Below are 57,671 nucleotides of genomic sequence, written 5' to 3' on the forward strand. Positions count from 1 at the left end.
TGCTGTGCGTACAAACCGAAATAAGCCAGACGAGCCGCTTCTTCATGGTCGTAAATGCCGAATACGCCGCATTCGTGCTTGATCATAGGCCTTACTTCTTCAGTTTTTTGCGCAGATGCGCAATGCGGTTATCAATGACCGACGGATTGGGGTAATCGTCGCGGGCCAGCTCAAAGTATTTAAGGGCTTCTTTGGTTTTGCCAAGCTGTTCAAGGGCATCAGCCAGCAAATACCCAGTCAGGCCGCGCACGGTCTTGTCCGGGTCGCTGTCGAGTATTTGCTGACAAAGGTCTGAAACTTCCTGCCAGCGCTCCCTTGCCATGTTCTGGTCGGCAAGGTCATACATGCACATTATTTTGTCGTGGTCAGCCATGGGCAGTGCCAGACACTGCTGCAAGGTATCTTCTCCCGCATCAAAGCGGCGCAGATTGAACTGCATGGCCGCCAGCCTGCGGTAGCCTTCCACTGTCTGCTCTGCGGTCAACCCGCCAAGACCGATATATGCATTCCAGGCATCGGCGGCACGGCCATAACGGCGCATGCCTTCGTTTACCTCACCCATGCGGCGCAATATAACGGCGCTGCGGGCATCATTATCCGCAAACTCGGCCAGCATGGTTTCAAGACATTCCAGGGTGGCCCGGGGCTCCTGCCCGGCGGCATTGAGCACCACCAGCAGCTGCTGCCATGCCTCCCAACGCAGATCAGCACTCCGCGCCTCACGCAGATAACGCTCTAACAGCCTTTCGGCAAGTGACCAATCACGCAGGGAGACTGCCGTGCGGGCTGCGGAAAGGTCGTCACCCACCATGCTCTGGTCCTTACAAGCACACAGAAAGCCCGCAAAAACCACACACAGGCACAGGGCCAAGGCCTTGCCGCAAACCGCACGCACATTTATCATCAGCAGGATTTATTCCTCGCCTTCGTTGTCAGCTTCGCCCTTGTCGTCAAGCACCTGCGGCTCACCGGCGGGAACAGAAGGAATACCGCTGAAATCGTCATCGTCCATTTCGGCGGTGGCATCTATGCCTGTCTGGCCGCCTTCGTCCACGCGGTCAAAACCAACCACATGCGCGCCTTCGTCCAGGCGCACAAGCATCACGCCCATGGTGGCGCGGCCCTTGCTGCGCACATCGTCAACGCCTATGCGCACAATCTTGTTGGACGAGGTCAGCAGGATAAGACCGTCGCTATCGCGCACGGGCATGGCCCCAACCACAGGCCCGGTCTTGCCCGTAACCTTGAAGTTGATGATGCCCTTGCCGCCGCGCGATTGCAGGCGGTAAAGATCCACACTTGTACGCTTGCCGTAGCCGTTGGCAGAAATGGACATGATTTCGGTCGTCTGATCGATATCCTTGATGATGACAGCGGCCACCACAAAATCCTGCCTGCGCAGGGCAATGCCCTTGACGCCTGTGGCAACGCGGCCCATGGGGCGTACATCGTTACAGGCAAAGCGTATTGAAAAGCCGTCTGCCGTAGCAAGCACAATATGGCTGTTGTCGCGTATGGGACGCACAACCACAAGTTCGTCATCCTCACGCAGGCCCACGGCCATGAGGCCTGTCTTGCGGCACTTGGCGTACAGCGAGGCCGAAGAACGCTTGATCATACCGCGCTTGGTAATGAAGAGGAAAAACTTGTCCTCGGCAAATTCGCGCAGGGCCAGCACCGTGGTAACCCACTCGTTTTCTTCAAGCGGCAGCAGGTTGTTGATATGAACACCCTTGGCCGTGCGGCTGCCTTCGGGAACCTGATGCACCTTGAGCTGGTGCATGCGGCCCTTGTTGGTGAACAGGCAGAGGTACTGGTGATTGGTGGTGGTCAAAAATTCCTGCACAAAGTCGTCATCCGAGGTGTGCAGAGCGGCAATACCCTTGCCGCCGCGCTTCTGCTGCTGGTAGTTTTCCAGCCCTGTGCGCTTCATGTAGCCACGGCGCGAAAGTGTGATGACCACTTCTTCGTCGGGAATGAGGTCTTCAATGTCGATGTCTGTCAGGGCTTCGCGCAGCACTTCGGTACGGCGCGGGGTAGCAAAGGTATCGCGGATTTCGGCAATCTCGCGCTTGAGTTCGCTGCGCAGCACTTCGGCATTTTCCAGAATGGAGCGGTAGAATTCTATCTTTTGCAGCAGATCCTTGTATTCGTTCATCAGCTCTTCGCGCTGAAGACCGGTAAGGCGCTGCAAGCGCATTTCAAGAATGGCCTTGGCCTGTACCTCTGAAAGGGCAAAACGCTCCATCAGGGCGTTGCGGGCTTCTTCTGGATTGGCAGAAGCGCGGATAAGGGCCACCACCTCGTCGATGTTGTCGATGGCGATGCGCAGGCCTTCCAGAATATGGGCCCTGGCCTCGGCTTTTTCCAGATCATAGCGCGTGCGGCGTATGACCACCTCGCGCCGGTGATCCACAAAACACGAAAGAGCCGTCTTGAGGTTCAGCAGCTGGGGGCGGTTGTCCACCACGGCCAGCATGTTGATACCAAAACTCGATTCAAGCGGCGTAAACTTGTACAGGGCATTGACCACAATATCGGGGATGGTGCCGCGCTTGAGGTCGATAACCACGCGGATACCCTTGCGGTCGGATTCGTCGCGCAGGTCGGTGATGCCGTCAATCTTGCGGTCGTTGACCAAAGCCGCGATTTTTTCCACCAGCGAGCTTTTGTTGAGCCCAAAGGGAATTTCGCGGATAATAATGCTCTGCGCACCCTTTTTGCGGTCTTCAATCTCTATGCGGCCCCGCACCTTAACCGTGCCGCGCCCGGTATGGTAGGCATCGTACAGGCCTTTGCCCGCATACACATAGCCCCTGGTGGGAAAGTCCGGCCCTTTCACATAATCCATGAGGTCGTCAACGCTGCACTGCGGGTTGTCGAGCAGCAGTTGCAGGGCATCGCACAGTTCGCCCAGGTTGTGGGGCGGAATGTTGGTGGCCATACCAACGGCAATACCAGAGCTGCCGTTGAGCAGCAGGTTGGGAACCTTGCTCGGCATGACCGTGGGTTCCTGAAGGGTATTATCGTAGTTGGGCCGAAAATCTACGGTGTTCTTGTCCAGGTCGTTCAAAAATTCCTGGGCAAGCTTGGACATGCGCACTTCGGTATAACGCATGGCAGCAGCGGCATCGCCGTCAATGGAACCAAAGTTGCCCTGCCCGTCCACCAGCGGATCGCGCATGGAAAATTCCTGCGCCATACGCACCAGCGCATCGTACACGGCAGAATCGCCGTGCGGGTGATATTTACCGATAACGTCACCGACGATGCGCGCGGATTTTTTGTGCGGACGGTTGTAGTTGTTGGCAAGCTCGTACTGCGCAAAAAGAATACGCCTGTGTACCGGCTTAAGGCCGTCACGCGCGTCGGGAATGGCGCGTCCTATGATGACCGAAAGGGAATACTCCAGATACGATTTGCGGAGTTCTGTTTCTATGCTTATCTGCGGCTGCTGCATATCTGCCACTGCGGGCCTCGCTGCTGTTATTTTGGGGTGGGAGGCCAAGCCCCCCGGCTGTCAGACGGCCTGTAAGCCTCTGAAACCCCATTTTACATTCATGCTGTACAACAAAGCGTGTAACGCGCTGTGCAGCACATAAAATCAATATGTCACTCATAGGCGCGCGGCTGCCGGTAAAGCAGCCTTGCGCGCGCCCGTATTCCTTAAATATCCAGATCCTGCACAGCCAGGGCGTTGCGCTCGATAAATTCGCGGCGCGGTTCCACACGGTCGCCCATAAGCTCCACAAAGGCATCCGACGCCTCGTTGGCGTCCTCTACCGAAACCTGCAAGAGCACACGGTTTTCAGGATTCATGGTGGTCACCCAGAGCTGGTCGGGGTTCATTTCACCAAGACCCTTGTAACGCTGGATGTTGATGCCACGGCGGGCTTCGTCAAGCACCATGCGCATGAGTGTAAACTGGTCTTCTGCGGCAACCTCGCCGTCCTTCTTGCGCAGGGTAAAGGCAAACGAACCGCACTGGCTGCGCAGCTCGTCAAAGAGCTGCCAGGCCTGCTTGTACAGACGTGAAGAAAAGAACTCCATACCCCTGCGGGTGTGATGGCCGCCGGTATTTTCAAACACCGCAAACAGGCGTTCTTCTTCGTCTTCGCTCTTTTCGCGCTCAAGGGTCAGCATGTAGCCGTGTTCATTGAGCCAGCCGGTGAGCTCGCTGTCCTGATTTTCAAGGCTCTGGGCGTCGATCTGCTTGCCATAGGTAACAAGCGCCAAAAAGAGGTCGCGGGGCGTACCTGCCATTTCGGCATCGTTCACACGGGTTTCAAGCTTTTCGATATGTTCCATGAGCCCGATGAGTTCTTTGCCCGTGTATTGCTTGCCGCTTGATGCCAGCACGGCCACGTCTTCACTCACGCGGGTGAGCAGAAACTCGTTGAGCGCCGGGTCGTCCTTGATGAATTTTTCCATACGCGAGTTGTGTACGCGGTACAGAGGCGGCTGTGCAATGTAGACAAAGCCACGCTCCACCATCTCCTGATACTGCCTGAAGAAAAAGGTCAGCAGCAGGGTGCGGATGTGCGCTCCGTCCACGTCGGCGTCTGTCATGATGATGATTTTATGGTAGCGCAGCTTGTCGAGGTCGGTATCTTCCTCGCCAATACCCGCGCCCATGGCGGTAATGAGGGCCTTTACTTCCTTGTTGGCCAGCATTTTGTCAAAGCGGGTGCGCTCTGTATTCAGAATTTTGCCGCGCAGGGGCAAAATGGCCTGATTCTTGGGATTGCGCCCCTGTTTGGCAGAACCGCCTGCCGAATCACCTTCCACGATGAACAGTTCGGATTCAACAGGATCCTTGCTCTGGCAGTCGGCAAGCTTGCCGGGCAGTGAGTTATCGGAAAGCGCACCCTTGCGGCGCACCAGTTCCTTGGCGCGGCGGGCGGCATCGCGCGCACGGGCCGCGTCCACGGCCTTGTCGATGATGAGGCGGATATCCTTGGGATTTTCCTCAAAGTAGACGTTAAGGCGGTCGTAGACCACGCCAGCCACCAGACCGGCAATTTCGCTGTTGCCAAGCTTTGTCTTGGTCTGCCCTTCAAACTGCGGCTGCGGCAGCTTTACGCTGATAACGGCAGTGAGCCCCTCGCGCACGTCGTCGCCCGACAGCGAGGTGTTCTTCATCTTTTTGACCAGGTCGGCCTGGCCCTTGATATAGCCGTTGATGGCGCGGGTAAGCGCAGTGCGGAAGCCCACCAGGTGGGTACCGCCTTCCTTGGTACGAATGTTGTTGGCAAAGGTGAAAATGTTTTCCTTGTACCCGGCATTGTATTGCAGGGCAAAATCAACGGTCACATTGTCCACCACGCCTTCGCCAAAAATAATGGGGTGAATACCCTGCTCGCCAGAGTTGAGATCGCCCACAAACTGGCGAATACCACCCTCTGCATGAAAAACATGGGTCTCGCCGATGCGTTCGTCGATGCACTCGATGGTCAGGCCCCGGTTAAGATAGGCCAGCTCCTCAAAGCGCTTCTTCAATGTTTCATATGAAAACTCGAGAACCTCAAAAATCTCTTCGTCAGGCTTGAAACGCACGGTTGTGCCGTGCCCTTCCACAAAGCCCTCGCTGATAACCGCCAGTTCGTCCTGCGGTACGCCACGGGCGTAGTGCTGGCGGTAGCGCTTGCCGTCGCGGCGCACGGTGACCGTAAGCTCCTCGGAAAGGGCATTGACGCACGAAACGCCCACGCCGTGCAGGCCGCCCGAAACCTTGTAGCTAGAATTATCAAACTTGCCGCCAGCGTGCAGCTTGGTCATGACCACCTGCACGGCGGGCACGCCTTCCTTGGGGTGAATATCCACAGGAATGCCGCGCCCGTCGTCGCGCACGGTAACGCTGTTGTCTGCGTGCAGAATAACGGTGACCCGCGAGCAAAAGCCAGCCATGGCTTCGTCAATGGAGTTGTCCACTACCTCGTAGACCAGGTGGTGCAGGCCGCGCGTGTCTGTAGAGCCGATGTACATGGCCGGGCGCTTGCGCACAGCCGAAAGGCCTTCCAGAATGGTAATGGAAGAGGCGTTATACCCGCCGTTGCCGGTTTCAGGAGCCATTAAACGTCTTCCTCGCTATAGTAGGTCGTTTCAGAAACCTTCATGGGCATGATAATGACCGTGTAGTCGGTGTCGTCGCCGCCGCGTATGCCGCAGGGGCCTTCAGAACCGGTAAGCATCATGTCGATCTTTGCAGAAACAAAGTGGCCCAGCACGTCAAGCAGATTACGTGTGGGGAAGGCAATGCGCTTTATATCGCCGTTGTAGGTAACTTCAAGGCTTTCGTTGGCCGAGCCCACATCCTGCCCCTGGGCAGAAAGCAGGGCCTCGCCAGCGGTAAGATCCATGTAGGTGCAGCGGTCGCTCTCGGTATTGAAAATGAGAATACGGCCAAGAGCCTCAATGGTTTCCTTGCGGGCCAGAGTCATGGGGTGCATGTCTTCGCTGGCCAGCTTGCTCATAAAGATATTGTAATCGGGGTATTCGTGAGCAGCACGGGGCAGGCTGAGCGTTTCAGCACCGTCAAGGCTGCGCAGATACAGGCGCTTGTCTGTGATGTTGAGCTCTATTTCATCCACTCCAAGCCATTTTTTTATGTCTTGCAGATACTTTTTCTGTATCAGCATGCCCGATTCTGGCAAACGCTCGGCCAGTTCATCGTGGGTAAAGGAGACCAGGGCAAACTGGTGGCCGTTGAGCCCGCATACATCAATGCGTCCGTTGCCGCGCGGTTTCATGCACAGGCAGGCAATGGCGTCCATGGCATCGTCGTCGCTGATGCAAAAGGCCACCTTGTCCAGAACATCCTGCAAAAAGTCGCCAGACCAGGTAACGGCATTTTCGGCAGGAAAGGCCGAAAAATTCTGAAACCACTCTGCCCCGCTCACAGGCAGTTTGTAGGTGCGCCTGCCCTGTTCGATAAGCAGATTGCCAGAAGCCTCATCAAGAGTGAGGTGCAGCACGCCCGTGGGCAGCTGACGCACAAGATCAACAAAGGCTCTGCCCTGAACACCTATGAGACCGGGTTTGGCAACCTCTGCGGGATAACGCCCGGTAAACTCAATGTTGGCATCGGTGGACATGACGGAAAGGCTGCCATCCTCGGCCTTCAGCCAGATGGAACGCAGATACTGCGCCCCTGCCTTGGCGGGTATGATGGCAGCAGCCTTCAGCAGGCCTTCAATGATTTGCTCTTTGTTTACAGTAAGTTTCATATCTTTTTTCCTTACTATTATTGGCTTCTGTAGCTATGTTCGTAAAGCAGTTAACTTGCTTTTTTTATTGAAAATTCGCTGGAACATTCCAGCGTGCTCCCAGGAAACGGCAGGAACATTCCACTGTGATTTTGCCTTGTTGACCCTGATCTATTGTGTCTTCAGCTCCAGTTCTGTCACCATCTGTTGGAGCGCTTTGTCACTAACTAGAATTTTCTTAATCTTTTTAATGGCATGTATGACTGTGCTATGGTCCTTTCCACCAAAGGCCCGCCCAAGTTCGGGGTACGAAAGCCCCAGCTTGCGCCGACATATATACATGGAAACCTGACGGGCCAAAACAAGGTCTGGGCGGCGCTTGCCGCCAAGTACGTCTTCTGCGCGCAGATTCATGGTTCGGGCTACCTCGCCAAGAATTTCGAGGCAGCCTGGTGTTTTGTCGGCCACACCTGTGCGCACAATGTTCTCAAGGTCTGCCTGCGAAAGCTCGCACCCGGTTACCGAGCAAAAGGCCGCCACCTTGAGCAGCAGGCCCTGCAACAACCGAAACTGCGAACAGCGCTGTGCTATGAACAGCAGCTGGTCGCGTGAAAGACTCATGTTGCGCTCTTTGCACATGGCCTGCAAATAGCGCATGCGCACGTCGAGGTCGGGTTCCATGAGTTCCACTACCAGACCGCTTTCAAGCCTTGAGCGCAGGCGTTCGTCCAGTGCCTTGAGTGCCTGGGGCTGACCTGTGCAGGCAAATACCATCTGCCCTGCCCTCCGTTGCTGGCTTGCAGCGTGCGGGCAGGCATCCATGCAGGAAACAAGCTTTTGCTGCCAGGCGGTTTGCCCGGCCAGTTCCTGTATGTCGTCCAGCAGCAGCACGTCGCACTGTTGCCAGAAAAGTTCGGGGTGGCGCACCCAGGCCGGATTATCGGCGCAAAAACGTGCAGCCGAGGCAAGGATAACGCGGTTGCCGGTCTGGCTTTGCCTGAGTGTGGCGGCCATGGACCGCAGAATGTGGCTTTTGCCCGTGCCACTGCGCCCGCAGAGCAAAAAGGGGTTGTAGGCCACACCAGCCCTTTGCTCGGCTATTTCCTTGGCGGCAGCCAGCGGAAAGGCATTTTTTGCGTTGGCGATAAAGGCAGTAAAAGCATCGTTTTCGTTTTTGGGCGCTGCCGAAACTGTGGAGCGCTCCGTTGTGCCAGAAGCTTCCCGGCCTGTGTACTGCTGCTCCGCGTGTTGAGAAATTCCAGCCTGAGCACGCCCCAATGCTGGGCCCAGGGCGGGCTGCTCATATTCGATGTGCGGAAGCTGTTCATCGGCAAAACGGCAGGAAAGCGCCTTTTCAAAAAGATCGCGCTTGTGCTGGCTGAACCACGCGGCAAAATAAAAGTGGGGAAAACCAACATGCAGCGTATGGCCATCGTGCCGCAGGGTAAGGGATTCCAGCCATTCTCCCCTGTCTTCGGCTTTTTGCAGAGCCAGTATGTCCCGCAACTCGTTTTTCAGCATAGCGTGCGTGGCCTGTCCATAGGCCTGTGGATAACAGTTCCTTCTGCGTGCAACGCCACAGAGACCGGGTTTTTCGGCAGGGCCAACAAGCCTTGCGCGCCGGATTTGGCGCGGTTCACGCCGTGAAGGAGCAAAGAACAGGCATACCATAAAGCTTGATACGAAACAAGTGCCGCAGGGCCTGGGGCGTAGGCGTAAAATATGCTGCAACAGGCGCTTGGTGGCGCTGAAGGCCTGCGGCTGTTTAAAAATTGTCAACACGGGACGGCCCGTGCGCAGAGCGGTGTAAAATGCTGCATTACCTGTGAAAAGTTGTGAAAAACCCAAGGGGCAGTTTCTGCTGGCTGGACAATGAACATCACGAAAGGTATATGTTTTACATGTCTGTGAACAAAAAAATCTGCTTGGTCGGTGTGGCCCTGGTGTTGCTTCTTGCGGGCGTGTTTGCCTGGCACAAGGGGCTGCCGCCTTTTGATGATCGGCACAATGCCGCTGAGGAACAGGCAGCATCTGCTGATCCTGCACAGCCCGAAGCTGGCCATGACAAAGCTGGAAAGTCTGAATCGGGCAAAGACGAATCTGGCAAGATCGAATCGGGCAAGGCCGGGCAACATCCGCAGCAGGAACCTGAAAAGGTTTCAGGCCAGCCCGTAGAGCGTGCAGAGGGTGATAAATCGGATGAAGAATCCGATGCCAACCCTAAAAAACAGGATAACGCTTCGTCAGATGAAGAAGGCGCAGCACCTGGGGAGGCGGTGGTACGCGGAACGGTGGAAAAGGGCGACACTGTTGTCAAAATGCTCGCCGGGGCGGACAGCCAGGCGGCGCAGGAATACATAAACGCTGCCAAGAGGGTTTTTTCCATGCGGGCCTTCCGCGATGGGCAACCCTACGTGGTTATTACCGATACCGCCACCGGCAAGGTAAAGCGTTTTGAGTACGAGATAGACAACCGCCGCCGTCTGGTGGTTGAGGGCATGGAACAGCCTGTGGCCCGCGTGGAGGCCATTGAATACACAACCCTGCTCAGCACGGTGAGTACGGTCATTGATGACAATCTTTTTCAGGCTGTGGCCGACGCGGGTGAAAGACCGCAGCTGGCATTGAGGCTGGCAGAACTTTTTGGGTCGGAGATAAACTTTATCCGCGATCTTCAGGAAGGCGATTCCTTTTCAGTGCTGGTTGAAAAGCGCTACCGTGAAGGCGAATACAAGGGATATGGGCGCATTATTGCCGCGCATTTCACCAACAAGGGCAAGACCTTCGAGGCCTATCTGTTCCGCGAGGGCAGCAAGAGCGCCAGTTATTTCAACAGCAAGGGCGAGAACATACGCAAGTCGCTTTTGCAGGCTCCGCTGGCCTTTACGCGGGTGACATCACGCTTTACGCACAACAGGCTGCACCCTGTTCTGGGATACAGCAGACCTCACGAGGGTGTGGATTACGCCGCGCCCACGGGTACGCCCGTCAAGGCTGTGGGTGAGGGCGTGGTGACAGCAAAGAGCTGGTCGGGCGGCTACGGCAATCAGGTTATAGTGCGCCACGGCGGCGGGCTTGAATCAATGTATTCGCACCTTTCCGGGTATGCCAGAGGGCTCAAGAACGGCCAGAAAGTGCGTCAGGGCGAGGTTATTGGTTTTGTGGGCATGACTGGTCTTGCCACCGGCCCTCATCTGGATTTCAGACTGCGGCAGGGCGGCAGGTTCATCAATCCCGGCAAGGCCATCAACCCCCGTGGGGAGCCGGTCAGCAAATCTGCCATGGGCGCATTTGAAAAGGTAATGGCTCAGGAACTTGCCCTGCTCAAGGGTGAGCAGAGCGCGGCAGAATACACGGTTGACAGCATCGTGCCCGACCAGGTGGAGCAGCCCCAGCAGGAAAAGACAGCCGAGCCGGAAAAGAAGACCGAAAAGCGCAAGAAAAAGCACAAAAACTGATGGCCCCTGTCCAAAACGGTCAGAGTCAGAAGGAACTGTGCGTCACTGTGGTGGCATTTTGCATGCAGGAGGATTGGTATGACCCATTATGATCCTGTATCCGGCATGACATTTGTGGTTGTTGACGGTTCGTTGGACAATCCCTGTGCCATTGTATTTTATCCGTCCATAATGGGCGACAGCACAGCAGCAGCGGACGCTCTCTTTCAGGAAGAAAGCGCAAAATCTTTCATGCAGACCCAGTGGCGGCTTTCTGCGGGCAACATGCATGGCCTTGGCAATATTGCCAGCGGCTGGGCGTAACAGCTTTTAATCCTGATTTTGCCTGCAAGTGACTGAATACGCCCCGTTTGGGGCCTGAGCGGTTGCATTGTGAAGCGCGAAACGGTACACAAATTCTTATGTCATCGCGCCGTCTTCTTTTTCTTACCCCCGCTCAGGCAGTTACTGCCGTCTTTCCCGCGTTGCGCAACGCGGGTTTTGAGCTTGGCATTGCAGAAAATCTTAAAGGCGCTTCGGTTTTTATCAAAAAATCCGGGCCGGATGTCATTTTTTCGCGCCCTTCCCTGCCTGGCTACCGGGTTGAAGACCTGCTGGGCGTGGGAGCAGAAGATCCCAATTTTCCGCCAGTTATCGTTATTACCGACAAGGGCAGCGCCGAAGAGGCCGAAAGGCTTTTGAGCCTTGGCGCGCGCGATTACTGGATTGAGCCCCTTGATGTTGAGCGTATTGCCGCTGTTGCCGGTCAAAAACGTAAAACAGCGCCCGTGCCTGCCGTTTCAACGCTTGGCGGACACAAGGCCCACCACGAGGGCTCTGGCCCCCGAATTGTGGGCGAGCACCCGGCCATAGCCCGGGTACTGCAACTGGCGCGGCAGGTTGCCGGTTCGCGCGCAACGGTGCTGATCACCGGCGAATCTGGCACAGGCAAGGAAATGTTTGCCCGTTATCTGCATGCCATGAGCAAGCGCGCTGATCAGGCCTTTGTGGCTGTAAACTGCGCCGCTCTGCCAGAACATCTGTTGGAAAGCGAACTTTTTGGCCACGAAAAAGGCGCCTTTACCGGGGCCATTGCGCGCAAGCCCGGCAAATTCGAGCTGGCCGACGGCGGAACCCTGCTGCTGGACGAAATTTCTGAAATGGACATGGCCCTGCAAGCCAAGCTGCTGCGCGTGCTTCAGGAAGGCGAGATCGACCGCGTGGGGGGCACGGAAACCATCAAGGTTGACGTGCGCGTGCTTGCCACCACCAACCGCGATCTTGAGGGCTGGGTTAAAGAGGGCAAGTTCCGTCAGGATCTGTACTTCCGGCTCAACGTCATTCCGCTGCGCCTGCCCTCGCTGCGTGAGCGCGGCGACGATGTGCTGCAACTGGCGCGCTTTTTCATGAATATGTATACGCGTGAATATCAGCTGCCGGTGTCACCCCTCTCTGAAAGTGCCATTACGTGGCTACAGCAGTATGATTTTCCCGGAAATGTGCGCGAGCTGCAAAATCTGATGGAACGAGCCGTGCTGCTGGCCAACGGCAGACCGGTGGAACCCTGCCATTTCTTGCTGGAAAACGACGACTGGCCGCTGTTTGAAGAAGAAGCCCCCGCACCCGCAGGCATGGGGGCAAACCCCGCCAGCTGCGGCGCAGATGATTCCCTTGCCATGCCAGCCGCAACTGCCCAGGCTGCCGGGGGCGAAGCACAAGGAGCTGCCAGTTATGCGGCCCTTGCCGCAGCCGCAGCCCCCACGGCAGAAGGCACCATGCAGGGAGCGGTAATTCCTCTGCACGAAATGGAACGGATCATGATTCTCAAGGGGCTGGAGGTAACCTCTGGCAACCGCACCCAGGCCGCCGACCTGTTGGGCATTTCTGTACGCACGCTGCGCAACAAGCTCAACGAATACCGCGCTGCCGGGCATCCCATCGACTGATTTATTGGATAGTTTTTTGTCCATAGCGTAGATGAGCACGATAACTTTTATTGCGGCCAGCTTTGTCTGATTTTTTTCAGAAGAGCTGGCTGTGTTTTTTAGGGCATGGCTGCACCAGCGCACGGTGCATATTTGCAGGCATGGCATAAGCAGTTTGCCTGACCAGGGCCATATTCCTCAGGGAAATGTGGTTTTTTGTTGCCTGGTGTTCCTGTTGTTGAGTTTCATGCGGTTTGCGCATATGATCCTCACTATCTTTTTGGAAATACCGCATCTCGGAGTAAGCATGCTTGAGTATATCCGTTCAAATTCACAGTCTCTTGGCGTCAAACTGGCCTTTGGCCTGATTATTCTCGTCTTCATTTTTTGGGGCGTGGGCAGCATGAAGGACCGCAGCACGGGCAGCCTTGTGGCCACCGTCAACGGCGAGCCCATCACCATACGCGATTTTGAGCTGGCCTACCGTAACGCGGAAGAATCCGTGATGCGCAACAATCCTGGTGCCAAGCGTGAGCAGGTTCGTCAGGGCCTGGGGCGTCAGGTGCTGCGCGATCTCATCAGCCAGACCCTTGTGCGGCAGGAAGCAGCCCGCGCTGGCATTACGGTTACCCCCTTTGAGCTGCGCATTGCTGTGGGCCAGGTTCCCGCCTTCCAGAACGCCAACGGGCAGTTTGATGCGGAATCCTACAAGCGAGTTCTGCAAATGCAGCGCATTGCGCCCGCCCAGTACGAGCACGACATGAGCGAGGACATGCTGCGCCAAAAGCTTTTTGCTCTTGTTACTGGCGCTGCCTGGCACGATCCCGCCGAGGCGCAGAACCGCTACAACTTCCTGCGCGAACAGCGCGTGCCCGACTACATTTTTATTCCCGCTGCCGAATTTATGGCCGCAGCCAAGCCCACCGACGCGGAAGTGGCCACCTACTACGACAGCCACAAGGCCGAATTTGCCGTACCGCCCAAGGTGGACGTGTCCTATATCCGGCTTGCCCCTGAAGGGCTGGTCAAGCCCGAATCCATCAGCGAGGCCGATGCCCGCAAGTGGTACGAGGCCAATGCCTCGCGCTTCAATCAGCAGGAAGAAATCAAGGCAGCCCACATTCTTGTGCCCCTGGCCGAAGACGCCTCCGAAGCAGACGTGAAAAAGGCCCAGGAAACTGCTGCTGCCATTCAGGCCGAGCTCAAGAGCGGCAAAAGCTTTGCCGATGTGGCCAATGCCCACAACGGCCCCAATGCTGCCGGCCCCGGCGGCGAGCTGGGCTGGCTCAAGCGCGGCACCACGGTCAAACCCTTTGAAGATGCGGCCTTTGCCCTTGATGCGGGCAAGGTTTCTGCCCCTGTGCGCAGCCAGTTTGGCCTGCATATCATCAAGGTGGAAGAAAAGAAGGGCGGCGGCACGCAGTCCTTTGCCGATGTGGCAGCCCAGGTGCGCGCGGCCATGGCCAAGGATCAGGGCGCGGACAAGCTGCGCGACGTGCTCGACAACCTCATTGAAGACAATATTCTCGGCAAGCCCCTCGAAAAGAGCGCTCAGGCCTTGGGCCTTGAAGCGCAGCAGAGCGGCCTTGCCACTGCTCAGGAATTGCAGCAGAAGCTGGGCGTAACGGCTGAAGGCGCAGCTACCCTTGAAAAAACTCCGGCCAATTCGCCTGTGGACAGGGCACTTGAAGCTGGCGACGCCTATGTGGTTGCCCGCGTGCTCAAGGCAGAGGCCGCTTCTACCCAGCCCCTTGAGGCTGTGAAAGACAAGATTGTCGCAAAGTTGCAGGGCGAAAAAGCGCTGGCCGACGCCATGCGCGCGGCCGCCGAGCGCCGCAAGGGCCTGACCGACGGCTCCATCAATCCCACGCTCAAGACGGGTATGGGCATCAAGACCGCCAAGCCCATGGACCGCAGCGGCAGCCTGGCGGATTTTGGTCCTGATCCAGAGCTTGCCGCCGCCGTGTTCAGCGCCAAGGTCGGCCAGTGGCTGCCCGCAGCCTTTGCCGTCAGCAGCCCCAAGGATGGCCAGGGAGCCGTGCTTGTGCATGTGGGCGCTGTGCAGCCCCCCGACCCCTCGGAATGGGACATGATCAAGGATATCATGGTCAATGCCGTGGAGCGCGAGCGCGTTCAGGGTCTGTACGAAACCTTTATGCAGCGCCTGCTTTCGACCGCCAAGGTTGAGGTGCTCAATATGGATATAGTTGACAGAAAGAACATGTAGCGCTTGCCGCGCAGCCTTTGCGCCAGAGCCGGGGCTTGCCGCAAGTCGCCCAGTATTATAATGGACCGGAACCGCACCAGCGGTTCCGGCCTTGCATATTTCCCCCGCATTCCTCCCCGTGCTTACGGGCGGGATGTTTACAAAACGACATACCTACCTATTCTTCATAGAGCGACCAGTGTGGTCTGTGACCGGGCCCTGCCCGGCATGAAAGGAGGCACTTTATGTGCGGCATTATCGGTTATGCGGGTCACAGGCCTGCTGTCCCCGTTGTGGTTGAGGGCCTGCGCCGTCTTGAATACCGTGGGTATGATTCTGCTGGCGTGGCCTTTGCCCGCCAGGGCGATCTGCATGTGGTGCGCGCCACGGGCAAGCTGGCCTCGCTGGAAGAAAAACTGGCGCACGAAGAAGGCATCACCACGCCCACCAGTGCCATGGGCCACACCCGTTGGGCCACCCACGGCGTGCCTGCCGAGCGCAACGCCCATCCCCACCGTTCCAACGATGGCTCTCTGGCCATTGTTCACAACGGCATCATCGAGAACTATCAGGAAATCAAGGCAGACCTAGCGGCCAAGGGCTATACCTTCAGCTCTGAAACCGACACGGAAGTGCTGGTGAACCTTATTGCCGAGCGCCGCAAAACCGAGCCCGACCTGCTGCACGCCTTTGCCGCTGCCCTGCGCGAAGCCCACGGCGCGTATGCCGTCTGCCTCATGGACAAGGACGAACCCGGCGTCATCTATGCCGCGCGCATGTCTGCCCCGCTCATTTTTGGCCAGGGCACGGGCGAAAACTTTGTGGCTTCGGATATTCCCGCGTTTCTGCCCTATACCCGCCAGGTTATCTTTCTTGAAGACGGCGAGCTGGTGCGCGCCACGGCTTCGGACTTTGCCATCATGCGTCTCAAGGATCTGAGCCCGGTGCAGCCTGAGCCGCAGACCATCCAGTGGGACATGCAGGCCGCGCAAAAGGGCGGCTACCGCCACTTTATGCTCAAGGAAATTTTTGAGCAGCCCCGCGTTATCACCGACGGCCTCACGGGCCGTGTGGAAGGCGACCACGCCGATGTGCGCCTTGCAGAGCTGGACAGCCTGCCCGTGCCGCGCCGTCTGCACATTGTGGCCTGCGGCACGTCGTACCATTCCGGCATGTGGGGCAGGCATCTGCTTGAGCACTGGGCGCATGTGCCCGTGCAGGTAGAGATTGCCTCTGAATTCCGTTACAGGGATTCGCTTTTGCTCGACAAGGACGACATGGTGCTTGTCATCAGCCAGAGCGGCGAAACCGCCGACACCCTGGCTGCCCTGCGCATTGCCCGCGAGCGCGGTATCACCGTGCTTGGCCTGTGCAACGTTGTGGGTTCTTCCATAGCCCGCGATGCCTCGGCCGTGCTCTACACCCAGGCCGGGCCGGAAATAAGCGTGGCCTCCACCAAGGCCATGTGCAGCCAGATGCTCATGCTGGCCCTCATGGCCCTGTACTGGAGCAAGCGCAACGGAACCATGCCCGCAGAGGAACGCCGCAAGATCATTGGCATGCTCGAAAATCTGCCCGCCATGCTGGATGCGGCCCTGCCCGCCATGCACGAAACAGCCCGCGAGCTTTCGCGCAAATATGCGCAGGCCCGCAATTTCTTCTACCTTGGGCGCGGGCACTGCTACCCGCTGGCCCTCGAAGGCGCGTTGAAGCTCAAGGAGCTTTCGTATATCCATGCCGAAGGGTACGCTGCTGGCGAGATGAAGCACGGGCCCATTGCCCTTATCGATCCCTCCTTCCCCACCTTTGCTCTGGCTCTGGACGATGCCCTGCTGCCCAAGGTCAAGTCCAACATGGTTGAAGTACAGGCCCGTCAGGGCAAGGTTATTGCCCTGACCAACGAGGGCTTTGACCTTGGAGCCGAGGATACCTGGGTTATTCCCAAACTGCCCGCGCCGCTGGCCGGTTTTATGGCCCTGCCCGCCTTGCAGCTCTTCAGCTATGAAACTGCCGACTATCTCGGCAAGGATGTGGATCAGCCCCGCAATCTGGCCAAGAGCGTAACGGTGGAATAACATTCTGCGATCCCTGCGCGGCATTGCCGCAAGGGCAAGTAATTATGGCTCCGCGCCTGCTGTGCACCATCGCCCGCACGCAGGCGCGGAGTTTCTTTTTGCTTCAGGCTGCGTCCGCACGGCTATTGTCTGCGGTTTGCGGGCAGGCCAGCGCACAGCTTGCCTAGCGGGGGCAAATTGGGCATAATCCAGCCCTGTAACCTTTCAGGCCTTTGCGGAGGCGCACATGCAGCCCGAGATTCTGCTTTTTGACATAGGCAATACATCCATCAAAATTGGGTTGGGCAACGAGCGGCATGTGCTGACCTCGTACACCCTGCGCACCGATACCGCCCAAACGGCGGACAATTTTGGCCTTACCCTGCTCACCCTGATGCAGCATGCGGGCGTCAGCGCCTCTCAGCTCAAGGCCTGCGTTGCCTCGTCTGTGGCGCCGGGCTTTGACCCGCTTTTGCGCGAGGCTGTGGCCCGATACGTGGGCTGCCCCTTGCAGCGCGTGGGCAAGGAACTGCCCGTACCGCTTGAAAACCGGTACGAACGCCCCGCAGAAGTGGGCGCAGACCGGCTTGTTGGCGCGTATGCGGCCCGCCGTATGTATCCTGAAATTCCCTCCCTGCTGGTGGTCGATTTTGGCACAGCCGTAACCATCGACTGCGTTGGGGGCGATGCCTACATGGGCGGCCTCATCTTTCCCGGCCCGCGCACGGCCCTTACGGCCCTTTCGCGCGAAGCCGCCAAGCTGCCCCGCGTCAACCTTGACGTGCGCGCCGACGAGCCCACACCGGGGCGCAATACCACCACCAGCATCCAGCACGGTCTGGTTTTTGGTTTCGCCTGTATGGTCGAGGGCCTTACCCAGCGGCTCAAAAGGCAGATGTCCGGCCCGGTAAAGGTGCTGGGCACGGGCGGTTTTGCCGCTTCCATTGCCAGGGTGAGCACGGTTTTTGATCAGGTGTTGCCCATGCTGCTGCTTGATGGCCTGCGCAGGCTGCACTATGAAGACCGAGGCGCAGTCGAATAACACCCGGCTGTCTCTGGCGTTCAGGCGCACAGCTTTTCAGGATTACCGTTTCAGACCCATGTGCATGCACGGGCGTGCTTTTTTTCTGATCGCCATTATCCGCCGTCGGCCTTTTGCGCCGTGGTACGTATTTCGTAAACAAGCCCGCCAGGGCAAAAGGAGTAGACAATGAGCAGCATTGCTTCTGTTTATGGCCGTGAGATTCTCGATTCGCGCGGCAACCCCACTGTTGAAGTGGAAGTGACGCTGGAATCCGGTATCAGCGCCCGTGCGGCCGTGCCTTCGGGAGCCTCCACGGGTAGCCGCGAAGCCCTGGAAATGCGCGATGGCGATAAAAGCCGTTTTGGCGGCAAGGGCGTGACCAAGGCTGTTGACAACGTCAACGGCGAAATCGCCGAAGCCATTGTTGGTATGGACGTGCTGCGCCAGGTGCAGATCGACAATACGCTCATCGACCTCGACGGCACGGACAACAAGGCCCGCCTTGGCGCCAATGCCATGTTGGGCGTTTCCATGGCCTGCGCACGCGTGGCCTCTGAATTTCTGGGTCTGCCGCTCTACAAGTATCTTGGCGGCATCAACGCCAAGGTGATGCCCGTGCCCATGATGAATATCATCAACGGCGGCGCGCACGCTCCCAACAACCTGGATATTCAGGAATTCATGATCATGCCCGTTGGGGCCATGACCTTCCGCGATTCGCTGCGCATCGGCGCAGAAATTTTTCATACCCTTCAGGCCCTTCTGAAGAAGGACGGCCACGTGACCAGCGTGGGCGACGAGGGCGGCTTTGCCCCCAACCTCAAGAACCACGACGAAGCCTTTGGCTACATCATCAAGGCCATTGAAGAAGCGGGCTACAACCCCGGTTCGGAAGTGGCCCTGGCCATCGACGTTGCCGCCAGCGAATTTTTCAAGGACGGCAAGTACGTGCTGGGCGGCGAAGGCAAGAGCTTTAACAATGCAGAAATGAGCGACTGGCTGGGCGAATTCACCCAGAAGTACCCCCTCATTTCCATTGAAGACGGCATGGCCGAAAGCGACTGGGACGGCTGGGGCATGCTCTCTGCCGCCCTGGGCGACCACGTGCAGCTGGTGGGCGACGACGTGTTTGTGACCAACCCCGCCATTCTGGCCGAGGGCATTGATCAGGGCGTGGGCAACTCCATTCTCATCAAGCTCAACCAGATCGGTACGGTCACCGAGACCCTCGACACCATCGAAATGGCTAAAGAAGCCTCGTACAGCACTGTTGTTTCGCACCGTTCGGGCGAAACGGAAGACAGCTTTATCGCCGATCTCGCCGTGGGCGTGAACGCGGGCCAGATCAAGACCGGTTCGCTCTGCCGTTCCGAGCGCATGGCCAAGTACAACCAGCTGCTGCGCATCGAAGAAGAACTGGGCGACGACGCGGATTTCTTTGGCCCCATCATGGCCGAATACTATCTGCAACTCGAAGACGAAGACTAAATCCGCACACCCGCAGGCACGGCCATAACTGGCTGTGTTTGCGGGTTTTTTACCGCTGATCGCGTATGGACCTCCAACCCGCGTATAACCGCCAGTGGATGTGCGCGGGTTTACCAGCGACCGCCGCACCGGCCGGGAGCGGCGGTCGCCCTGTTTTGGGCGGCCATCATACTTTCGGAGTTCACCATGATTTTGATTGACGGCAAACAAACCGCCGCCGATATCCGCGCGGAACTCGGCGCGGAAGTGGCCGCCGCCACCGCCCAGGGGCATCGCGCACCGGGCCTTGCGGTTATTCTTGTGGGCGAAGACCCCGCTTCGCAGGTTTATGTGCGCAACAAGGAGCGCGCCTGCGCCGAGGCCGGTATTGTTTCCTTTCCCCACCATCTGCCTGCCACAACCACCCAGCAGGAACTGCACGACCTTATCGGCCAGTGCAACGCCAACCCCAATGTGGACGGCATCTTGTTGCAGCTGCCCTTGCCCAAGGGGCTGGACGCGCAGGAATGCCTGCTGGCCATTGATCCTGAAAAGGACGTGGACGGTTTCCACCCTGTGAACGTGGGGCGGCTTTCGCTGGGATTGCCGGGCTATGTTTCGTGTACGCCCGCTGGTGTCATGGAGCTGCTGCGCCGTTATGACCTGCCCACCAGCGGCAAAAAGGCCGTGGTTGTGGGGCGTTCCAACATTGTGGGCAAGCCCCTGGCCATGCTGCTGGCCCGTTCTGGCCGCTTTGCCGACGCCACGGTAACTGTATGCCATTCGCGCACGCCCGACCTTGCCGAGCAGTGCCGTCAGGCCGATTTTCTGTTTCTTGCCATGGGCAGACCGCGCTGTATCACGGGTGACATGGTGCGTGAGGGCGCGGTGGTCATTGACGTGGGTATCAACCGCACGCCCGAGGGCCTGTGCGGCGACGCCGATTTTGTCAGCGTAAGCCCCAAGGCCCACGCCATCACGCCGGTTCCCGGCGGTGTGGGGCCCATGACCATTGCCATGTTGCTGAGCAACACCGTGCAGTCATGGAACCAGCACAGGGCCAAGGCCTAGCAACCACAAGGGAGAACCCATGGAATTCAAAGAGGCTGTTACACTCTGCCTGACCAAAAAGTACTGCCGACTCAAGGGCAGGGCTTCGCGGTCGGAATTCTGGTGGTTCTGCCTGTTTACATTTATACTGAATCTTCTTGTGGCCCTGCTGGGTTCGCTTTTGCCCGCGCTGGGTTCCATTGTAAGCGCCGTGCAGGCCCTGTGGTTGTTGCTGCCCACTGTGGGCGTAACCACGCGCAGGCTGCACGACCGCAACATGTCGGGCTGGTGGCAGCTGCTGCCGCTGGCAGCGGCCCTGCCAGCCATTGCGGGGGCGGTGCTTGAATCCGATGGGCTGCTGATGCTGGCAGGCTGCACGGTGGCGCTGGCAAGCCTTGCGCTGTTGATCATTTACGCGCTCAGGGGCACTGCCGGGCCCAACCGTTTCGGGCCTGATCCTCTTGACGGGGCCGGGGTCTGAGGCGCAACATAAAAAATTCCACCGGCTTCCGGCGGAAACAGGCGAAAACCCGCGCCAGTGGCCCATTGCAGGCCATCTTGCCAGACGTTTGGCTATAGCGTATGGCCCGGTCATCATCTGCCATTATTGAGAGGGCAACTATGTATCGCAACGCGAAAAATGTCGGTTACTATATGATTGGTTCGGGTAGTATTACCCAGCTTGGTGATTTGCTTGGCGCGCGTCGCGCCGCGGTGAATGGCCCCGCCGTGTTTTTTGTGGACAAATTTTTTGAGGGCAAGGATCTGCTTGCCAAGCTGCCTGTGGAAAGCAAGGACATGGTGCTCTATGTGGACACCGTGGACGAACCCACCACCGACAGCGTGGACAGCTACACCGATCAGGTAAAGGCCTTTCTTGGCGGTGCTGCGCCCTGCGCCCTGCTGGCCTTTGGCGGCGGCTGCGTGCTTGATACCTGCAAGTGCGTGGGCAACCTGCTGAACAATCCCGGCAAGGCCGAAAACTATCAGGGCTGGGAACTGGTCAAGAACCCCGCGCCCTACAAGATCGCCGTTCCCACCCTTTCGGGCACGGGTTCCGAAACCTCGCGCACGGGCATCATCTGCAACGAGGCAAAGAACATCAAGCTGGGCATGAACAGCGACTACACCATGTTCGAGCAGGTGCTGCTTGATCCCGACCTCACCGCCAGCGTGCCCCGCAACCAGTATTTTTACACGGGTATCGACACCTACATGCACTGCTTTGAGAGCATCACCGGCTCTTACCGCAACGTGGTGGTCGATTCGCTGGCCGAAAAGGCCATTGACCTCAGCAAGCAGGTCTACCTTTCCAGCGACATGATGAGCGATGAAAACCGCGAAAAGCTCATGATCGCCTCCTTCCTGGGCGGCATGGCTGCCGGTTTTGTGGGTGTGGTACACCCCCTTTCGGCTGGCCTCAGCATGGTGCTGCACATGCACCACGGCATTGCCAACTGCTACGCCCTTACTGTGCTGGAAGACATCTACCCCGATGAATACAAAGACTTTATGGTCATGATGGAACGCCAGGGCATTGATCTGCCCAAGGGCATCTGCCAGGGCCTGACCGATGCGCAGTACGATGCCCTTTACGGTGCCAGCATTGTGCATGAGAAGCCGCTTTCCAACCGCCTTGGCCCGGATTTCAAAAAAATCCTCACCAAGGAAAACGTTATCGAGCGCTTCATGCGCATGTAACAGGCCGTTGCGCCCATTGCGCACGTGCCTTGCGTGATAACCGAATATTGTGCGCCGCCGGGTTTTCCGGCGGCGCATTTGCCACAAGGAGTCCGCATGGACATTAAGGTAAATTTCAGCGGCCGCGCCATCCGCTACACAGAAGAAGAAATTGCGGTGGTGGTTGAGGCCATGCGCAGCGCCGACCCCCTTACCCAGGGCGTTCACATGCGCGATTTTGAAAGCAAGTTTGCCGCCTACCAGGGCGTGGCCCAGGGCAGCTGCTTTGTGACCATGAACGGCGTTTCGGCGCTGGAGCTTTCTGCCCAGCTGTGCCGCTTCAAGCCGGGCGACGAAGTGGTCATGCCCTCGCATACCTTTACGGCCTCCGCGTACCCCTACGTCAAAAAGGGCGCCACCATGGCCTGGGCAGACGTGGATCTGCTGACCAGGGTCGTTACCGCCGAAAGCATCGAAAAGGCCATTACGCCCCGCACCAGGGCCGTTGTGGTGGTACACCTCTATGGCTATGTGGCCGACATGACCGCCATCGCCGCCCTGTGCAAAGAGCGCGGCCTGATTCTTATCGAAGACGCGGCCCAGGCCATCGGTTCTATTCACGATGGCAAAAGGGCTGGCAGCTTTGGCGACATGGCCATTTTTTCGTTCCATTCGCACAAGAACCTTACCACCCTTGGCGAAGGCGGCATGCTCTACGTGCGCGACCCCAAGCTGGCGGCTCTGGTTCCCACCCTGCGCCACAACGGGCACTGCGGTTTTGACTACGAGCGCCCCGACTACTGGAAGCCCGCCATGGGCAACGTTGATCTGCCCATGCTGGACGGCGAGCCCCTGCAACCCAACAACTACTGCCTGGGTGAAGTGGAATGCGCCCTTGGGGCCAAGCTGCTTGAGCGCATCGACAGCATCAATGACGAAAAGCGCGCCCGTGCCCTGCGCTTCATTGACGCTCTGGCCGACTTTCCCGAACTGGAATTTCACCGCGAGGATTCGCCCCGCCACAACTACCACCTGCTGGCCGCGCGCATGACCACGGGCGTGGAGGCGCGTGACCGCTTCATACGGGCCATGTTTAACGAAAAAGGCGTGAAGTGTGTGGTGCAGTACATTCCGCTGGACAGGTACGACTACTACCGCCGCCTGGGCATGGGCACGGCCAACTGCCCCAATGCCGATACCTTCTTTGACACCATGATCTCCTTCCCCTTCCAGCACTGGCTGACCGAGGAAGAATTCAACTACATGCTGGCCTCCACCCGCGAGGTTCTGGCCAGCCTGCGCTAGAGCATCTGTTGTCCGGGCCTGCCGGTACTGCCGGTACGGCCCGGGCCTTGCGCACCCTGCCCGATTCCTTTCCGCACAGCAGAGAACGAAACGTGAAAGAACGCTGCATCGTCATACCCGCCATCAAAAAGAACGCCGTTATTCCTGATCAGCTGGTAAAAAAACTGGCCGGGGTTACGCTTGTGGAAAGGGCCATCAACACCGCGCGCAGCGTGCTGCCCGGTGAGGATATCATGGTGCTGACCGACAGCCAGGAAATAGCGCTTATCTGCGAACGTGCGGGCGTGCGCCACCACTGGAACAAGGATCTGCGCTTCACAAGCCTTGATATTGTTACCGAAATGCGCGGCCTGCTGACCGAGCTTGCGCGCGAATACGAGCACTGCATGATTTTGCGTGCCTCGTGCCCGCTGCTGACCTGGGTGGATGTGGAAGACGCCTGGAAGCGCTTTCGCGATGCGCATGCCGACAGCCTTGTAACGGTCAAAAGCATGCGGCAGCGCATCTGGAACGTGCAGGGCGAGGGGCTGGAAAGCCTGCTGGACGAAGGCGCGGGAGAAGCCAGCGAAAAAATGCTGGTGGTCGAAAGCCGCGCCCTCATCATTCTGCGGCTTGCCCTGCTGGACAAGGCCAACGGCCATACGCTGGAGCGCGGCAAGGTTGTGCCCTACTTTCTCAACGACAGGGCCATTGAAATTCAGGGCTATCAGGACTGGTGGATCTGCGAGCACCTTTTGCAGCGGCGGCACGTGGTTTTTGTGGTGGCAGGCTGGCCCGCCATCGGCATGGGGCATGTTTTTCGCGCGCTCATGCTGGCCCACGAGATCACCAACCACAAGGTCAGCTTTGTGTGTACACGCGAAAGCGAGCTTGCGGTAGAAAGCATTGCCCGCAAGGATTACAAGATCGTGCGCCAGGGCAACGAGGATCTGGCAGACACCGTGCTGCGCCTGCGGCCCGATCTGGTGGTCAACGATATTCTCAACACCACCTCGGCCTACATGGCGCGCCTGACCACGGCGGGCGTGCGCTGCGTGAATTTTGAGGACGAAGGCCCCGGCGCCGACTGGGCGCGGCTGGTGGTCAACGCCCTGTACGAAGACAGGGACAGCAACGAACGCCTGTGTTACGGGCCGGATTATTTTTGCCTGCGCGACGAATTTTTGGGCGCGGCCCGCAATCCTTTTCGGCCAGAAATCAAGACAGTGCTTATCACCTTTGGCGGCACAGACCTCAACGACTGCTCGCGCCGGGTGCTCGACATCATCGAGCCCATCTGCCGTGCCTACGGCATTGCCATACGCCTTGTGGCCGGGCCGGGCTATGCCCACAAGGACGCCATGGAAGCGCACCTCGCCAGGCTTAACAACCCGCTTGTGGAATTCACCTGGGCCACCAACGTCATGAGCCGCATGATGGAAGGGGCCGACCTTGCCATCTGCTCCGCTGGCCGCACGGTGTACGAGCTGGCCCACATGCGTATTCCTTCGCTGGTGCTGGCCCACCACGAGCGCGAGGCGCGCCATACCTTTGCCCGCCCCCGCAACGGCTTTGCCTTTGTGGGCATCATGGACAGGGTAAGCGACGCAAAAATCCGCAACGTCTTTCTGGCCATGCTCAAAAATCCCCGGCGGCAGCGCTTCTGGGACAGGCAAAACGCCCTTAATTTTACGGCCAACAAGGCGCGTGTGGTGGGCCTGATGCAGAATATCCTACAAGAAGGCGCAACCGGCCCGCAGGCAGAATCTGCCGCGCCGTAACAGTTATACGCTCAACAGTCAGAAAGGATCGCCCATGCGCAAGACCGGCAAGGTTATAGCCATCATTCAGGCCCGCCTCGGCTCCACGCGGCTTCCCATGAAATCTCTGCTCTGCCTGCGCGACGTGCCCGTTATCGACTGGGTGACGCGGCGGCTTGGGCAGGCGGCAAAGCTCGACGGCATAATGGTGGCCGTGCCCGATACCCCGCTAGACCGCGCCCTGCTCGACCATCTGCAAAGGCACGGCATCCCCTGCGTGGCAGGGTCTGAAAACGACGTGCTGGCGCGGTTTTGCCTGGCGGCCCGCAAGGCCGACGCCGGGCGGGTGGTGCGCGTGTGCGCCGACAACCCGCTTATCTGGGGCGGGGCCGTTGACCGGCTGGTGGATTTTTACGATCAGGGCAACTGGGACTACGCCTACAACCACATCCCGCGCAACAATCTGTGGCCCGACGGCCTGGGCGCAGAGATACTTTCGCGCGATCTGCTGGAAGAGCTGGACGTCAAGGCCACGCAGACCTCACAGCGCGAGCACTGCCTCAACTACATCTGGGACAATGCCGCCAGCTTCAGGATTGGCACGTTTGATCCGGAGGAAGACTGGCTGCGCCGTCCCGACCTCAAGCTTGACATGGACAAGCCCGACGAGTTTTGCCGTCTGGCGCTCAAGCCCATCACGCCCGAAATGGACGCCAGGGATATAGTGCGGGTGTTTGGCTAGCAAAATCCTGACATACAGCCTTTAGCCCCCCATGTTTTTTTGCCCGCTATGCGGGCAAGGAGCGACGTGGGGGGCTTTTGCATGCCCTTGTTACAGATAGGGCGAAAAAATCCAGCAGGCGGCGTTACGCAGCTTTATGGGCAGGGGCAGGGCGGCCAGTTCGGCGGCGGTGATTTCCTTGCCTGTAATGATGGCCCGGTCGATGTGGGCGGTGATCTGGTCGTGTACGTCGGGGTTGAACACTTCCATGTTCAGCTCAAAATTCAGGCGCAGGCTGCGGGCGTCCAGATTGGCAGAGCCTATCTGGCAATAGTAGCCGTCCACGGCAAGCAGCTTGGTGTGGGCAAAGGGCGGCTGCTGATACCAAACCCGCACGCCCGATTGCAGCAGGGTGGGCAAGAGGCGGTATTGCGCCCAGTGAACATAGAAGAGATTGTTTTTTGCGGGCAGCACAATGCGCACATCCACCCCGCGCTGACCAGCCGAACGCAGGGCAGAAACCAGCCCGTGCGAGGGCAGGAAGTAGGGCGTCATGATGCGCACCGAGCGCCGGGCCGCGTTGATGACAGCGCAGTAAATGTCGTTGAGAATGTCGGCCTCTGAGCCGGGGCCGTCCATGATGATGCGGCAGCGGCTGTCGCCGCGCGGCAGGGTGGTTGTGGGCGGCAGGGGCGTGTAGCTGTTGGTGCAGAAACCCCAGTTGAGCAAAAAGGCCCGCCGCAGCTGGTCCACAATGGGGCCTTCACATTTGAAATGCACGTCCTGCACGTACTTTGTCTTGCCGGCGCTCAGGTTGTCGTCGGCAATGTTCATGCCGCCGGTAAAGGCCACGCTGTCGCACACAAGCATTTTACGGTGGTTGCGCAGGTTGATGCTGAAATTGGGCGGAAACAGGCGCGGCGGCATGAACTGGGCCACCTGTACACCGCGTTTGGCAAGCTTTTTCCAGGGCTTGCGGAATGAATAAAGCACACCTATGCCGTCAACCAGCAGGCGCACGTCCACACCGCGCCCTGCGGCACGGGCCATGGCCTCGCCAAAGGCCGTGGCCACCTGGCCCGCATTGAATATGTAGGTGCAGAGAAAAACATGGTCCCTGGCCCTGTCGATGGCCTCGATCATGGCCGGATAGGCCTCATCACCGTTGCGCAGGGGTGTGATGCTGTTGCCGCTGCTCAGGTGCTGTTCGGTGAGCACCCGCCCGATGTGCTCCATGCGGGCGATGCTGTCGGGGATATTTTCTGGCGGGATTTTTGAAAAGGGCGGATGCGCGTAATCGGGCTCCAGGGGCTGCTGCCGCCGCATGATGCGGCTGGCCCGGCTTTCGGCCCTGCTGATGCCAAAACAGGCGTACAGAATGGGGCCTACAACCGGCAGAAACAGGGCCGTAACCGTCCAGCCCAGGGCCGCACGCGGGTCGTGCTTGGTCAGCAGGGCGTGGCATACGGCAATCCACGAAAACACATGGGCGATCAAGCCCGCAATTTCAATAAAAAGCAGCATTTCTGCCCCACAGTGTATGTGCGTCAGCAGTGGGAGCGCGCTGTTAGATGCGCGCCCCCGGTGATTCCCAATGGAGGCTTTGCCATCCTGTGTTGCATCATGCTGCCCACTGCCGCCTATTACTGCCGCCAGCTAGTGCCGCCAGCTGTGTCGCCAGCTGTGTCGCCAGCTAGTGTCGTATGACGAGCAGGGCAGTATCTGTATTGCGCAGCACGCGCTCGGTCACAGACCCAAGCAGCATATCCTGCAAGCCATCGCGGCCATCGGTGTACATGATGATGAGGTCGGCGTTTTCCTCGTGGGCCACACGTATGATGGTTTCGGCTGTGGTTCCCTCGTCCACGCGGCAACGAACGTGCTCGCCCGCCATGCTGAAATCGGCCATAACCGTGTTGAGCAGGGTTTGCCCCTTGGCCTTCTGTTCTGCCAGCAGCTCGGCATGGGCCTCGCCGCCCACGATCTGGGGCAGAGGTTCAAAAACGTGCAGGAGCACAATATCTCCGTTGGCAAGGTTGCGGGCGTGGGCCAGGGCTGCCTTGGCGCGTATCAGGCCGTTTTTGCCGCTTACGGGGATGAGAACTGTCTTGTACATGGTGTCCCTTGGGTCAGTGGTTGCGTGCCGTCCGCCGCCCGCCGTGTGGCGTGTGGCGTCAGCGGCGTGGCGTAAGGCCGATGCGGTTGCGTTCAACTGCCACGGCCAGCTCTGGCAAAAGATCGCGCAGGGCATTCATGTCGTTGGCTTTTGCAGCCCGTTCAACACAGCGGGCCATGCGGGCCAGCACGCGGAAGCCAAAGGCATCCGACTCTGTGGCAATGCGGTTGGCCGCTTCGCCCACCACCCCGCAACGGCGGTTTTTAAAGCCCTGCTGGGCATCGTCCATGGCCGCGTCGAGCCGTGCCACGAGCTGAGGAATGGTCTGGTCGGTTTCGCGCGGAGCATTTGGGGGCACAATGGCCGCAGAAGGCGCGGAAACGGGTGTGGCGGACTGGGGGGTTCCGGCAGCACGTTTGTCTTCCACAGGTGCGGCAGAAGCCGTTTCTGGCGTATACGGCGACGTGGTGGCGGCCTCGGCCTGCTGTGTCGGTGCGTTGTGATCCTGGTGACGCAGGGCATCAGCAGCACCAGCAATGAAGTTCATGATGGAATTGCCCTTGCTGCCGGGCTTGAGGGCCGTGGCTGCACGGCGGGGTTCTGCGGCGGCGGGGGCAGATTCTGGCGTAGTTTCAGGTGCGGATGCCGGTGACGCTGTGGGCACGCTCTCCTGCGGCATGGCGGCGAGGTCTGCCATCAGGTCTGGTTTGCCGCTACCGGCGGATTCCTTGGCTGTGTCAACGGGCCGGTCACCGGCGCTGCCCAGAAGCTTGAGAATAAGCCTGCCCGTGGCGGTGCGGGGCATTTCTACCGCACGGCTGCGGCGGTTGTCTGCCTGAGCATCGGAAGCGGGGGATTCTGCCAGCTGCTGGGGTGCAACGGCTTCTTCCTGTTTGGCAGGCTTTGCCATGGGCATGGGTTCGCCCACCCATTCACCGGGGTGCGCAAGGCTTGGGCCGACATAGGATTTTTTCTCCTGCCGGGCAGAAACGGCGGCAGAAACGGCGGCAGAAGCGGCGGCAGATGCGGAAGCCGGGGTTGGCGCAGGGGCCTGGGCCTGTTCTGGCGCGGCCATGCGCGCGGTTGGCACGGGCGTGCCCATGGGCATGGGTTCACCCACCCATTCTTCGTGCAGGCTGTAGTTGTCCCACGCGCCCCTGCCTGCGGGGGCAGGAACGTCAAAACCACTGCCGCCAGCGCTTTCCGCCGGGGTGTCAGCTACACTGGATGCAGCATTGACTGGCGAAAGCGTGGCTTCTCCAACCCTGTCACTCATGGACCTGAGCGGGGCCATGGCCTCGTCTGCCTGAACTTCTTGCGCCAGGGCATCTGGGGCAGTCGGGAGGTCAACAGGGTCGCTGGCAGGGTCGCCAGCTGGTTCGTCAGCTGATGCCCCAACGGCTTCACCGACGGGGGATTCAACCGGAAGCGAGGCTTCTATAAATTCCGCAGGGGTCACACTGCGGGTGTCAGCCGGGGCAGGCGCTTGCTGTTGCGCGGGTTCAGGCCACAGGAGCGGCTCAAACTCGGGGGTCACAGAAGCAGCCTGGGCGGCAAGGGGGGCGGCCTGCGCTTCAGCCTGCGTTACCTCAGCCTGCGTTACCTCGGCCTGTGCAACTTCTGCCTTTTCTTCAACAGCCTGCTTTGTGAGGTCAGAAATCTGTGGCTCACTGTTTCCGGCTTCAGGCTGTTCCACTGCCGTGGCGGAGGTCGCAGCCGTGGCAGCAGCTGTTACGGCGCTTTCTGCGGCGGTGCTGGCAGAGCCGAGATCAGAGGAGTCGGCAACTGCTTCATCTGCGGTCCAGTGGGGGCCTTCAAGCCCCGCCGAAGCCATGAATTCATCGGCCAGAGATGCCTTTGCAAGGGACGAGGCCGGTGCATCCCCGGTCGGGAACTCTGCTGGCAATACATCGGGCAAAACTTCTGCCAGGGATTCTGCCGCCGCTGCGGGTTGCGCTTCGGGCGAGGTTTGCGGCAAATCTTCAGCCACATCTTCTGGCAGAAGTGCAGATTGAACTTCGGGCAGGGAATCTGCCAGCGTATCCAGCGCAGCGTCGGCCGGAGCCGCCGATGTATCAGCCAGGGATTGCAGATCGGGCAGCGCGTCGTCGGCTTCCGTTGGCGGCGTGCTGGGGGCAGATATGGGCAATTCTGCTGCCGGTTCTGCCATGGAAGGAAGCAGCTGGTCGGCGGAGCTGTCGCTGTTTTCTTCGGGCAGAAGATCAGTGAGTTCGATGGGGGCCTGGTCATCGGCCTGCTGAGGCGCATCGCCCATGAGCGGCAACAGCATGCCTTGCTGACTGTGGGTGTCCATGGTCACGTGTGGCATGACCGGCTGCGTCTGCGCGCCGAATGAAAGCGGTTCTTCGTGGGGCAGATCCTGCCGGGGCATATCTGGCAGCAGTGCCGCCTCGGTGGGCGTAGCCTGCCCGAAAAGGTCGGGCAGAACATCTGACATGTTCGGTGCTTGCGCTGGCGCATCCATGCGCAGCGGTGCGGAATCTGCCGTTTCTGGCTGACCAGCATCGGGGGCGGAGGCGAGAGAAAGTTCTATGGGCTGCTGCGCCTGCATGGAGGCTACTGCGGCTGAACTCACTGCGGCAGCGGCAAGTGCCATTTCTGCCATATCGGGCTCTTCAGGCGTAGCGGGTGCTGGCTGTGCGCCCTCTGCAAAGCCGCCTTCCACCAGCACTTCGTTGATGGTGGCGGCAAAGGCTTCGGCATCCACCGGGTCGAGCAGCGCATGGGTATAGCCTGTTTCCGCCAGAGCGTCCCAATGTTTGTCGTCCTTGGTGATGGCCAGAGCCTTGAAAACGGGCAGGCCCGATTCCAGCGCTTCGGCCTCAAAGCGGCCAAGGGCATCGGCTTCGGCCGGGCCATGGTGAGGAAACTGCACCACCAGCATGATGGCGGGGGCCTCGCGGTTGCATTGCAGGGCTTCGCGCATGCTGCGCGACTCTGTGCTCTTGCAGCCACGGTTGGTGATCATGTGGGCAAGAGCCTGACGTGCAACGGCACTTTCGGCCACCACCGCCATGTGCGGGCCACGCGCCTGCGCAGCGGACTTGTCAGTTTCGGATGCGTTTTCAAGCGGTTTGAGGCGCAGGGTAAAGGCTATGGATGTACCCTGCGGCCCGCATTCCACGTTGAGGTAGCCGTTGTTGGAGCCAGCCAGCTCCCATGCACGGGTGAGGGCCAGCGTAGACCTGTCGCGCGGGGGAATGCCCGCGCCCGTATCGGTTACGGTAAACAGCAGATGCCCAGGATCGGCGGTTTCCGGCACGCGGCGCACCGAAAGGTGTACCGCGCCCCGCGAGGTGGCGCGAACAGCACTTTCGAGCAGCAGGCTCAGGGTATCGCGCAGGGCGCTGGCCTGTCCCTCATACATATGTCCAAGCAATGGAGGCATATACCACGCAAGGCCAATGCCCGCATTTTCTGCCGCAGTGGTCACGGCATCGTGGGCCTCACGCACAAGGTGTTGCAGATTGAAGGCAGCGCGCTGTTCGCCAATGCCGCTCTGACCCTGCGATTCGCCGGGGTTGTCGAGAATTCTGGCAAGGTCGCCAGCCGCGTTGATCATGTTTTCTGCATACTGGCGTACCGCTGGCGGCAGCGAACAATGGCCAAGGGCCGCGCCCTCGCGCATGAGGCGGTCGAGCGGCGGGCGCAGCAGATTTTCCCACATGCCGGGGCTCACGCTTGAGGGCGTTGTTTGTCTTGGCGCGCGCGCGGCAACAGGCGCTGGGTCGGCATTGTCTGAAATATCCACGGGCAGGGCAGAAAAATCTGCGGCAGTCTTGCCCGCCGCAGAGGGCGGCAACAGGCGAAGGTTGGGGTCGTCCAGCGGGGCATCCAGACTGATGGGGGCATCACTCATGCCAGAACTCACCAGAGCGGCATCAAGTCCGGCAATGCTCCTTTTGGCGGCTGCGGATTCGCGTTTTTTCCCCTTGGTGGGCTCTGGCCTGTCGTTGTCAGCCCCGGCATCGCTGTTCTGGACTGCATCGCGCGGCAGGCCGGTTCCGGCAATAAGCAGGGCGCTCAGGGCCGTGCCCCACAGGGGGGCAGAGGCCAGCAGATTTGCCGCGTAGCCATAATCAAGGCCCATGATGCCCGCCGCCACAAACAGGGGCGGTACAAGGCAGCCCAGCAAAAACCGGCGGGCGCCGCCAAGCCCCATGATGGAGCCGCCCAGGGCGCTCAGGGTAAAGATAAGTGTGCAGGCAGGCCAGAGGGAAAGAAAGCGAATGCTCCAGCCAAAGCCAGGCAAAAGCGGCAGCAGGGCCAGGGCTGCGCCGGGCAGGGAAAGCAGCACAAACTGCGCGTCAAGCAGAGGTGAACGGCCACGGGTGCGCATGAGGTGGCGCCCCACATGTGGCAGCAGCATGAGGGCCAGACCGGGCGCAAGTACGGCCACAGCCTGATTGAGGGTTATGTGCCCCGTGCCATAGGCGGGCATGCCAAGGGCCCCCTGTAGCAGGGCCACGCCCACATACAGGGCTGTCCACACGCGCCACTGGCCTCTTTCGGAGAGGCCGCGCAAAAGGCAGAGCAGCATGACAACGCCAAGAGCCAGCAGGGCCGCAGTGCCAGAAAGGCTGCCCCAGTTGGTGGCAGCGTCCTGCGGGGTGCGCAGGGTGGGCGAAAACCAGATACCCGGCAGACCGTCAAGGCGTATGTAGCAGGTAATGGCCTCTGCCCCCGGTTCGGGTAACAGCAGCACATTGCGGTGGGTGGGCAGAATCTCCCGCCACTCGATGCTGTCGGCAATAGGGCTGAGAGCTGGCTGGTACAGCACGGGATCGGCGGGAACATCCGGCCCCATGTCCAGCAGCAGGGCCTGCGAACGGCCCCCGGCGGGCAGCGGGGCAAGTGTAAAGCGCAGCCACATTACCCCGGCAAGGCGGGGCAGGGCTTTTACGTTGAGCGGCTTGAACATCTGGCTGTTGGAGGGGGCCGCAGCCTCCTCCACATCCATGGTTCCAGTGGCATCAATAAAGTATTGAAGGTCAGGCAGCAGCGACACGCTGGGGGCGCGCAGCACAGGCGGAATCATGCCACTGTGCGCTGTGGAAGGTGCGCCGAAACTTGCGCAGAAAATGCACAAAAACAGAGCGCACACGCGCAGCACGGCACGCGAAATGCCGGAGAAAAAGACAATCATGGTTGTTCCGCCTGTAAGTTCGCCGGTATATCTGTATGCTTCCCCCTTCAGGCACAGATGCGCCTCCGATTCCGCGGCAGGGGGCGGTTTGCCGTGTCGTGACAGATTTGCGGCCAGCCGTGGCTAGCGCAAATTTTTGATCACATCCGAAACGCTCTGCCCGTCAGGAGCGCGCGCGCCGGGGTTGACCGCCAGCAGGCGCAGCCATGCCTTCATGGCGTCGTCCTTGCGCTTGAGGTCAAAGTAAAGCACCACGCCTTCGTTGAACATGGCGTTTTCGTGGCGGGGATTCACGCTTGAGGCGCGGCGAAAACTGGCCACAGCCTTGTCGTATTCGCCTGTTTCGCGGTACATGATGCCAAGGTCGGTGAGCACATCGGCATTGTCGGGAGCAAGGGCAAGCGAACGCTCGTAGGCCCCGGCAGCCTTGCGCGACTGGCCGGTGTCAAAGTAGAGGTTGCCGAGCTCGGTCCAGTTCTGGGCATTCTTGGGATCGGCCAGAACGGTCTGTTCCATGGCGGCGATCTTGGCTACCAGTTCGGGCGGCATGGGGGGCTGGCTGTCCTGCTTGGCTTGGCCGGGGGCTTGGCCGGATACCTGGCCGGATGCCTGGGGAGCGGGGGTCTGTCCAGAAGTCTGGACGGCCTGCTGGGCTGCTTCGGGCGTGAACATGGACGGCACAAGACTGCCCACGTAAATGCCCAGCACAAGTGCCAGGCCAATGCCTACAAAAAAGACGCCCTTGCTGACCTTGCTCAGGCCTTTGTGCTGTTCTGCCTGCGAGGCAGCTTCAGAAGCGGCCTGCAAGGTTTGTGCGCTGGTGGATTTGGCATCGGCGGCCTTGGCTGCCGATGTGGATTCTGCGGATTCTTTGGGGGGCTTCTGACTTGCCATGTATTCCTCTTGGCTTGGGAAAATATCTTTATCCACCAGCCTACAACCGTAGGAAAAAAGAGGCAAGCCCACAGCTTGGGCGCAGCCGGGCGGTTGCGGCAATTTTACCGGGCGCGCCCGCCGTGTACAAGGCGGTACACGGCCACTCCTCCCAGAACCACCATGCTCAGGGTCAGGTACATGCCGCTGTAGCCGGCCTGCGGTATGATATACCCAAAAATATAAGGCCCCAGGCCGATGCCAAGATCAAAAAAGATATAAAATGTGGTGGTCGCCTGCGCGTAGCGCGAGCGCGAAACCAGCGAGAGCGAAACCGCCTGCCCCACAGACTGAAAATTGGCAAAACCAATCCCCAGTAGCAGTCCGGCACACAAAAGCGCAGCCGTGCCCTGCGCCTGTGAAAGCACAAACAGGGCCAGCGCGGTGACGAGAATTGCCGGATACATGACCACATGCTCGCCGTGGGTATCAAAAAGGCGGCCAGTCTGAGGCCGGGTGAGCAGCGCCGTGCCCGCATAGCACAGAAAAAAAATGCTGGCCGCGCCCGTAAGCCCGTGCTCTGCGGCAAACGATGGCAAAAATGCCTGAATGCAGCCGTAGCCGGGGCAGACCACAAGGGCCACCAGCGAAAAGCGCACCACGCGCGGATCTATGTAACTGTACAGGCTGAAGGTCGGACGCAGGCGTTGACGCATGGGCGGCAGATTGCGCAAAAAGAAGAAGATGATCAGGCACAGCAGGCAGATAAGGCCGCTTGTCTGCACCAGAACCTGATAGCCGTAGCTGAGAGAGAGGCTGATGCCCAAAAAGGGGCCAAGGGCAAGAGCCAGAGCCGCGCTCATGGTAAAAAGCCCGATACCAAGGCCGTGAAAGCGCACAGGAACTACATAGGCTACAATGGCCCCCGTGGCAGTGCCCGCCACCCCCACGCCAACGCCAGCCACAAAGCGCTGAATAAAAACCAGCGGCAGGGAATGCGCCAGCATAAGGCCGCCAATGCTGGCTGCAAACAGCAACAGCCCCGCCAGCAGGCACGGCTTGCCCCCAAGAACAGAAATCTGGTTGCCGGAGACAAAACGGCCCACGAGGCAGCCGATAACCATGATGCCAGAAGAAAGCCCGGCCACGCTCAGGCTGGCCCCAAAGGATTTTTGCACATGGGCCGTGCCGGTGACAAAGATAAGGTAATAGTCTGTCATCAGCAGCAGGTTGATGCAGGTCACAACCATAAAATTGCCCTGGCAAATGGCGGCAAAGGCCTCGCGAAAGCCCGTGTTTTCTTGCCGTGCAGCCCGCGTGCGGCAACATTTTTTTGGCATGGTTTGTCTTGCACCTCTGGAAGAAGACTACCGTTGCGTTCGCAACTTCAAATGCCTTTGGCCGCCCCCCTTGTCAAGGCGCGTATCTCAAGAGTAGCCTGCTGGCATAACCGTATATTCAGCAGTTGTTTTTTGTGGTCATGCTGCTCACGATGCCTTCAACCAGCTACAGGAAAGCCCCATGAAACTCGCTTACAGGTGGATTACGCTGGCCAACAGAAACTACTTTCTGTACCTCAACCGGGCGCTTGCGCCGTATGGTCTCAACAGCAGCCAGTACCAGTTTATCCTCAACCTTTTCGAGCATCCCGGCATTACCCAGGACAAACTGCCCGAACTGATCTGTATCAACAAGAGCAACGTGGCCCGCACCCTTGCACAGCTTGAAAAAAAGGGGCTTATCCGCCGCGAGGTCAATCAGGAAGACAAGCGCACGGCAACGGTTTTTCTTACCGAGCACGCCCACGATCTGTACCCACAGATAATGAGCGTCATTAAGGTCTGGGACGATGCGGTCACAGAGGTGTTTTCTGTGCAGGACAAGGAAACATTGCTTGAGCTCATGCAAAGGCTGGCTGGGCGCGCGGCGGAGCTGCGCGACGCAACACCTACGGCCCTGATAAAATAGGAGTGTTTTCGGTAACAGCTTGTGTACTGTGACCTTTCCGGGATATGCTGCTGCATGGGCCTGTGTGCCTTGTCATGCGATTTGCGGGAGGAGCGTCATGCTCAGCGTTTTTGACCTGTTCAAGATTGGCATCGGGCCGTCCAGTTCCCACACCGTTGGGCCCATGGTGGCGGGCAAGGCCTTTGCGGGCGAGCTGGCCGTGCTGGGAATGCTGCCCTTTGTACAGCGCGTAAAGGTAGAACTGTACGGTTCGCTGGCGCTGACCGGCGAGGGACACGGAACCCTTGGGGCAGTGCTGGCCGGGCTTGAGGGCGAAGAGCCGCAAGAGGTGGACATTGCGCAGATGGCCCGCCGCACCGCAGAGCTGCAAAACAATGCCGATCTGGTGCTCATGTGCGCCTATACCATTCCGTTCGATTTTCAGCGCGATGTGTGCCAGCACAAGGGCATTTTTTTGCCGCGCCATTCCAATGCCATGACGCTTTCGGCCTTTGATGCCGAGGGCCAGCAGATATACACCAAGAATTTCTATTCCATTGGCGGCGGCTTTATCCGCACCGACGACGACTTTGACCGCCAGCGCGAGCTCTACGCCACACCTCCCTACCCTTATGAAAAGGCCGCCGAGCTTTTTGACATCTGCGCGCGCGAAAACAGGAACATCGCCCAGATTGTTATGGCCAACGAGGTGTTCTGGCGCTCCGAGAGTGAGGTCAACGAGCGTATTACAGCCATCATTGATGTCATGCGAGAGGCCGTGGAGCGCGGTTGCTATACTGATGGGGTGCTGCCCGGTGGGTACAATGTGCGCCGCCGTGCGCCCAATCTTTTGCGCAAGGTCAGCGCCCTTCAGGCGGCAGGGCGGCGCGACCTCAGCCTGTGGCCCATGCTTTATGCCTTTGCCGTGGCAGAAGAAAACGCCTCGGGCGGGCGCATTGTCACGGCCCCCACCAACGGCGCGGCAGGCATAGTGCCAGCGGTACTGCTGTATTATCTGAATTTTTATCCCCATGCCACGGACGAAGGTGCGCGCGACTTTCTGCTTACTGCCGGAGCCATCGGCCTGTTTTACAAGCTCAACGCTTCCATTTCGGGCGCAGAGGTGGGCTGCCAGGGCGAAGTGGGCGTGGCCTGCTCCATGGCGGCAGGCGCGTACTGCGCTGTTACGGGCGGTAACGTCAAACAGGTGGAAGTGGCGGCAGAGATTGGCATGGAGCACAACCTTGGCCTTACCTGCGACCCCGTGGGGGGGCTGGTGCAGATTCCCTGCATCGAACGCAACGGCGTGGCCGCAGAGCGTGCGGTAAACTGCGCCCAGCTTTCGCGGCTTGAAGATGGCCGCCAGCGCGTTATTTCGCTGGACGAGATCATTGAGGTCATGTACCGCACCGGGCTTGATCTGCAATCACGCTACAAAGAAACCTCGCTCGGCGGTCTGGCCGAGGCTGTTGCCAAGGTTATGGAACGCAAAAAAATGGCAGATGGTGCGGCTGGTAAATAGAAACAGGCACTAAATTTGTGCTTTTGGTGTTTTTGCAACGCGACTTTCGGGCCGCGTTTTGCTGTTACGGCATTGGTAAACAAATTGTGCGGCGAATATGACGATTTGAAATGACGCACAGCGCAATTGCAAGAGCAGGCATCAGCACATGCAGGATTTGTAAGAAATGCCCAAGGCCCCATGTTTGTCATATTTTATCTGATTTCCGAGGATATCGACAAAAAGAGAAAAATAAGAGAATATTCTTTAAGCAATGCAAGGCATATGGGGCAGTGAGGGAATATCCTTTGCGGAGAGTTTTTTTGTCAGAATGCTCTTCGGTGTTTGATTGCAGGCATGCCTGATAAACAGCGTGTGGTAGATTTGTATACTATTACGCAGAGGTATGAATGCATGTTGCACAGGCTGATCATTTTCATGTCGCTCTTTGTGCTGCATACGGTACGTCCTGAAACCTGTAACACTGGAAGTGCAAGATGAAAAAACTGTTTTTTGCAATAGTGTTGGCGGCCATGTTTGCCATGCCCATGAATGCCTCGGCCGAAAAAGTTGATTTCGGCAAGCTGAAGTGCAGCGCCTTTATGGAACTGGATGCCCAGACCATGGGCATGTTCTATTTCTGGCTCGATGGTTATGCCAGCGCCAAAACCGGCGACACCAAGCTGGATGTCAGTGCGGTGGAAAACAATCTGACCCAGATCATGAAGGTCTGCCAGCAGAACCCCAACAAGAGCGTGCTTTCGATTGTTGCAGACTAGCACGTGATGCAGCGTTGATATTCTGTTTTTTTGTAAAAAAAGGCGGGCTTTGCATGGCCCGCCTTTTTTTTCTGCTTTCTTATTTTTTGCCGCTGCCGTTCAGGCTGGCCTGCTGTACGGCGGGCTTCTGGCTGCCTGCGTCCGGTTCTGCAAAAAGCCTGTCGGCCAGTTTGCGGTGTGCGGCGGGCATGGCCAGCTCATTGAGCTCTTGTGGTGAAATCCAGCGGCATTCTGTGGCGGCGGTGAGCTGCGGCGGCAGCGGCGGCGTGGCCGCTGCGGGCGGCGCAACCAGCTCAAGGCCAAAGCAGTGCAGGGTCAGCCGGTAGGTGGTGTAGCCGTGGCGTATGATGCCGTGCCGCTGAACCACGCGCACGGCAAAGCCCGTTTCTTCCATAAATTCGCGCACGCTGGCCTGTTCCGGGCCTTCATCTGCCTCAACCCTGCCGCCGGGAAATTCCCACAAGTTGCCCCACACGCCCGTGGGCGGGCGTTTTTGCACAAATACCCTGCCGCCGCAGTGCAGCACGCCGGTTACGGCATTGACGGGCGTGATGGTGGCTCTTTTGCCGGGCACTGGGCGCTGGTCGGTGATGCCCAGGTGCAGGCTGATGCAGAACCGCGCCAGAGGGCACGATGCGCACAGGGGTTTTTTGCGGCACACAAGCGCGCCAAGTTCCATCATGGCCTGGTTGTGTTCGCGCGCCAGTCCTTCTGGCACAAGGCGCAGCGCCCACTGGTGTATGATACCCGCCGCCGGGTCCTGCTTTACGGGGCTGTCCACATCAAAAATGCGGGCAACCACGCGTTCCACGTTGGCATCCACGCAGGGCAGTTTTTCGCCAAAGGCAATGCTTGCCACCGCGCCCGCCGTGTAGGGGCCCACACCCGGCAAGGCCCGTATGGCTGCAAGATCAGAGGGAAAAACGCCGCCGTGGTCAGACATGATCTTGCGTGCAGCAGTCAGAATGTGCCGCGCACGCGAATAATAGCCCAGGCCCTCCCACTGCCGCAGCACTTCTTCTTCGCTGGCGGCGGCAAGGCTGGCAATGTCAGGAAAGCGCCGCATCCAGTTTTTGAAGTAGCTGACGCCGCGTTCCATCTGGGTTTGTTGCAGCATGACCTCGGAGATCCACACCTCGTAGGGTGTGTAGTTGACCCGCCAGGGCAGGCTGCGCTGGTTTTGGGCAAACCACTGGAGCAGGGCAGCCTGCAATTCTGCAAGGTGCTGCTGCGGCGGCAGATGCTGGGGCAGGGGCTGGCCCCCCTGTGGCAGCCCAGGCAGTGTTGCTGGCTGGGTTTTATGAGTCTTGCGGTTCATGGTTTGCAGCCTATACCGGCAAACGGGCATTGTCATCCGGGCGTGCTTGCCCTATATTCCCGCCAATGGCGGGTTAGCCCCCGCTGTGCGAATAACCACTCAAGGAGCACCCATGTCCGACAATCCTACGGTTTTGCTGGAGACCTCCTCCGGCGACATTCTGGTGGAGCTTTTTGCTGACAAGGCCCCCAAAACCGTTGCCAATTTTTTGCAATATGTGGATGACGGCTTTTACACCAACACCATTTTTCACCGCGTTATCCCCGGCTTCATGATTCAGGGCGGCGGCATGGGCGCGCGTATGGACGAAAAGCCCACCCGCGAACCCATCACCAACGAAGCCGACAATGGTGTGAAGAACGACCGTGGCACCCTTGCCATGGCCCGCACCCGTGACCCCCACAGCGCTTCGGCCCAGTTTTTCATCAACCTGGTGGACAACGATTTTCTCAACCACAGCTCGCCCACCCTTGACGGCTGGGGCTACTGCGTTTTCGGCAAGGTGGTCGAGGGCATTGAAAACGTGGACAAGATTGCCAAGGTCAAAACCAAGACCGTGGGCTTCCACGAAAATGTGCCCACCGACATGGTGCTGATCACCGGGGCAAGCCGCTTCGAATAGACCGTAGCGGCGGGCCTGTGCCTGCCCTGTGACTGCTGAACCGCCGTATGCCCGCACCTGCGGAGCAGCGGCGGTTTTTGGCTTTTTTTGTGCGTGCGGGCAGTGGCGCGGCATGCACAACACCCTTACCAGACGAGGAAATATCCATGTCCAGAGCGATAGTTGCAGAACTCGAAGGCCCGTATCAGCGCGCCTTTGCCTTGCTGGCCCAGTTTATTGATGTTTGCCCCGAAAATGTGTGGGCCGAAACCAACGGCGGCTGGCCCGTATGGCAACAGGTGGCGCACGCGGTTGCCGTGCTCAATTTCTTTATACTTGAAAAGGACGATGATGCCTTTGTGCCTGCACCCGCCGAGCTGGGGGTGCTGATGCTTCGGGAGCAGGGGCAGCAGCTTGTGAGCAAGGAGGCCATGAAGGCCTACGGCCAAGAGGTCAAGGCAGCAGTGGATGCCCGTGTGGCCAGACTTGCCGATGCTGATCTGACCAGCATTCAGGAACGGGTAAGCAAAAAAATTGGTCGCGAGCTCAGCTACGGGGCTGTCATGGTCATGCTGGCCTCGCACACCATGTACCATCTGGGCTCGTGCGATGCGGCCCTGCGCGACCACGGCCTGCCGGGCGTATTTTAGGCTGGCTGTGCTGCGGCGGGCCTTGTGCCTGCCGCAGCGGCATGCCCGCACATGGCGCGTATACGGGGCGCATACGACGGGCAAGCGGCCCCCGTGGTTTCCCGTTTCCCGAATTTGCACCCTCTGTTTTTTTTCATAAAATGGGCTGCCGCTTCTTGACTCTGCAAGGCAAAGACTTACCTAAAAATCATAGCAAGAAAGTATGTTTTTGGCTGGCAGAAGGTGTCCCAAAAACAGCAATACATACAGATAACCTGCACCATGCAGGAGGTTGTTATGGCTACCTGGAAGAACGATCCCGACCATTCCCACCTGGGTTTTGTGGTTCGCCATCTCATGATAACGGATATCAACGGCAGGTTTGCCGATGTGGATATTGATCTTGAAGTTGCAAACGGCGACCTTTCAGACGCTGTTTTTTCCATGACAGCCAAGGCCGCAAGCATTGACACACACGTTCATGCACGCGACGAGCATTTGCGTTCGGCAGATTTTTTTGATGTGGCCCAGCATCAGGATCTGACCTTCCAGAGCACATCGGTGCGCCTGGGGGCAGACAAGACAGGCACAATCACGGGAATTCTGGACATGCACGGTGTATCCCGCGAGGTTACCTTTGCCATTACGGCCAGCGACAGGATCACCAACCCCATCAACAACAAGGAAACGCAGTCGTTCAGCATCACAGGCGAGCTGAACCGTAGCGATTTTGGCCTGGGCCCCAACATTCCTGCCGCCATTGTGGGTGACAGGGTCAAGGTGGCCGCCAATTTTGAAGTTTCGCCAGTGTAACGTATCCCCACCGTAATTCGGCCCGCCATACCCCGCATTACGTTAAAAAGCCGCCCTTGCGAACAGGGGCGGCTTTTTTGCGTCACTGCGCCACGGGGTGCAGTGTATTATTAAAATAAAGCAGGCCGGAAGCCTGTGCTCCCGGCCTGTTCCCCGCTTTTGTCTGATGCGGGGTAGCATGTATTGGGCGACGTTTACTGAATCTTGCAGTTGCCGTCGTTGCAGTCGTCTGTGGCGACGACAGGTGTTGCCTGGAACAGCACCACCTGGTCGCGGCCCTTGTTGGAAACCACCACCACGGTTACGCGCATGAGGCCCTGGGGCAGGGGCGGCGTGGCCTTGGCCTTGAGGTAGCCTGTGCCGGTGATAAGCTTGGAATCGCCGATCATGGCCGTGCGGGCGTTGGTAAAGGTAAGCCGGTCAACGACCAGTTCCTTGTTCTTGATGGTATTGATAAAGTGTTCCTTGTCTTCAATGTGCCCGTTGGCATTGATGTGCCAGTAGTTGGGGGCCAGCAGGGTTTCGAGGGCGGGAACGTCGCCGATCATGACGGCTTCGGTGTACAGCTCCACGGTATCGGGCTTGGCTTGGGCAAGACCGCCGGAAAGGGTAATCACAAGGGCAGCGAACAGTGCGGCAAGAATCTTCATGGTGTCCTCCCTGGGTGGGCTGTTTAAACCAGTGTGCGTGCAAAAATTGCCAATGCAAACGCTTTCTTCTATGGTTATGTCACAAGAGTTAAGCAAAATCTTTCTGTTGTAAAGCGTATATCTGCCATAGAGCCGAATTTTCAGGCGTTTTTTTACCAAGAGGCGTGCGTTTCCATGTTAACCAGTGTTTTGCAAACCATCGGCAATACCCCCCTGCTTCGTCTTGACCTTTCGCGTGATCTGCCCGGCACGGTCTGGCTGAAGCTTGAAAACCGCAATCCCGGCGGTTCCATCAAGGACAGGGTGGCGTTTTATCTCATTGAAGAAGCTCTGGAAGAAGGCCGTGTCGAACCCGGCGGCCTGCTGGTGGAGGCCACCAGCGGCAACATGGGCATTGGCATGGCCCTTGTGGCCCCCATGCGCGGGCTGCGCTGCGTGCTGACCATGCCCGAATCCATGAGCGTAGAGCGCCGCAATCTGCTGCGGGCGCTGGGCGCAGAACTTGTGCTCACCCCGGCAGAGCAGGGCATGAGCGGGGCCGTGGCGGCGGCAAAGCGCATTGCTGAAGAGCAGGAAGGTTTTGTGCTTGGCCAGTTTACCAATCCGCAGGCGGTGCTGGCCCACTACAAGACCACAGGGCCCGAAATTTTCAAGGACAGCGTGGGCAAGATGGATGTGCTGGTCGCTGGCGTGGGGTCTGGCTCGTCCATTACCGGCACGGGGCGGTTTCTCAAGGAGCGTATTCCCGGCTTCAGGGTTGTGGCCGTAGAGCCTGCGGCCTCGCCGGTGCTTTCGGGCGGCAAGGCCGGGCCGCACCTTATTCAGGGCATCGGGGCAGATTTTGTGCCACCAATTCTCGACCGCAGCCTGCTGGACGAAATCGTGCAGATGGATGGCGAGCTGGCCATTCAAACGGCCCGTCAGCTCATGGCTCAGGGCCTTATGGTTGGCATATCAACAGGTTCCAACGTGCGCGCGGCGCTTGATCTGGCGGCGCGGCCAGAAATGCAGGGCAAAAATATTGTCACCTTTGCCTGCGATACGGGCGAGCGCTACATGTCCACGCGCCTTTTTCTGGATGCCTAGGCCGTTTCGGGATTTTTGAGGGTCATAAAGAACGAAAAAATACGTCTTTTGCGTTCTTATGGCTAAATATTGGCAACAGGCAACCGATAAGAGAGGCAGCGTAAGCTTCGCTCACCGGCTGGCAGCAACAGGTTCAGATCTGCCGTCCGACATTAACGGGCCTTAGCCCAACGGAGAGCATCCATGGCTCAGACCAACATCCTGCTGGAAACCGGCACAAACGAGCTGGAAATTGTAGAATTTTATGTCAACCAGGACGGTTACGAAGCTCACTATGGGCTCAATGTGGCCAAGGTGGTTGAGATCGGCCGTCGCCAGCCGGTAACGGCCATGCCGGAAATGCGCCACAAAGCTCTCTTGGGTGCGTTTTTGCACCGTAATGGGCGTGTGGTTCCGCTGATCGACATGGCCCAGTTTCTGGGCAGCGGCCCCATAGAAAATGAAGACGCCAAGGTTATTGTTACCGAATTCAACGGCGTGTGTACGGGCTTTCTGGTGTCGGGCGTCAACCGAATCTACCGGCTCAGCTGGACAGACGTGGAAGCACCTGGGCAGTTTTTGCAGAACGTGAGCCGTAGCTCGGTAACGGGCGTGGTGCGCCTTGAGGAGCGGGTGATCTTTTTGCTCGATCTTGAGGCCATTGTGGCCGAATTGCACCCCGCCATGGCCATGCGCTTTGATGCATCCGACATGAAGCACAGCGGCGAAAAAATGTACAACATCCTGCACGTGGACGATTCGAGCAGTATCCGCAGCCTGTTGATTGATCTGCTCAACAAGGAAGGGCGTTTTACCGTTACCCAGAAGGTCAACGGCCAGGAAGCCTGGGATTACCTGAAGGTGCTGCGCGACCGTTGTGAGGCCGAAGACCGCCCCATCTCGGACTTTGTGCACGGCATTATCACCGACATTGAAATGCCCGGAATGGACGGCCTTGCCCTGTGCAAGCTCGTGAAGGAAGACAGAATACTCAAAAACCTGCCCGTGGCCATATTCTCTTCCATGATCAACGAGCCTCTGGCAAGAAAATGCCAGGTTGTGGGGGCCGATGTACAGTACACCAAGCCCGACCTCAAGGTGCTCTCGGTCAAGCTGTACGACCTGGTTACCCAGGCCTGGGGTTAAGGCAGTTTTTGCCGAAAATGTTCTGAAGGCCCTGACCGTACTGGTCAGGGCCTTTTTTGCGTTGTGGTTTATCGTGCTTCCATCTGGCGGTAGCCCTTTCTTGCCCAGCCCAGCAACCTTCAGTATGCTGTATGTGGGTTTCCACAAGTTTTTGTTGCTGAAAAATCAGTAATGGCCCGCGTCTGATGCGCCCGCGCCCACTTTTTTACCCTGAGATGCCTATGCCCGCCCTGCCGGAAGAAAAAATGCTTGTCGAACAGGTGATGCACGACAACCCGGAGACTCTGACCCCTGACCACAAGCTCAAGGACGCGCTCCCGGTGTACGAGCGGCACGGCGTGAACTGTGTGCCTATTCTGGATGCGGAAAAGCGGGTCAAGGGCATTCTTACCATTTTTCGGCTGGTGCAGGCCGTGCGTGCAGGAAAGTCTTTTGATGCGCCCATCAGCGAGGTCATGGACACCAACCTTGTAAGCATCCGCAACGATGACACCTTTGGCATGGCGTGCAGCATGCCCATAGACAGAATGCTCGTGCTGGATCATGAAGACAGGCTTGTGGGTGTTTTGACCAAGAAGGAGCTGATCCACAAAATATACGTGGCCTTCAGAAATGCGGATATTCATAACCGGGAGTTGAGCGAGGTCATCAACTGCGCCACTGACGGCATCATGATTTTTGACGCCGAAGGAACCCCGCTGTTCAGTAATGACAAAATCCGCAGCTTGTTGCCTGACTGCGATAATATGACCGCACCTGTCTCGCCGGACATGGAAGTTGTGGTCGACCTGTTGAAAAAGGCCGTGGCTCACCGCAAGGCTCACAGCTCCCTGCTCGAAAACTGCAACGGCAAGCAGGTGGTCTTTACCATAACGCCCCTGTTTGACGAAAAGGAAAAGCTGTTCCGCTGCGTGCTTTCCGCCCAGGATATGACGGAAATAACCCGCTTGCAGACAGAGGCTGAGAATACGCGGCGGCGGCTTGCGGCCTTTCAGGAGGCCTCGCACAAGGGCAAAAAAGTCATTGCATGCAATCCCGCCATGCGGCGTTTGCTGCGCGAGGCCGAGAGACTTGGCAGCGTGGATTCAACCGTGCTTATTACGGGTGAGACCGGCACGGGAAAAGAAGTGCTGGCCATGCACATCCACAGCCACAGCGGTCGCCGTAACGGGCCGCTTGTGCAGATCAATTGCGGCACCATTCCCCAGCACCTTCAGGAAGCGGAACTGTTTGGCTACGAAAAAGGCAGTTTTACCGGGGCCAATGCCAGCCGGGTGGGCATGCTTGAGGTCGCCAATGAGGGGACTCTCATGCTTGATGAGGTGGGCGAAATGGATATGTCCCTTCAGGTCAAGCTGCTGCGCGCCCTTCAGGAGGGTGTGATCTACCGCATCGGCGGGCGCAAGCCCGTGCACCTCAATGTGCGCATTATTGCCATGACCAACAGGGATCTGCTTAAAATGGTGCGGGAAAACACTTTTCGCGAAGACCTGTATTATCGTCTCAACGTGATTCCGCTGGCGGTTCCGCCGTTGCGCGAAAGGCAGGAAGACATCCTGCCGCTTGCGCAGCATTTTCTTGCCTGTTTCAGCAAAAAATATTCTACCCGGTGCATGATTGGGCCTGAAGAAGAGCAGATGCTCCTGGCCTATCCGTGGCCGGGCAATGTGCGCGAACTGGGAAATTTTGTGGAAAGGCTGACCATCGCCAGTTTTTCTGCCGGGCACTGCGCTTCGGTGTGGGAAAGCATTGCCCCGGCTGGCCGGGCTGCCGCCGCTGGCGCTGGAAACATGCGCGACCAGATCAAGAAATTTGAGCGCCAGTGCATTGAAAGCGGTCTTGCCGCCACAAGCAGCATCCGCGCCGCCGCGCGAAAACTGGGCATATCCCACCCCACCCTGTTGCGTAAAATGCGGGAACACGGTCTTTCGGTTCAGGAATGAACCACGTGACAGAGCCTTCTGCGGCTTCATGTATTCAGCATGAACTCCGGGGCCGTTTTCCTGTGAACAGTACTGTTTTTTTGCTGTGGTTTAAAAATGGACCGTGTGGTTTGATTTTGAACCACCACTTTCCTGTAGGCCATAGCTGGAATTCAAAGTTATTATTTCAATTAAAACGAATTGTTATATATTTCATTTGCTGAGTGCCTATGCCCAGGTTTGCCCGCAAAATACATGCGGGCTTTTTTGTATCTAGCTGATAATAATGATAAAACTTTTTGGAACAAACATTGCTATGGCAAGGTTACAATAAAAAGTTTTGTTGAAGTGATGCTGTGCAAAACCAGCCACGAAAACATTCAGTCGCAGTTACCACCACGGGCCCGGTCGGTAATCGTCTGAAACAGAGAAGGCAGGCGGCAGGGGCTACAGTCGTACAGCCCATGCGCAAGGGCTGTACCCTTGCCGTTCAGCCGCCAGACAGCGGCAAAATCATCCGTTATGATGAGGAGTTTATATGACATCTTCGGCTTTTTGGATGTTCGGCCTTGCACTTGCGTATACGCTCTTGCTCATTGTCATGAGCCAGATAGCCAAGAAAAAGGCCAAGGCGGGCGAAGATTTCTTTGTGGGCGGGCGCAAGTTCAGCCGATGGACAGTGGCCTTTTGCATTACAGGCCTCTTTTCAGGCTCAACCTATATCGCCATTCTTGAACTTTCGTATTTTACAGGTATTTCAGCCATCTGGTACGGCATTGCCGAACTGACCCACGTGCTCATTATCGCACTGGTGCTGATCGGGCCGTTCCGGAAAAGGATGATGGTGACTATTTCTGGCCTCATTGGCGACAAATACGGGCGCACGGCAAAGGGCATAGCCGGAGCCATCACGGCCATCACGTTTCCCATGTGGTCTGTGGCTACGGCGCTTGCTTTCGCCTCGTGCATCAATGCCCTTACAGGGCTGGACATGCTTGCCTCGGTCGTTATTACCGCAGCGCTTATGTATGTCTTTTTGAGCGCGGGCGGCATGTGGTCTGTGGCCATGACCCAGACGGCAAACTTTTTTGTATTCATGAGCATGTTTGCGGTGGCCATCTACGCCATTGGCGTTAATCCTGGCTACGGTGCGCTGGCAACGTTTCTGGAAACGAACGCCAAGTACGGCAGCCTGACCAGCGTTGGCCTGCAAACCATTCTGGCATGGTTTGGCACTTTCCTGATAAACGTGCTGCTGGCGCAGGCCGCGTTTCAGATGGCCCTGTCGTGCAAAACAGCGGACGAAGGCCGCAAGGGCCTGCTGATCGCTGGCGGATTCAACGTCATCTTCATTGTCATGGGCGTTCTTGTGGGCGTTGCGGCGGCCATCACCATGCCCGGCAATGCGCGCGGCCTTGTGGCTGTGCCTAAGTATCTTATGGAAACACTGCCCGCGCCAATGGTAGGCATGTTCACGTTAGGCATATGGGCCTGCGCCCTTGGCTGGGGCGCTCCATGCCAGTTCTCCGGCGCAACAAGCCTTGGTAGGGATGTTGGCTCGGCCCTGTTCCCTGACGCGTCAGACGCCAAGCTGGTGCATTTTACCCGTATATCCTTGCTGGCGCTGACAGCGCTCATGATTCTGTTTGGCTATCTGCGCTCAGAACAGGCCGCGTGGTGGAATATCTTTGCCTGGACTGCTCGCAATGGCGCAACATTCGCTCCTATGGTCGCAGCACTGTTCTGGGGCGTTGCAACGCCGCGTGCCGCCGTCACCGCTCTGGTGGCAGGCTGCGGCGCCGGTCTTTTGTGGAACTGGATGGGCGGCTGGGCCGTCAACAGCTTCTATCTCAAGATACATCCCGTGTGGGTGGCTATGGCCGCCAACATTATCGGCATGACCGTGGTTTCTCTGGCCGAGCGTGGCTGGAACATAATCACGCCGCAGGGCGGAGCCGCCATGCTGCGCAATGCGGCATTGCTGGTAGCTCTGGCCTTGCTTGTCTGCCTGGTTTCGGCTGGCGGGTGGCTCTATACCACAGGACTTTGGGGCATGACGGCTTTTCTGCTTGTTCTTCTTGTCTGGATTGCCCTCATTGTCAGCACGGAGCGTCAACAATCCTCTGCCAGCTAGAGCAGACCATTACAAAAATTTGCGCTGCCGAATGCTTGCATGGCGAGCATGCTTCAGGCCTTGCGCCGCATGAAGCTGCGCCGCAAGCCAGCATGGCTGCCTTTGCGCCTGCAATCATTCAAAGCGACAAGATTTAAAAGGGGTTTACCATGCCTATGATCAATGTTGAGTGGAAAGGGAACATGCTGTTTGAAGGAAGGGATTCCGATAACCGCCCTGTGGTTATGGATGCCTCCGCCATTTACGGCGGCAACAATGAAGGCGTGCGCCCTATGGAGCTGCTGCTTATTTCTCTGGCGGGTTGCACGGGCATAGAGGTGGGCCATGCCCTAAACAAGATGCGTGTTCCCTTCTCTGAATTCAAAATCTCTGCCGATGCAGTGCGCCGCGAAGAAATCCCGCAGATTTTTACCGAAATCAATGTGGAATACACGGTCAGCGGTGAGGGCGTCACTCTGGAAAAATTTGTGCGGGCCTTTGAACTTGGAGCCGTAAAATACTGCTCCGTAGCCAATATGCTCAAGGTGGCGAGCCGCATCAACTACAGCTTTGTGGTCAACGGCGAACACCACGCCTACCCTCTGTCGACAGCATCGGCCTAGTTGATGCGGAACAGCGGAACTGCCTGCGTTTTTTTACATTGCGGCAGGCAATTTCTCACCACACCGATGAGACCGGGAGGTTCACGGACTTCCCGGCCTCATGCACAGGAGACAATATGCCTCAGTATAACTTGCCCGAAGACCTGTTTTATACCCCGGAGCACATCTGGGTGCGGCAAGAGGGAGATGAACTGGTGCTGGGCATAACGGACTTTGCCCAAAGCCAGCTCGAAGAAGTTGTCTACGCGGACGTGCCCAACGTTGGCGCGCCTATGGAAGCCGAAAAGGAATTTGGCTCGTTGGAATCCATGAAGACCGTCAGCGCCTTGTTTGCTCCTGTTGGCGGTACCGTGACTGCGGTCAACGGCGATCTGGAAAATACCCCCGCCCTGATAAATCAGGATTGCTACGGCAAGGGCTGGATCGCGCGTGTATGTCCCAAAGCCCCGGCGGACTTACACGCTCTGCTGTGCGCGGAGCAGTACGCCCGGTTGTTGCCGCAAAACAGTCAGACATAAGATGCCGTAAAATACGCGCGAGGGTGATTTAATGAAAAGACTGACCATCATCGGCAGCGGGCCTGCCGGGTATACGGCGGCCTTTGCAGCGGCGCGCGCCGGTCATGCCGTAACGCTTGTGGAAAGCGAAGCCATTGGCGGCACATGCCTTAATTCCGGCTGCATCCCCACCAAGACGTTCAAAAGCTCCGCGGATGTTCTGGACAAGTTCCGGCACATGGGCGAATTCGCCATCACGGGTGCATCGCAGGCAGCCATTGATATGGCCCTCCTCCTGGAACGTAAAAGCCGAGTGATTCGGCTGTTGGCGCAGGGGCTGGAAAAATCCTGCGCGCATCTGAATGTGGCTGTGGCTCGGGGCAGAGGCTGCCTTGTCAGCGCGCAGCAGGTACTGGTTACGGCAAAGGATGGAAGCACGCAGCGGATTGACGGTGATGCCGTCATTCTTGCGGTGGGCTCAAGGCCCCTGGAACTCCCGGCCCTGCCCACAGACAAGCTCCATATTCTGACAAGCGATGACGTTCTGAATTTGAACCGCGTTCCCTCAAGCATCTGCATTGTGGGCGGCGGCGTGATAGGCTGTGAAATGGCCTGCATTTTCAAGGCGTTTGGCGCAGAGGTCACTGTGGTTGAAGGGCAGAACCGTTTGTTGCCCCTGCCTGCGGTTGACGAAGAAATCAGCAAGCTGCTGCACCGCGAATTGAAAAAAGCGGGAATCAAGGTCGAAACCGGCGTCACCGTCAGCCGGGCAGAAGTGGGGGACGGTGCGGTGCGTCTGCATACAGAAACCGCCAGCAGCGAGCGCACATCTGGGCCGCCACCGATCGAAGTGGAAAGCGTGTTTGTCGCCGTTGGGCGTGTGCCGGACATTGCGGGGCTGGGGTTGGAGGCGGCGGGAGTGGCATGTGATGCCCGAGGCTGGGTGCAGACGGATGCCTTTCTTGAAACATCCGTGCCGGGCGTATACGCCATTGGCGATATTCTTGGCCCGGGAAAAATCATGCTGGCCCACATGGCCGCCGCAGAGGCCGAATGCGTGGTCGCGAATCTTGGGCAGCAGTCAAGCCCTTGCGATTATTCCCTTGTGCCCTCGGCTATTTTTACAACGCCGGAGATCGGCTGCGTGGGCCTCACCGAGGCGCAGGCACTGGCAAAGGGGCGCGATGTGCGTTGCGTCCGGCTGCACGTGCGCGAACTGGGCAAAGCACATGCTATGGGCGAAATCGCCGGGATGTTCAAGCTGGTTATTGATGCGCGGAGTCAGGCAATCCTTGGGGCCCATATTTGCGGCCCGCATGCCACAGATCTCATAGCAGAGGCGGCGCTGGCAATCCATATGGGCGCAAGCGCCGAAGATGTGGCCCGCACCATCCACGCGCACCCCACCCTGGCGGAGGGTTTTGGCGATCTGTGCCGCATCGCCAGACTGGCGTAAGGCCTGCCCTGCGCCATCTTTTGGAGTATTTTTATCTTGCAAGGTTTGCCGGCTGGCGAGTACGCCGACCTTCAAGTGCTCATCTGCTCCAGCAAAATGCAACCCCCTCCTGGGTAGGGACACAGGAGGGGGCGCGCATGGGGCGGCCAGGGGTAGGGCCGCCTTTGAGATGTATGCCAGGGGCCTTAGGCCACCTTGGTTGCGTCGATCACGTTATAATCCAGGCCCAGTTCCTTGGCGGGAATGCCCAGCGCTATGCCCACAAGCTGCGAAAGGTGCAGCACGGGCATGCGGGCCTTTGACCTGGAAATATCCTGCGCCGCTTCCTGATAAATGTCGAGCTGCATTTGGCAGAGCGGGCAGGGAGTTACCAGACATGTGGCCCCGGAAGCCGCAGCGCTGTCCACAATCTGGCCGGTCATGCGCATGACGGATTTTTCTGCCGGGTAAACAGCGTGGAAGCCGCAGCAGTCCAGCCGTTTGGCAAAGGGAACCGTCTGCCCGCCAAGGGCTGCCACCACGGTTTCAAAGCTCGTGGGGTTGACGGCACTTTCAAAGCCCAGGGCGTGTTCGGGCCGCAGGCTGTGGCAGCCGTAAAATGCCGCCACCTTGAGATTCGCCAGCGGTCTGACCACCTTGGCCTTGAGCACCTGGGCATTTTGCGCCAGCACCCAGAGCAGGCTGGTTACTTCGCTTGTGCCCGCATAGTGCATGTTGCCCGTGGCGAGAAAGGTGTTGATGCGTTCTTTCTTGCCGCCGTCAAGTTCGGCCTTGGCCCGGCGCAGCATAAGCAGGCAGGTACTGCACGAGGTCAGCACGGGCAGATGCATTTTTTCGGCCAGGGCCAGGTTGCGGGCGTTGGCAACCAGGGTTGCCAGAGGGTCCACATCCTGCGCCTGCGAAGCGCCGCAGCAGCTCCAGCCGGGTATTTCCTTCAGCTTGATGCCCAGCCTTGGGGCCACGGCCTCAAGAGCCATCTTTGATTCCTTGGCGGCCTGAGTCAGCACGCAGCCGGGAAAAAAGGCGAATTCGGTCTGCATACGGCTACTCCTTTTCTGCGGCATGGGCCGCCTGAATCATCTTCACCAGGGCATCGTGCCCTTCAATGGTTTCGCCGCCAAAGGCCTCAAGGGGATTCATCTTGCCCTGACGCAGCAGGGTAACGGCCATGCCGGCGCGGGCAATGGTGCTGACGCCCTCGGTACGCAGGGCAAGGCGCACCTCATTGAGGCGGCCCGAATCGTCCACCAGATCGGTGTAGAACGATTTGGCGTGGGCAGGGCCAACGCCCTGGGTCATGCCCTTGGCCATAACCAGGGCCCGCAGACCGGCAATGTCGTCGGCGGCGCTGATGCCCTTGGGGCAGCGGCTGGCGCATTCCTGACAGTGTACGCAGTTCCACAGGCCGCCAGCCACGGCGGGCTTGCCGTGCAGCAGGGGGTCCTTGGAGCGCGAGTCGTTGGCCACGCGCCATGCGTGGGTGAAGACAAAGGGTTCCATGTAGTCGCTGCGGTCGGCGCTGAGTTTGTTGCACTCAGAGGCGCATGCGCCGCAGAGAATGCAGTCCCACTGCTTGATGATGCGGTCAAATTCCTTCTGGTTCTGGCGGCAGCCTTCCTTCATGGAAAATTCGGATTTGGCCACCATGCCGGGATGCACCTTGCGCAGGTTTTCCACTGCGGGCTCCCAGTCCACCACAAGGTCGGAAATGACCTTGAAGTTGGCCAGGGGCGAGATGCGCAGCACATCAGAGCCATAGGTTTTGACAAGATCATCCATCTTGGTGTCGCAGGCCAGCACAGCATGGCCGTTGACGCGTACGGCACACGCGCCGCAGATGGCGCAGCGGCACGAGGCGGTGAAGTTGAGCGTGGGGTCCTGGGTCTGCTTGATGAACAGCAGGGTGTTGAGCACGGTCTTGCCCGCAACGTCTGCCGCATCCAGCTTGTAGCTCTGCTCGAAACTGTTTTTGCCGTCAAAGCGGTCAATGATGATGGTGGCCATTAGTACTTCCGCTCCTCAGGCTTGAATTTGGTGATTTCCACTTCTTTCCAGCCCATGCGCATCTTGCCGCTCTCATCCATGGTAACCATGCTGTGCTTGAGGAAGTTGGCATCGTCACGCTTGGGAAAGTCCTCGCGGGTATGCGCGCCGCGCGATTCCTTGCGTTCAGAGGCGGCAAGGCAGGCGGCCTGGGCCAGTTGCAGCATGTTGCCCAGCTCCACATACTCGGTAAACACCGTATTGTAGACCGGGTTGGCGTTGGGCACGCGCAGGGCATCGTAGCGCGAGCGCAGATCGGCCAGGGTGCTCGTGAGGGCATCAAGCTTGGACTGGGTGCGGAAAATACCCAGGTTGTCCCACAGCTGCGCGCCCATTTCTTCGCGGATGCTGTACATCTGTTTGGCATCACCGCCGTTGGTGGTGTTGCGGAAACGGTCCTGCCAGCGGCCGGTGAGGTCGGTAAGGCGCTTGCCAGCGCCAAAATCGGCCTGGCTGGCAAAGGCTGCTGCGCCGTCGCCCGCGATCTTGCCGGTTACCACGGCATCGGCCAGCGAGTTGCCGCCCAGGCGGTTTGCGCCGTGGATGGAAACACACGAGGCTTCGCCTGCGGCAAACAGGCCGGGCACGGTTGTGGACATGTCGTCGAACCTGTCCACATCAATGCCGCCCATGGAATAGTGGGCCGTGGGGCGGATGACCATGGGCTGATCCACAAGGTCAATATTTTCAAAGAGCTTGCCCACGTGGCGGATCTGCGGCAGGTCATGCACGATCTTGTCCTTGCCAAGATGCCGGAGGTCGAGCAGCACGTAGGCTTCCAGACCTTGGCCGTAGCCACGGCCCTCGCGGATTTCCGTTTCAATGGCGCGGGCCACGATATCGCGGGGGCCCAGCTCCATCTTGGCGGGGGCGTAGGTCTTCATGAAGCGCTCGCCCTTGTTGTTGAGCAGATACCCGCCCTCGCCGCGCGCGGCTTCGGTAATCAGCACGCCGCCGTGTACCACGCCCGTGGGGTGAAACTGCACCATCTCGGCATCCTTGAACGCAACGCCAGCACGCAGGGCCGCCGCCACGCCATCGCCTGTGGCAATGTAGGGGGTTGAGGTGCGATTCCAGAAAATGCGGGTGTAGCCGCCGGTGGCCAAAACCACGGCCTTGGCGCGTACAGGGGCGATTTCGCCCGTGCGGATGTTGCGCAGCACCGCACCCTCGCAGCGGCCATTGTCCACAGCCACGTCGAGCAGCTCGTGGTCCATAAGGAATTTGACGCCATTGCTGAGGGCGTCGTCCAGACAGGTGTGGGCAACGATGTGGCCGGTTTTGTCGGCAGAGTAGTTGCAGCGCACCTTGGAAGCGCCGCCAAAGGGACGGGCCTTAACCTTGCCCTCGGTCGTGCGCGAAAAAGGCATGCCAAGATAATCCAGTTCAAGAATGGCCGGGCCTGCCTGCTCGCAGAACTTGAGCGTGGATTCCTGGTCAACCAGATAGTCGCCGCCCTTGACGGTATCAAAACAGTGCAACTCGTACGAGTCGCCCTTGCTGAAATCGGTAACGCCGTTGATGCCGCCCTCGGCCATACAGGTGGCGCTGCGTGAGGGCATGCACTTGCTGACCACAACCACGTTGAGTTTGGGGTTCTTTTTCAGGGCTGCCACGGCGGCTCTCAGGCCTGCTCCGCCCGATCCGATGATCAGGATATCGCAGGTGGCCATGGGGCCTACACCGGCAGCGGCGGCAAGGGCTTTTTCAATGCCGCTCATGTTCACCGTCAGCGCGCTGATGGTGATGCAGGCCGATTGCAGAAATTTTCTGCGGGTAAACTGCTGCGTCATAAGGGTTTCCTCAAAGATTGGTAATTGGGCTGTCACTTGGGCCAGCAGCTGGTGGCGCTGGCAGCAGGACAATAGAATTGATTGATCACACAATCAATAGTTGTGCCATTCATTGATAGTGAAATCTAGCACACGAAAAAGCCGCGTTTCAATGCCCTTTCGAGATTTGTAAGTTTTGTAAGTAATGTAAGCGCGGGCGGGAAAATGGCGTTTCATGCGGTCGTGCGGGAGCTATATCCCCCCGCAACTGTTTAGCAAAGGGAGCTGGCTGGCAGGCTTGGCCGGTTACATAACCCATATTTTCCGTTTTTTTGCTGGGTATGCCGCCCGCTCGGCCTAGCTGCGCAGAGAGGCTGCGTTGTGTTTCAAAAAAAAGAGGCCCGCAAGGGGCCTCTCGATATGTCATACCATGCCGCAGGGGTTAAAAACCCTGCTCCAGCGGCGGCCATACAAGCCAGTCGCCGTCGTGCGGGGCACGGGGGCTGTTGCCGGGCTTCAGGTGTACCTGCCGCCCCTGCACGTCAATGCGGCCCTGTGCCAGCCACTGGATGGCCTGGGGGTAGATGCGGTGTTCCATCACATGGATGCGGTTCATGAGGTCGTCCTCGCTCTCGCCAGCGTTGACCGGCACAACGGCCTGGATAAGCACCGGGCCGCTGTCCACCTTTTCTTCCACAAAGTGAACGGTGCAGCCAGATACCTTGACCCCGTAGTTCACAGCATCCGCGCCGCCGTGTACACCGGGAAAGCTGGGCAGCAGGGCGGGGTGGATGTTGATGACCCTACCGGCAAAAGCCTCGAGAAAAACGGGCGTGAGCAGGCGCATGTAGCCCGCCAGCACCACCAGTTCTGCCCCGGCATCACGCAGGGCCTGCACCATGCTGGCGTCAAAACTTTCGCGGTCGGGAAAGGTCTTGTGGTCAAGCACAAGGCAGGGAATGCCCGCCTTTTCCGCACGGGCAATAACACCGGCTCCCGGTCTGTTGCAGACAATCAGGGCAATGCTGACATCCAGCGAGCCCTGGGCGGCCTTGTCGATCATGGCCTGGGCATTGGTGCCGCTGCCAGAGGCCAGTATGGCGATTTTGAGGGGCATGATTATCTCGTAAAGTACGTTTTCAGGGCGTCCACCAGTGCCGGAATGGTATAATCCATGGGCATGATGTTGCAGGTAAGCCCGTGCTTTTGCAACGTTTCGGCGGTAACGGGGCCAATGGCGGCCAGCTTTACCTCCGGGTGCGCCTTGAGTGTTGCGGCAGGGATAAGCGACAGAAAGTTCTCAACCGTGGAAGACGAGCCAAAGGTGACGCAGCTCAGGGTTCCCGCCTTGATGCGCTCAAGCACTTCATCCTTCTTGTGGGCTGCGGGCACGGTTTCGTAGGCAGAAATAACGTCCACCACCGCACCGGCCTTGCGCAGTTCTTCGGGCAGCACCTCACGGGCCTTGGCTGCACGGGGCAGCAAAAAGCGCTTGCCAGACACGTTGCCGCCCTCAAGGGCCATGAGTCCCTCAAGCACACCCTCGGCCACGTAGCGGTCGGGGATAAAGTCGGGGGTGATGCCGCGCTCTGTGAGCGCGTCTGCCGTGGCGGGGCCGATGGCCGCCACCTTGCAGCTGCCAAGGGCGCGGCTGTCCTTGCCTGCCTTGGCCAGACGCAGCCAGAAGTGCTTAACGCCGTTGACCGAGGTAAAGATGACCCAGCCGTAAGAAGCCAGATTGGCGAGGGCCGCATCAAGCTCGGCATAGTCTGCCAGAGGGCTGATTTCAATGGTGGGGCACTGGATAACCTCGGCCCCCAGGTCCATGAGGCTCTGCGCCAGGCCGCTGGCCTGTTCGCGGGCGCGGGTTACAACCACACTGCGGCTGTAGAGGGGCTTTTTTTCAAACCAGCCAAGGGTGTCGCGCAGACCGGCCACCTTGCCCACCAGAATCACAGAGGGATTGGTAAACTTGGCGTCCACCGCCGCCTGCGGCAAGCGGGCCAGCGTGTCCACCAGGCTGCGCTGGTAGGGCGTGGTTCCGCGATAGATGAGGGCGGCGGGGGTTTGCGGATCCATGCCCGCTTCAAGCAGATTGCGGGCGATGTCGGGCAGGTTTTTCATGCCCATGACAAAAACCAGGGTGGAGGCGCTGGCGGCAAGGGCCTGCCAGTTGTGTACCGAACCGGGTTTGTCGGGGTTTTCGTGGCCGGTTATAATGGTCACCGAGGAGGAAAAATCCCGGTGTGTCACGGGAATACCCGCGTAGGCTGGTGCGGCAATGGTGCTGCTGATGCCGGGCACTTCCTCAAAGGGAACGCCAGCGGCCACCAGTTCTTCGGCTTCTTCGCCGCCGCGACCAAAGATGTAGGGGTCGCCGCCCTTGAGGCGGGCCACGACCTTGCCTTCCTTGGCCTTGCGCACAAGCAGGGCGTTGATCTGGTCTTGCGGCAGGGCGTGGTTGCCCGCCACCTTGCCCACATAGATTTTTTCCGCGTCGGGGCGGGCGTGGCCGAGCAGGCTGTCGTTGGCCAGGGCGTCGTAGACCACCACATCGGCGGCGGCCAGAGCATCGCGCCCCTTGATGGTCAACAGGCCCGGATCTCCGGGACCGGCTCCGATGAGAAATACCTTCATTACACGCCTCCCCTGGCGAGATCGAGCAGTGTGCGGGCGCCAAAGGCCGTAGGACCAACCGGAACGAGCGGCGTGGCCTTGGCGGCCCAGTCTACTCCGGCAATGTCCAGATGTGCCCAGCGCACGCCTTCCTGAATAAAGTGTTGCAAAAAGAGCGCGGCATTGATGGCCCCGCCTTCGCGCGGGCCCA

45 protein-coding genes (1 of these 45 running past the window's edge) are annotated in these 57,671 nt (G+C 58.7%); 26 read left to right on the forward strand and 19 right to left on the reverse strand.

The window, feature by feature from the left end; all coding sequences use genetic code 11:
* Window positions 1-91: 91 nt before the first annotated feature.
* From ACE3NW_RS05690 to ACE3NW_RS05710, 5 genes are all read right to left on the reverse strand, one after another.
* Complete coding sequence (locus tag ACE3NW_RS05690; protein WP_374281287.1) at window positions 92-904, reverse strand: tetratricopeptide repeat protein; 813 nt, start codon at window positions 902-904, stop codon at window positions 92-94.
* 9 nt (window positions 905-913) lie between these two features.
* Complete coding sequence (gyrA, locus tag ACE3NW_RS05695) at window positions 914-3,460, reverse strand: DNA gyrase subunit A (RefSeq protein ID WP_374281289.1); 2,547 nt, start codon at window positions 3,458-3,460, stop codon at window positions 914-916.
* Between the two features lie 206 nt (window positions 3,461-3,666).
* Entirely contained in the window at window positions 3,667-6,072 is a 2,406-nt protein-coding gene (gene gyrB, locus ACE3NW_RS05700) for a DNA topoisomerase (ATP-hydrolyzing) subunit B (RefSeq protein WP_374281291.1), read from the reverse strand.
* On the reverse strand, window positions 6,072-7,226 hold the full coding sequence (dnaN, locus tag ACE3NW_RS05705) for a DNA polymerase III subunit beta (protein ID WP_374281293.1): 1,155 nt from the start codon (window positions 7,224-7,226) through the stop codon (window positions 6,072-6,074). Before dnaN ends, gyrB begins: the two co-directional genes overlap by 1 nt.
* Before the next feature lie 150 nt (window positions 7,227-7,376).
* Window positions 7,377-8,726 carry a DnaA ATPase domain-containing protein gene (locus tag ACE3NW_RS05710; RefSeq protein ID WP_374281295.1) on the reverse strand — a complete coding sequence of 450 codons (1,350 nt, stop codon included), beginning with the start codon at window positions 8,724-8,726 and terminating at the stop codon, window positions 7,377-7,379.
* Window positions 8,727-9,106: 380 nt separating this feature from the next.
* Here ACE3NW_RS05710 and ACE3NW_RS05715 point away from each other — a divergent pair, with 380 nt between their 5' ends.
* From ACE3NW_RS05715 to ACE3NW_RS05775, 13 genes are all read left to right on the forward strand, one after another.
* Window positions 9,107-10,663: a M23 family metallopeptidase gene (locus ACE3NW_RS05715; RefSeq protein WP_374281297.1), complete on the forward strand. Its 1,557-nt coding sequence runs from the start codon at window positions 9,107-9,109 to the stop codon at window positions 10,661-10,663.
* A 78-nt stretch (window positions 10,664-10,741) separates the two neighbouring features.
* On the forward strand, window positions 10,742-10,966 hold the full coding sequence (locus ACE3NW_RS05720) for a hypothetical protein (RefSeq protein ID WP_374281299.1): 225 nt from the start codon (window positions 10,742-10,744) through the stop codon (window positions 10,964-10,966).
* Between the two features lie 98 nt (window positions 10,967-11,064).
* On the forward strand, window positions 11,065-12,588 hold the full coding sequence (locus ACE3NW_RS05725) for a sigma 54-interacting transcriptional regulator (RefSeq protein ID WP_374281301.1): 1,524 nt from the start codon (window positions 11,065-11,067) through the stop codon (window positions 12,586-12,588).
* A 286-nt stretch (window positions 12,589-12,874) separates the two neighbouring features.
* Window positions 12,875-14,794, forward strand: a complete 1,920-nt coding sequence (locus ACE3NW_RS05730; protein WP_374281303.1) for a SurA N-terminal domain-containing protein — start codon at window positions 12,875-12,877, stop codon at window positions 14,792-14,794.
* Window positions 14,795-15,018: 224 nt separating this feature from the next.
* A complete protein-coding gene (glmS, locus tag ACE3NW_RS05735; RefSeq protein ID WP_374281305.1) occupies window positions 15,019-16,848 on the forward strand; it encodes a glutamine--fructose-6-phosphate transaminase (isomerizing) in 1,830 nt (609 codons plus the stop codon).
* Window positions 16,849-17,074: 226 nt separating this feature from the next.
* Complete coding sequence (locus ACE3NW_RS05740; protein WP_374281307.1) at window positions 17,075-17,869, forward strand: type III pantothenate kinase; 795 nt, start codon at window positions 17,075-17,077, stop codon at window positions 17,867-17,869.
* Window positions 17,870-18,037: 168 nt separating this feature from the next.
* Window positions 18,038-19,339 carry a phosphopyruvate hydratase gene (eno, locus tag ACE3NW_RS05745; RefSeq protein WP_374281309.1) on the forward strand — a complete coding sequence of 434 codons (1,302 nt, stop codon included), beginning with the start codon at window positions 18,038-18,040 and terminating at the stop codon, window positions 19,337-19,339.
* A 186-nt stretch (window positions 19,340-19,525) separates the two neighbouring features.
* Window positions 19,526-20,389: a bifunctional methylenetetrahydrofolate dehydrogenase/methenyltetrahydrofolate cyclohydrolase FolD gene (gene folD, locus ACE3NW_RS05750; RefSeq protein WP_374281311.1), complete on the forward strand. Its 864-nt coding sequence runs from the start codon at window positions 19,526-19,528 to the stop codon at window positions 20,387-20,389.
* Window positions 20,390-20,408: 19 nt separating this feature from the next.
* On the forward strand, window positions 20,409-20,849 hold the full coding sequence (locus ACE3NW_RS05755) for a DUF805 domain-containing protein (protein WP_374281313.1): 441 nt from the start codon (window positions 20,409-20,411) through the stop codon (window positions 20,847-20,849).
* A 140-nt stretch (window positions 20,850-20,989) separates the two neighbouring features.
* The gene (locus ACE3NW_RS05760) at window positions 20,990-22,069 is read left to right on the forward strand and encodes an iron-containing alcohol dehydrogenase family protein (protein ID WP_374281315.1); all 1,080 of its coding nucleotides are present in this window, start codon (window positions 20,990-20,992) and stop codon (window positions 22,067-22,069) included.
* 96 nt (window positions 22,070-22,165) lie between these two features.
* Window positions 22,166-23,353, forward strand: a complete 1,188-nt coding sequence (locus ACE3NW_RS05765) for a DegT/DnrJ/EryC1/StrS family aminotransferase (RefSeq protein WP_374281317.1) — start codon at window positions 22,166-22,168, stop codon at window positions 23,351-23,353.
* Between the two features lie 92 nt (window positions 23,354-23,445).
* Window positions 23,446-25,113, forward strand: coding sequence for a cytidine 5'-phosphate N-acetylneuraminic acid synthetase (locus ACE3NW_RS05770; RefSeq protein WP_374281319.1), 1,668 nt, complete (start codon window positions 23,446-23,448; stop codon window positions 25,111-25,113).
* A gap of 34 nt (window positions 25,114-25,147) precedes the next feature.
* Window positions 25,148-25,834: a cytidylyltransferase domain-containing protein gene (locus ACE3NW_RS05775; RefSeq protein WP_374281321.1), complete on the forward strand. Its 687-nt coding sequence runs from the start codon at window positions 25,148-25,150 to the stop codon at window positions 25,832-25,834.
* A 90-nt stretch (window positions 25,835-25,924) separates the two neighbouring features.
* On the opposite strand, the gene ACE3NW_RS05780 is transcribed toward ACE3NW_RS05775, so the two are convergent.
* From ACE3NW_RS05780 to ACE3NW_RS05800, 5 genes are all read right to left on the reverse strand, one after another.
* Complete coding sequence (locus tag ACE3NW_RS05780) at window positions 25,925-27,337, reverse strand: phospholipase D-like domain-containing protein (RefSeq protein WP_374281323.1); 1,413 nt, start codon at window positions 27,335-27,337, stop codon at window positions 25,925-25,927.
* A 169-nt stretch (window positions 27,338-27,506) separates the two neighbouring features.
* Entirely contained in the window at window positions 27,507-27,929 is a 423-nt protein-coding gene (locus ACE3NW_RS05785; RefSeq protein ID WP_374281325.1) for a universal stress protein, read from the reverse strand.
* A 58-nt stretch (window positions 27,930-27,987) separates the two neighbouring features.
* A complete protein-coding gene (locus ACE3NW_RS05790) occupies window positions 27,988-33,096 on the reverse strand; it encodes a response regulator (RefSeq protein WP_374281327.1) in 5,109 nt (1,702 codons plus the stop codon).
* Window positions 33,097-33,219: 123 nt separating this feature from the next.
* Window positions 33,220-33,990, reverse strand: a complete 771-nt coding sequence (locus ACE3NW_RS05795) for a tetratricopeptide repeat protein (RefSeq protein ID WP_374281329.1) — start codon at window positions 33,988-33,990, stop codon at window positions 33,220-33,222.
* A gap of 104 nt (window positions 33,991-34,094) precedes the next feature.
* The gene (locus ACE3NW_RS05800; protein WP_374281331.1) at window positions 34,095-35,309 is read right to left on the reverse strand and encodes an MFS transporter; all 1,215 of its coding nucleotides are present in this window, start codon (window positions 35,307-35,309) and stop codon (window positions 34,095-34,097) included.
* A gap of 181 nt (window positions 35,310-35,490) precedes the next feature.
* On the opposite strand from ACE3NW_RS05800, the gene ACE3NW_RS05805 reads away from it, so the two are divergent.
* From ACE3NW_RS05805 to ACE3NW_RS05815, 3 genes are all read left to right on the forward strand, one after another.
* A complete protein-coding gene (locus ACE3NW_RS05805) occupies window positions 35,491-35,937 on the forward strand; it encodes a MarR family winged helix-turn-helix transcriptional regulator (RefSeq protein ID WP_374281333.1) in 447 nt (148 codons plus the stop codon).
* Window positions 35,938-36,034: 97 nt separating this feature from the next.
* The gene (locus tag ACE3NW_RS05810; RefSeq protein ID WP_374281335.1) at window positions 36,035-37,438 is read left to right on the forward strand and encodes an L-serine ammonia-lyase; all 1,404 of its coding nucleotides are present in this window, start codon (window positions 36,035-36,037) and stop codon (window positions 37,436-37,438) included.
* Window positions 37,439-37,914: 476 nt separating this feature from the next.
* Complete coding sequence (locus tag ACE3NW_RS05815) at window positions 37,915-38,196, forward strand: HdeA/HdeB family chaperone (RefSeq protein WP_374281337.1); 282 nt, start codon at window positions 37,915-37,917, stop codon at window positions 38,194-38,196.
* A 79-nt stretch (window positions 38,197-38,275) separates the two neighbouring features.
* Here the strand turns inward: ACE3NW_RS05815 and mutY are convergent, their stop codons facing one another.
* A complete protein-coding gene (gene mutY, locus ACE3NW_RS05820; RefSeq protein WP_374281339.1) occupies window positions 38,276-39,514 on the reverse strand; it encodes an A/G-specific adenine glycosylase in 1,239 nt (412 codons plus the stop codon).
* A gap of 112 nt (window positions 39,515-39,626) precedes the next feature.
* On the opposite strand from mutY, the gene ACE3NW_RS05825 reads away from it, so the two are divergent.
* The 3 genes from ACE3NW_RS05825 (at window position 39,627) to ACE3NW_RS05835 (ending at window position 41,557) form a co-directional block, all read left to right on the forward strand.
* Window positions 39,627-40,136 (forward strand): peptidylprolyl isomerase, encoded by a 510-nt coding sequence (locus tag ACE3NW_RS05825; protein ID WP_374281341.1) that lies wholly within the window; start codon window positions 39,627-39,629, stop codon window positions 40,134-40,136.
* 146 nt (window positions 40,137-40,282) lie between these two features.
* Window positions 40,283-40,765, forward strand: coding sequence for a DinB family protein (locus ACE3NW_RS05830; protein ID WP_374281343.1), 483 nt, complete (start codon window positions 40,283-40,285; stop codon window positions 40,763-40,765).
* A 276-nt stretch (window positions 40,766-41,041) separates the two neighbouring features.
* Entirely contained in the window at window positions 41,042-41,557 is a 516-nt protein-coding gene (locus ACE3NW_RS05835; RefSeq protein WP_374281345.1) for a YceI family protein, read from the forward strand.
* A gap of 194 nt (window positions 41,558-41,751) precedes the next feature.
* Here ACE3NW_RS05835 and ACE3NW_RS05840 read toward each other — a convergent pair whose 3' ends face one another.
* The gene (locus ACE3NW_RS05840) at window positions 41,752-42,207 is read right to left on the reverse strand and encodes a nuclear transport factor 2 family protein (RefSeq protein WP_374281347.1); all 456 of its coding nucleotides are present in this window, start codon (window positions 42,205-42,207) and stop codon (window positions 41,752-41,754) included.
* 174 nt (window positions 42,208-42,381) lie between these two features.
* Here ACE3NW_RS05840 and cysK point away from each other — a divergent pair, with 174 nt between their 5' ends.
* The 3 genes from cysK (at window position 42,382) to ACE3NW_RS05855 (ending at window position 46,361) form a co-directional block, all read left to right on the forward strand.
* Complete coding sequence (gene cysK, locus ACE3NW_RS05845; protein WP_374281349.1) at window positions 42,382-43,293, forward strand: cysteine synthase A; 912 nt, start codon at window positions 42,382-42,384, stop codon at window positions 43,291-43,293.
* 183 nt (window positions 43,294-43,476) lie between these two features.
* Window positions 43,477-44,418, forward strand: coding sequence for a chemotaxis protein (locus ACE3NW_RS05850; protein ID WP_374281351.1), 942 nt, complete (start codon window positions 43,477-43,479; stop codon window positions 44,416-44,418).
* Window positions 44,419-44,639: 221 nt separating this feature from the next.
* Window positions 44,640-46,361, forward strand: a complete 1,722-nt coding sequence (locus ACE3NW_RS05855; RefSeq protein WP_374281353.1) for a sigma 54-interacting transcriptional regulator — start codon at window positions 44,640-44,642, stop codon at window positions 46,359-46,361.
* A 359-nt stretch (window positions 46,362-46,720) separates the two neighbouring features.
* Here ACE3NW_RS05855 and ACE3NW_RS05860 read toward each other — a convergent pair whose 3' ends face one another.
* Entirely contained in the window at window positions 46,721-46,885 is a 165-nt protein-coding gene (locus ACE3NW_RS05860) for a hypothetical protein (protein WP_374281355.1), read from the reverse strand.
* Here ACE3NW_RS05860 and ACE3NW_RS05865 point away from each other — a divergent pair.
* The 4 genes from ACE3NW_RS05865 to lpdA all read left to right on the forward strand — a co-directional run bounded on the left by ACE3NW_RS05865 (window position 46,879) and on the right by lpdA (window position 51,029).
* Window positions 46,879-48,474, forward strand: a complete 1,596-nt coding sequence (locus tag ACE3NW_RS05865) for a sodium:solute symporter (RefSeq protein ID WP_374281357.1) — start codon at window positions 46,879-46,881, stop codon at window positions 48,472-48,474. The genes ACE3NW_RS05860 and ACE3NW_RS05865 overlap by 7 nt on opposite strands.
* Window positions 48,475-48,623: 149 nt before the next feature.
* Window positions 48,624-49,076 carry an OsmC family protein gene (locus ACE3NW_RS05870; RefSeq protein WP_374281359.1) on the forward strand — a complete coding sequence of 151 codons (453 nt, stop codon included), beginning with the start codon at window positions 48,624-48,626 and terminating at the stop codon, window positions 49,074-49,076.
* Between the two features lie 116 nt (window positions 49,077-49,192).
* Window positions 49,193-49,594 (forward strand): glycine cleavage system protein GcvH, encoded by a 402-nt coding sequence (gene gcvH, locus ACE3NW_RS05875; protein WP_374281361.1) that lies wholly within the window; start codon window positions 49,193-49,195, stop codon window positions 49,592-49,594.
* Between the two features lie 31 nt (window positions 49,595-49,625).
* Window positions 49,626-51,029, forward strand: a complete 1,404-nt coding sequence (lpdA, locus tag ACE3NW_RS05880; protein WP_374281363.1) for a dihydrolipoyl dehydrogenase — start codon at window positions 49,626-49,628, stop codon at window positions 51,027-51,029.
* Window positions 51,030-51,214: 185 nt separating this feature from the next.
* On the opposite strand, the gene sdhE is transcribed toward lpdA, so the two are convergent.
* The 6 genes from sdhE to ACE3NW_RS05910 form a co-directional block, all read right to left on the reverse strand.
* Window positions 51,215-52,069, reverse strand: coding sequence for an 8-methylmenaquinol:fumarate reductase membrane anchor subunit (sdhE, locus tag ACE3NW_RS05885; protein WP_374281365.1), 855 nt, complete (start codon window positions 52,067-52,069; stop codon window positions 51,215-51,217).
* A gap of 4 nt (window positions 52,070-52,073) precedes the next feature.
* The gene (locus ACE3NW_RS05890; RefSeq protein WP_374281367.1) at window positions 52,074-53,033 is read right to left on the reverse strand and encodes a succinate dehydrogenase/fumarate reductase iron-sulfur subunit; all 960 of its coding nucleotides are present in this window, start codon (window positions 53,031-53,033) and stop codon (window positions 52,074-52,076) included.
* Window positions 53,033-54,865 (reverse strand): 8-methylmenaquinol:fumarate reductase flavoprotein subunit, encoded by a 1,833-nt coding sequence (gene sdhA, locus ACE3NW_RS05895; protein ID WP_374281369.1) that lies wholly within the window; start codon window positions 54,863-54,865, stop codon window positions 53,033-53,035. Before sdhA ends, ACE3NW_RS05890 begins: the two co-directional genes overlap by 1 nt.
* Before the next feature lie 421 nt (window positions 54,866-55,286).
* On the reverse strand, window positions 55,287-55,961 hold the full coding sequence (purN, locus tag ACE3NW_RS05900; protein ID WP_374281371.1) for a phosphoribosylglycinamide formyltransferase: 675 nt from the start codon (window positions 55,959-55,961) through the stop codon (window positions 55,287-55,289).
* A gap of 2 nt (window positions 55,962-55,963) precedes the next feature.
* Window positions 55,964-57,481, reverse strand: coding sequence for a uroporphyrinogen-III C-methyltransferase (cobA, locus tag ACE3NW_RS05905; protein ID WP_374281373.1), 1,518 nt, complete (start codon window positions 57,479-57,481; stop codon window positions 55,964-55,966).
* Window positions 57,481-57,671, reverse strand: the 3' portion of a protein-coding gene (locus tag ACE3NW_RS05910; RefSeq protein WP_374281375.1) for a leucyl aminopeptidase. 1,312 nt of this gene lie beyond the right edge of the window; the window shows 191 of its 1,503 coding nt (coding positions 1,313-1,503); the start codon falls outside the window, past its right edge; it ends in the stop codon at window positions 57,481-57,483. Before ACE3NW_RS05910 ends, cobA begins: the two co-directional genes overlap by 1 nt.

This window comes from Desulfovibrio sp., assembly GCF_041907885.1.
Lineage (GTDB): Bacteria > Desulfobacterota > Desulfovibrionia > Desulfovibrionales > Desulfovibrionaceae > Desulfovibrio.

Coding starts and splice junctions, on each gene's coding strand:
- cysK (WP_374281349.1), top strand. CDS start 42,382: ATGTTAACCAGTGTTTTGCAAACCATCGGCAATACCCCCCTGCTTCGT.
- ACE3NW_RS05840 (WP_374281347.1), bottom strand. CDS start 42,207: ATGAAGATTCTTGCCGCACTGTTCGCTGCCCTTGTGATTACCCTTTCC.
- mutY (WP_374281339.1), bottom strand. CDS start 39,514: ATGAACCGCAAGACTCATAAAACCCAGCCAGCAACACTGCCTGGGCTG.
- gyrB (WP_374281291.1), bottom strand. CDS start 6,072: ATGGCTCCTGAAACCGGCAACGGCGGGTATAACGCCTCTTCCATTACC.
- ACE3NW_RS05850 (WP_374281351.1), top strand. CDS start 43,477: ATGGCTCAGACCAACATCCTGCTGGAAACCGGCACAAACGAGCTGGAA.
- ACE3NW_RS05760 (WP_374281315.1), top strand. CDS start 20,990: ATGTATCGCAACGCGAAAAATGTCGGTTACTATATGATTGGTTCGGGT.
- ACE3NW_RS05790 (WP_374281327.1), bottom strand. CDS start 33,096: ATGATTGTCTTTTTCTCCGGCATTTCGCGTGCCGTGCTGCGCGTGTGC.
- ACE3NW_RS05865 (WP_374281357.1), top strand. CDS start 46,879: ATGACATCTTCGGCTTTTTGGATGTTCGGCCTTGCACTTGCGTATACG.
- ACE3NW_RS05780 (WP_374281323.1), bottom strand. CDS start 27,337: ATGCTGCTTTTTATTGAAATTGCGGGCTTGATCGCCCATGTGTTTTCG.
- ACE3NW_RS05775 (WP_374281321.1), top strand. CDS start 25,148: ATGCGCAAGACCGGCAAGGTTATAGCCATCATTCAGGCCCGCCTCGGC.
- ACE3NW_RS05830 (WP_374281343.1), top strand. CDS start 40,283: ATGTCCAGAGCGATAGTTGCAGAACTCGAAGGCCCGTATCAGCGCGCC.
- eno (WP_374281309.1), top strand. CDS start 18,038: ATGAGCAGCATTGCTTCTGTTTATGGCCGTGAGATTCTCGATTCGCGC.
- ACE3NW_RS05800 (WP_374281331.1), bottom strand. CDS start 35,309: ATGCCAAAAAAATGTTGCCGCACGCGGGCTGCACGGCAAGAAAACACG.
- ACE3NW_RS05810 (WP_374281335.1), top strand. CDS start 36,035: ATGCTCAGCGTTTTTGACCTGTTCAAGATTGGCATCGGGCCGTCCAGT.
- ACE3NW_RS05890 (WP_374281367.1), bottom strand. CDS start 53,033: ATGGCCACCATCATCATTGACCGCTTTGACGGCAAAAACAGTTTCGAG.
- ACE3NW_RS05835 (WP_374281345.1), top strand. CDS start 41,042: ATGGCTACCTGGAAGAACGATCCCGACCATTCCCACCTGGGTTTTGTG.
- ACE3NW_RS05870 (WP_374281359.1), top strand. CDS start 48,624: ATGCCTATGATCAATGTTGAGTGGAAAGGGAACATGCTGTTTGAAGGA.
- ACE3NW_RS05725 (WP_374281301.1), top strand. CDS start 11,065: ATGTCATCGCGCCGTCTTCTTTTTCTTACCCCCGCTCAGGCAGTTACT.
- ACE3NW_RS05860 (WP_374281355.1), bottom strand. CDS start 46,885: ATGTCATATAAACTCCTCATCATAACGGATGATTTTGCCGCTGTCTGG.
- gcvH (WP_374281361.1), top strand. CDS start 49,193: ATGCCTCAGTATAACTTGCCCGAAGACCTGTTTTATACCCCGGAGCAC.
- ACE3NW_RS05805 (WP_374281333.1), top strand. CDS start 35,491: ATGAAACTCGCTTACAGGTGGATTACGCTGGCCAACAGAAACTACTTT.
- dnaN (WP_374281293.1), bottom strand. CDS start 7,226: ATGAAACTTACTGTAAACAAAGAGCAAATCATTGAAGGCCTGCTGAAG.
- lpdA (WP_374281363.1), top strand. CDS start 49,626: ATGAAAAGACTGACCATCATCGGCAGCGGGCCTGCCGGGTATACGGCG.
- ACE3NW_RS05740 (WP_374281307.1), top strand. CDS start 17,075: ATGCAGCCCGAGATTCTGCTTTTTGACATAGGCAATACATCCATCAAA.
- ACE3NW_RS05765 (WP_374281317.1), top strand. CDS start 22,166: ATGGACATTAAGGTAAATTTCAGCGGCCGCGCCATCCGCTACACAGAA.
- ACE3NW_RS05730 (WP_374281303.1), top strand. CDS start 12,875: ATGCTTGAGTATATCCGTTCAAATTCACAGTCTCTTGGCGTCAAACTG.
- ACE3NW_RS05785 (WP_374281325.1), bottom strand. CDS start 27,929: ATGTACAAGACAGTTCTCATCCCCGTAAGCGGCAAAAACGGCCTGATA.
- ACE3NW_RS05690 (WP_374281287.1), bottom strand. CDS start 904: ATGATAAATGTGCGTGCGGTTTGCGGCAAGGCCTTGGCCCTGTGCCTG.
- sdhE (WP_374281365.1), bottom strand. CDS start 52,069: ATGCAGACCGAATTCGCCTTTTTTCCCGGCTGCGTGCTGACTCAGGCC.
- ACE3NW_RS05715 (WP_374281297.1), top strand. CDS start 9,107: ATGTCTGTGAACAAAAAAATCTGCTTGGTCGGTGTGGCCCTGGTGTTG.
- gyrA (WP_374281289.1), bottom strand. CDS start 3,460: ATGCAGCAGCCGCAGATAAGCATAGAAACAGAACTCCGCAAATCGTAT.
- ACE3NW_RS05755 (WP_374281313.1), top strand. CDS start 20,409: ATGGAATTCAAAGAGGCTGTTACACTCTGCCTGACCAAAAAGTACTGC.
- ACE3NW_RS05720 (WP_374281299.1), top strand. CDS start 10,742: ATGACCCATTATGATCCTGTATCCGGCATGACATTTGTGGTTGTTGAC.
- ACE3NW_RS05710 (WP_374281295.1), bottom strand. CDS start 8,726: ATGCTGAAAAACGAGTTGCGGGACATACTGGCTCTGCAAAAAGCCGAA.
- purN (WP_374281371.1), bottom strand. CDS start 55,961: ATGCCCCTCAAAATCGCCATACTGGCCTCTGGCAGCGGCACCAATGCC.
- cobA (WP_374281373.1), bottom strand. CDS start 57,481: ATGAAGGTATTTCTCATCGGAGCCGGTCCCGGAGATCCGGGCCTGTTG.
- ACE3NW_RS05815 (WP_374281337.1), top strand. CDS start 37,915: ATGAAAAAACTGTTTTTTGCAATAGTGTTGGCGGCCATGTTTGCCATG.
- ACE3NW_RS05825 (WP_374281341.1), top strand. CDS start 39,627: ATGTCCGACAATCCTACGGTTTTGCTGGAGACCTCCTCCGGCGACATT.
- ACE3NW_RS05855 (WP_374281353.1), top strand. CDS start 44,640: ATGCCCGCCCTGCCGGAAGAAAAAATGCTTGTCGAACAGGTGATGCAC.
- sdhA (WP_374281369.1), bottom strand. CDS start 54,865: ATGACGCAGCAGTTTACCCGCAGAAAATTTCTGCAATCGGCCTGCATC.
- ACE3NW_RS05795 (WP_374281329.1), bottom strand. CDS start 33,990: ATGGCAAGTCAGAAGCCCCCCAAAGAATCCGCAGAATCCACATCGGCA.
- folD (WP_374281311.1), top strand. CDS start 19,526: ATGATTTTGATTGACGGCAAACAAACCGCCGCCGATATCCGCGCGGAA.
- glmS (WP_374281305.1), top strand. CDS start 15,019: ATGTGCGGCATTATCGGTTATGCGGGTCACAGGCCTGCTGTCCCCGTT.